This window comes from Limnothrix sp. FACHB-1083 (genome assembly GCF_014696485.1).
GTDB lineage: Bacteria > Cyanobacteriota > Cyanobacteriia > CACIAM-69d > CACIAM-69d > CACIAM-69d.
Genome location: NZ_JACJQD010000007.1, coordinates 230,532 through 279,420, shown reverse-complemented (window position 1 = coordinate 279,420; position 48,889 = coordinate 230,532). Strand labels below are relative to the sequence as shown.

Genomic DNA, 48,889 nt, shown 5'->3' with positions numbered 1-48,889 from the left:
GATTGAGCAAGGATTATGAGTTGTATTCGGAGACGAGCGAAGGGATGATCTACGGCTGCTTAATGCATTTGATGGTGAAACGATTAGCGGGGATGGCTGATTAATATTGTCTTTATAAATCAGCTCTTAGATTGGCACTGTTTCCAAGGATTCAGCGCTTCGTGGGGGCCCCAGCGGGCGGCAGTTCTCCACCGATGACGGTCGATCGCTCAAAGAGCAACTGTCGAGCGCGGGCGGCTCCCAATTCTCCATAGACCCGCAAGGTGTAGGAACCGGGCGGCAAGGGGCCGATCGTGCCGGTAATTTGGTAATCGCATAGACAGCGACAATGTTCCCCCTCATTGCGTTCCACGACGGTGATGATCGATTGGCCGCCTTCGCGATCGAGGGAGCGATCGAGCACAAAAGCCGCACAGCAGGTGTAGGTCAAATCATGGCCAAAGACCAGCGTTCTGCCTTCGGTGCTGATGGCGATGTTGCTGACCAACTCTCGTCCCAAAGCCAAGGGAGAACGGGTCAACCCCTCGGAGGCCCCACTTTTGCAGGTTAGGGCCCGAGCCGCCGCCCAAAGAGGCGCAACCGCAGGCGATATCGAGGCATCTTCGCAACCGGAAACCGAATAGTCAAACTTCAGCTCACGATCCGGGCCGGGCGCAGTCACCCGGGGCGCAGGCTGAGGTTGCCCAACCCGATCGATCGCCCCCGGGAGCGCCTGGGCCACCGCCGATCGCCCTTGATCAATCGCCTCAATGGCCAACAGGGCCACACAACCCAGCACCACAGCCCAGCCCAAGGGCGATCGGGAGGGCGATCGCTGGCCCGATCGGTCACGCGATCGATGAATTTGTTGCATTCCCCCAATCCTCCCTTGCGCCTCGTGCAATTTACCAGTTCCCGATCACCCCAATACTCCACTTATTCATGGCTGCCCGTCGCCATTCCGCCAGGGTGGCCAACCAATCTCGCTCGATCGCCCCAGGCTTCCGCAGTCAAACATCAAACGGGCTGGTTTGGGATCTGGCCGGCGCTGAATCGGGCTGGTCTTGGATTTTGTCTAGGATCTGCTCCAATCATAACGAGCACCCCCAAGCCGGAGTCATCCATCAAAGCAGTTGCCACCGCGTCCTGAACCGGTGCATAGTGCAGGTTAATGAAGTGACCGCTGGCTGACCCGAGCGATCGGAATGCTGAGATCAATTATTAACGATTGTTAAGAATTAATTGAGTGCTTGACACTTCTAGAGGAGTTCGCTAATTTAGATATCGCGAAAGGCGCGGACGGCAAGCAAAACGCGAGCGAAACGCCCACGGCAAAAGAACTCAAGCGATGGTAAAGTAAGTTTACCGAGCCTGAGCGTTCCGAGCGAAAGCTCAATGATATGCCCCCATCGTCTAGAGGCCTAGGACACCTCCCTTTCACGGAGGCGACGGGGATTCGAATTCCCCTGGGGGTATCAAAAACAAAACTGACTAGCGAGCCGGGTCACACCGGAAGTTAGGAAGGGTTAAGAGTCGAGAGCCTGTTGTGATTACGACAGGCTCTCAGCCCATTTGGGGGTTCCCGTAATCCTTGGGTGTTCCCAGGGGGGACAGGGTTAGGGCGATCGCCCGGGTTAGGGTTGGGAGACCCAACCCCTACGGCGATGGAAATGGCGATCGACCCTAACGCCTTTACAGAACCGCGCCGAGTTGTCGCTCCAGTTTCCGAATCAGGCCCGCACGACTGACCACGGTGGCCGTTTGCCGCTCGATGCGCACAAACACACGCCCCGAAAACCACTTGCGCCAGGAAGCGCGTTCATAAACCTGGATGCCGGTGCGATCGCCCAGCACGGTTGTGGGATCCACCGTCACAAATTCCCAGCTCGTGAGCAGTTGCTCCAGTTGCGTTTGCAGATCATTGCCCGATCGCACCGTCAGCTCCAGCGAAGCCGTGCGGTTGAAATAAGCCCCCAACAGCCCCAACACCAGCCCGATCGGCAAGGCTGTTTCGATCGCCTCCAGGCCCAACCGTCCACCAAACAGCAACGGCGCACTCGAGAAAGTGGCCACCACCGTCGCCATCACGGTGTAGTAGACAAATGTGAACAAAAATCCTGGCCCCTGTGGCATGGTCTGGCGACTCCGTACAACGTTTCCAACACAATTTCCCACCCAATTTAGACGCGATCGCCCGCCAGTCAAACCCCGATCGCGATTCTGTGGCTTTCCCCAATTGATCCTTTCCCCAGTCGATCCCCGCCCGGTTTTCCAGCCAATGGCAGCCAAGGCAAAATGGTAGGATGAAACCTCAGCGCCAGCTCCACCACTGGCCAAGCTAGGGGTGTCTGGGATCCTTGCCCAGGCTGAGAACACACCCTTAGAACCTGATCCGGTTCAAACCGGCGTAGGAAAGCTACTTTTTTGAGGAACCAAATATGTTGCGTAGCGAATGGGTTGCCAAGCGTCGCGGTCAAGAAAACGTGTCGCAAATGCACTACGCACGTCAGGGCATCATCACCGAAGAGATGCTCTACGTTGCCCAACGCGAAAACCTCACCCCCGAACTGATTCGCGACGAGGTGGCCCGCGGCCGGATGATCATTCCGGCTAACATCAACCACCCCAACTTGGAGCCGATGGCGATCGGGATTGCCTCCAAGTGCAAAGTCAACGCCAACATCGGCGCATCGCCCAACTCCTCCAACCTGGCCGAAGAAGTGGCCAAGCTGGAACTGGCGGTGAAATATGGCGCAGACACCGTGATGGACTTGTCCACCGGCGGCGGCAATCTGGACGAAATCCGCACGGCGATCATCAACGCCTCGCCCGTGCCGATCGGGACTGTGCCGATCTACCAAGCTCTGGAAAGCGTCCATGGTCGGATCGAAAACCTGACCGCCGATGATTTCTTGCACATCATCGAAAAGCACGCCCAGCAAGGTGTGGACTACATGACGATCCACGCCGGGATCTTGATCGAGCACCTGCCCTTGGTCAAGAGCCGGATCACCGGGATTGTGTCGCGCGGCGGCGGCATCATCGCCCGCTGGATGCTGCACCACCACAAGCAAAACCCGCTCTACACGCACTTCGACGACATCATCCAAATCTTCAAGAAATACGATGTGTCCTTCAGCTTGGGCGACTCGCTGCGTCCCGGCTGTACCCACGATGCGTCCGATGAAGCGCAATTGGCTGAGCTGAAAACCCTGGGCCAACTGACTCGCCGCGCTTGGGAGCACGATGTGCAGGTGATGGTGGAAGGCCCCGGCCACGTGCCGATGGATCAGATCGAGTTCAACGTGAAGAAGCAGATGGAAGAGTGCTCCGAAGCGCCTTTCTATGTGTTGGGGCCGCTGGTGACGGACATCGCACCGGGCTATGACCACATCACCAGTGCGATCGGGGCGGCCATGGCCGGCTGGTATGGCACGGCGATGCTCTGCTACGTCACGCCGAAGGAGCACCTGGGCTTGCCGAACGCGGAAGACGTGCGCAACGGTTTGATCGCCTACAAGATCGCGGCCCACGCGGCGGACATTGCTCGCCACCGGCCCGGTGCGCGCGATCGGGACGACGAACTCTCGGCAGCTCGCTACAACTTCGACTGGAACAAGCAGTTTGAGCTGTCCCTCGATCCGGAGCGGGCCAAGGAATACCACGATGAAACCTTGCCGGCCGACATCTACAAAACCGCTGAGTTCTGCTCGATGTGTGGGCCCAAGTTCTGCCCGATGCAAACCAAGGTGGATGCGGATCAACTGACGGAATTGGAAAAATTCCTGGCCAGCGAAGCCGCGAAGAAGGACTTGGTGGCGGCTCCGTAAGGATCAAGCACAGGATTGATGGGTGGTTCGATCGAGCCGCCTAACTAGCCAGGGGTGGGATTTTCCTACCCCTTTTTTTATGGGTTTTGGGGAGGCGTTGCGGCTCAAAAGGTCGGTTTCAACCACCATGTTGAAGGCGGCGGCGTTTTTGAAGGCAGCCCAGAGGGTTTGCTGCCCAGTGAAATCTTGAATCATCACCCGGTTTTGCAGTTTGGCGGCGGTTGGCGAGGCGACGTTGCAGGCTTTTCCAGGTGTTGGTGTGGGGTGTTTGGCTACCTTGGCATTGACTGCAATTTCAGGGGATCAGGACTTCATAGGTGAGGCGATCATAGCTCCGGTTAATTTTGTCGAGTTCGTGACCCACAATGGTCATCAGTTGGCGTTTGTTGGAGCCAGAAATGCGGATGGTGATGTTGGCTTTGGAGTAGCGATCGTCTTCAATAATTTCGGCGCGGGCGGAACAGTTGGTAATCACCATGCCATGTTTCCAGACGCAGAAAGTCTCCTCAATTTTCTCAATTTGTTCGTGGAGCGCCACGATTAGCTGCGGGAAAATGGCTTTGGGTTTGAATTGGTAGCGATAGCTGAGGATTAGGTTATCGGCGCTGTCCCAATCATAATCAAGGCGTTCTTTTTCAAGCAGTTGAGGGGCAATGTAGCGACCTTTGCAACCGGGAATTTCATAGCAAAGGGCAAACTCCTTCATCAGTTGCAAGAGTGCACTGCGTGTTTGCGATTCATTACTCTCATCCCACAGTTGTTCAAGGGTGTCGTCATTGAAGCGGCCAAAGTTGGCTCTAACTTCTTGGTTATCAAGAATTTTGTAGAGCGAAACAGTAGCCCATTCAGGTCTGAGAATCAGGAATCTCTTGAGGGATGGGACATTTTGAAAATGTAGGCAGATGCCCAAGTCGTGCAGAAATTGGCTGGCAGCTAGCATATCTGCTTCGGTGCTGAAGCCATTTTTCCGACAAAGATCGAAATAGTCCCCGAGTTCTAGAATGTTGCGGCTTTGGGAATAGTTGTCAATGACGGTGCGAATGTTAGCCCAGTGAGCGGGAATGATTTGTTGAACGTGATCGAGACTGCTGAGATACTGTTGAATTTTGGCACGAATGGTGTCTAGTTCGCGATTGGTTTCTAGGTTGGTGCTGAGGGATTCTTTGAGGTTGCTGAATTCGCCGCGTAGGGTGCGATCATCAGGCTGACATTGGCGATCTTGTTTTTCATTTTTGATGATCAGCAGGGGACTGTTGTCACCAAAGGCTTGTGCGATGTTGAGCCAGTAATAGAAATCGGTATTCTCTTTGCGATCGTCGGTAACCAGCAAATACAAAGATCGTTTTGTTAGAAAAAATTGGTGAGTGGCGTGGTAAATTTCCTGACCGCCAAAGTCCCAAATATTGACGCGCATCGGTGTGCCATCTAAGTGGGAAATTTCCCAGGGCAGCACGTCAATTCCCTCAGTGGATTTTTCTTTAGGTTCGAGTTGACAAGTTTCGTCTTCGAGCTTTCTGACGAGGCTAGTTTTACCTGTGCCGCCTTCGCCAATGATCAACAATTTGGCTTCGTAGAGGGGCTTGGGATCACGTTGGCTATTGAAATAAAAATCCAGAATAGTTTGTGACTCGTAATAAAGACCCCATAAATTTTCAGACAACTGTTCTTGTCTACATAGAATCTCTGGAGGAATGGGGAGAGGATTTCCAGACAAATCTAGATGTTCGAGGTTTGGTAATTCTCGAATAGATGCTGGCAACTCACTCAGATGGTTGTAGCCAAGGTCAAGATCTGTCAAATTTTGCAGTTGTGCGATCGCCGCTGATAGCTCTCTCAGTTGGTTATAGCTGAGGTTAAGCATAGTTAGATTTTGCAATTGCGCGATCGCCGTCGGTAGTTCCCTCAATTGGTTATCGCTGAGGTCAAGCGATGTCAGATTTTGCAATTGTGCGATCGCCACTGGTAGCTCGCTGATTTGGTTGTCGCCGAGGTAAAGCGTAGTCAAACTTTTCAATTCACTGGTTACCGCCGGTAGTTCTCTCAATTGGTTATCGCGGAGGTCAAGCTCTGCCAAATTTTGCAGTTGTGCGATCACCGCTGGTAGCTCGCTGATTTGGTTGTTGCCGAGGTCAAGCGATGTCAGATTTTGCAATTGTGCGATCGCCACTGATAGCTCGCTGATTTGGTTGCCGCTGAGGTCAAGCGATGTCAAATTTTCCAGTTGCGCGATCGCCGCTGGTAGCTCACTGATTTGGTTGCCGCTGAGGTCAAGCGATGTCAAATTTTGCAGTTGCGTGATCGCCGCCGGTAACTCCCTCAGTTGGTTTTCGCGGAGGTCAAGCTCTGCCAAATTTTGCAGTTGGGCGATCGCCGCTGGTAGCTCCCACAGTTGGTTTTCGCAGAGGCTAAGCGTAGTTAGATTTTGCAATGGCGCGATCGCCGCTGGTAGCTCGCTGATGTGGTTGTTGTCGAGGTAAAGCGTAGTCAAACTTTCCAGTTCACCGATTGCCGTCGGTAGCTCACTCAGTTGATTGTCGCGGAGGTCAAGCAATGTCAGATTTTTCAGTTGCGAGATCGCCGCTGGTAACTCGCTAATTTGGTTGTAGCTAAGGTCAAGATTTGTCAGATTTTGCAGTTGACCGATTTCGGGCGGCAGCGTCGTTAATTGATTGCCCTTCCATTTTTCGGTTTCCTCGTCCCACTTCCCCAAAATCAAAACCTGAAGCTGAGTTAGCTCACCAATTTCCGGGGGCAACTCCACCAAATCCAGCCCCGCCAGATCCAGCTCCGTCCAGCCCTCCGCCTTCGCCCGCTCCAGCAGCGCCAACAACTCCGCCCGTTCCATGCCGCCGCCCCCTCACATCACCGCTCCAATTGTAGGAGCCTATCCCCTAAGAATGTTGGGGATATGGGAGCAATGCCGCAGAGAAACTCGCAAGGGGTGGGAGTTTCCTGCCCCTTTTTTGGTGTTTTTAGGAAGCGTTGCGGCTCAAAAGGTTGGTGTCCCAAAGGGGTTGTCTTCACCGGGGGGCAGGGCTTCGCGGGCTTCCAGTCCGCCGCGCACTCCTTCGACCACCACGTTAAAGGCGGCAGCAGCGATCGCGCCGGGTACGCCAGCGCTGGCTAGGGCGATGCCAACGGCACTTTTGGCGAGTTCGGGGCCGGCGTTTTTGAAGGCGGCCCAGAGGGTTTGTTGCCATTCCAAATCTTTGAAGGTGACTTGGGTTTGCAGTTTGGCGGTGGTGGTTTGTTCGTCGATTTTCAGTTGTTTCAGCAGGTCTTGGATTGCCTGTTGGGCGGCTTCAGGGGTTTGGGGGGCGTGGTAGTTGTTAACGGTTTTGTCGCCTGCTACGTTGTCGCCGCTGCCGTGGTGGTTTTGGGTGATGTTGGTGGTCATGGGTTGATTGTCGTTTCGGTTGTAGATGTTGATTGTGGTTGGTTGCGGGCTGAATGGGGAGGCGGATTGGCTTTGGTTGGGTTGCTCGAATCTCTCCATTTTGTCGAGGTTGTCGCGGGGTTGGGGTTCGGCGATGTCGTCGATGAGGCGGCGCACATCGACATCTTCATAGCTTTGGTCACATTCGACGGTGCGGCGGCCGTTGGCGAGGCGGCGTTGCAGACTTTCCCAGGAGTAGGTGTGGGGGGTTTGGCTGCCTTTGCATTGGCTGCAATTGCAGGGGATTAGGACTTCGGTGGTGAGGCGTTCATAGCTGCGGTTAATTTTGTCGAGTTCGTGCCCAACAATGGTGAGCAGTCGGCGTTTGTTGGAGCCAGAAACGCGGATGGTGATATCGGCTTCGTAGTAGCGATCGTCTTCAATGATTTCGGCGCGGGCGGGGCCGTTGGTGATTACCATGCCATGTTTCCAGACGCGGCAGTTGTGCTCGATTTGTTCATGGAGCGCCACGATCAGTTGGGGGAAAATGGCTTTGGGTTTGAAGGTATATCGATAGCTGAGGATCAGGTTGTCGGTGCTGTCCCAATCATAATCAAGGCGTTCTTTTTCGAGCAGTTGGGGGGCAATGTAGCGACCTTTGCAGCCGGGAATTTCATAGCAAAGGGCAAACTCTTTCATCAGTTGCAAGAGTTCGTCGCGCATTTGGGATTCGTCGCCTTTATCCCAAAGTTGTTCGAGGGTGTCGTCATTGAAGCGGCCAAAGTCGGCTCTGACTTCTTGGTTATCAAGAATTTTGTAGATCGTGCCGGTTGCCCATTCAGGTTTCAGGATCAGAATTCTTTTGAGAAATCGGACATCTTGAAAATGGAGGCAAATACCTAAGTCATGCAGAAATTGGCTGGCAGCTAGCATATCTGCTTCGGCGCTGAAGCCATTTCTGCGGCAGAGATCGAAATAGTCCCTGAGTTCTAAAACGTTGCGGCTTTGGGAATAGTTTTCAAGGACGGCGCGAATATCAGCCCAGTGAGCAGGAATGATTTGTTGAACGTGGTCGAGGCTGCTGAGATATTGCTGAACTTTGGCGCAGATGGTGTCTAGACCGCGATTGGTTTCTAGGTTGGTGCTGAGGGATTCTTTGAGGTTACTGAATTCGCCGCGTAGGGTGCGCTCATCGAGCTTGCATTGGCGATCTTGTTTTTCATTTTTGATGATCAGCAGGGGGCTGTTGTCGCCAAAGGTTTCTGCAACCTTTAGCCAGTAATAAAAATCAGTGTCATCTTTTCGTTCATCGGCAACCAGCAAATATAAGGAGCGCTTAGTTAGGAAAAATTGGTGGGTCGCGTGATAGATTTCTTGACCGCCAAAGTCCCAAATATTGACGCGCATCGGTGTGCCGTCTAGATGAGAAATTTCCCAGGGCAGCACATCAATCCCTTCGGTGGATTTTTCCTGGCTTTCGATTTGATAGCTTTCATCTTTTAGTTTTTTAGCAAGGCTGGTTTTGCCTGCGCCGCCTTCACCAATGATCAACAGCTTGGCTTCGTAAAGGGGTTTTGGATCACGTTGGCTGTTGAAATAAAAATCCAGAATTGGTTGTATGTCACCTGGTTCGTACCGATTTTTTTCACCCAAAATTTCTGGGGGAATACGAACCGGATTGCCGCGTAAATCCAGCTTTTTGAGCTTGGGCAATTCTCGAATGAAGTCTGGTAGCTGACTAAGTTGGTTATTGTTGAGGCGAAGCTCAGTCAGATTTTGCAGTTGAGCGAGCACCGCTGGTAACTCCCTCAGTTGGTTGGAGCTGAGGTAAAGCGTGGTCAGATTTTGCAGTTGAGTGAGCACTGCTGGTAACTCGCTCAGTTGGTTATCGCTGAGGTCAAGCGCTGTCAGATTTTTCAGCTCACCGAGCACCGCTGGGAACTCCCTCAGTTGGTTGTCGCTGAGGTCAAGCGCTGTCAGATTTTTCAGCTCACCGAGCACCGCTGGTAACTCCCTCAGTTGGTTCATGCTGAGGTCAAGCGCTGTCAGATTTTTCAGCTCACCGAGCACCGCTGGGAACTCCCTCAGTTGGTTGTCGATGAGGTTAAGCGATGTCAGATTTTTCAGCTCACCCAGCACTGCTGGTAAATCACTCAGTTGGTTGCTGTAGAGGTTAAGCGATGTCAGATTCTTCAGCTCACCGAGCACCGCTGGTAACTCGCTCAGTTGGTTGTCGCTGAGGTCAAGCGCTGTCAGATTTTTCAGCTCACCGAGCACCGCTGGGAACTCCCTCAGTTGGTTCATGCTGAGGTCAAGCGATGTCAGATTCTTCAGCTCACCGAGCACCGCTGGTAACTCGCTCAGTTGGTTCACGCTGAGGTTAAGCGATGTCAGATTTTTCAGCTCACCGAGCACCGCTGGAAACTCCCTCAGTTGGTTGTTGCAGAGGTTAAGCGATGTCAGATTTTTCAGCTCACCGAGCACCACTGGGAACTCCCTCAGTTGGTTGAAGCGGAGGTCAAGCGATGTCAGATTTTTCAGCTCACCGAGCACCACTGGGAACTCCCTCAGTTGGTTCATGCTGAGGTCAAGCGCTGTCAGATTTTTCAGCTCACCGAGCACCGCTGGGAACTCCCTCAGTTGGTTCATGCTGAGGTCAAGCGCTGTCAGATTTTTCAGCTCACCGAGCACCGCTGGGAACTCCCTCAGTTGGTTGTAGTGGAGGTCAAGCTCAGTCAAATTTTTCAGCTCACCGAGCGCCGCCGATAACTCCCTCAGTTGGTTGCCGACGAGGTCAAGCGATGTCAGATTTTTCAGCTCACCGAGCACCGTTGGTAACTCCCTCAGTTGGTTGCCGATGAGGTTAAGCGATGTCAGATTTTTCAGCTCACCGAGCACCGCCGGTAGCTCCCTCAGTTGGTTGTTGAAGAGGGAAAGCGATGTCAGATTTTTCAGTTGACCAATTTCGGGCGGCAGCGTTGTTAATTGATTGCCTTTCCATTGTCCAGTTTCTAGCTCAAACTTCCCTAAAATCAAAACCTGAAGCTGAGTCAGCTCACCAATTTCCGGGGGCAACTCCACCAAATCCAGCCCCGCCAGATCCAGCTCTGTCCAGCCCTCCGCCTTCGCCCGCTCCAGCAGCGCCAACAACTCCGCCTGCTCCATGCCACCGCCCCCTCACATCACCGCTCCAATTGTAGGAGCCTATCCCCAACATCCCGTAGGGTGCATGGGAGCACGGCCAAAGAGAAACGACGATTTCGTCTCATCTCCCATGCACCACAATCCGTCACGCACTTAACGACCATTTCTTGAAAGCATCTGATCGTGAGGGAGCGATCGCGCTGCGGTGCATGGGAGAACCCATCCAGCGTGTTTTAACCATTGGGCCGTCCTCCCATGCACCCTACGGTTTTTGTTGTGATCAGCGCTGATCGCCCATCACGACAAACCCACCCCAAAAATGCAAGACTGAATTGCCCAGCCGCCCGATCGCGATTGGAGTCTCAAACCATGCTGAAACGACCCATCCTCGATCCAAACCATCACCCAAGATCTGCAACAACGCTCAATCTTCAGTAATTTGCCAGAAATTACCAGCATCCTCGTGGGCATCCTCAAGCCGATCGAGGCAAGCTCCCACCAATCCCCAGCCGAATCAGCCCCCCGATCGGGATGATGGCCATGGTTCTAGCGTCCCCAAATCCAATGCAAGAGCAGAATCAGCAAATACACCACCGCCAAAATCGCCAGACCATAAAACAGAATCGATCGCTCGTCCTTGGGGCTGGGTAGCGAGGGATCTGCCTCCACCGGACAAAACCGCACCAAACTCCGATTCATAAAAGCCTCGCCTAACACAGGATTGCTGAAATAGGCCAACAGTTGCTTACCCAACGTGGTTTCAATGCCCAGCCCATCGCGGGACACACCCACACGGGAAATGCCCCCATAGGCAAAAGCAGCCAGCTCCCGCACCGGTTGCTGGCTCCAAAAAGAGGGCAGAGCGATCGCGCAAAGTCGGGTACTGGTCACCAGCAACACCGCCGGCCCGTCATCAATGCGCACGGAAACCACGTCAATGAGCTGTTCTTCCGGTGCGTTCAGGAAATACACCAAAAATTCCGCCAGCTTGGGAATTGCGCCCTGCATCGGGAAACCCAGTTGGCCCGTTTCCGCCAGCCAATCTTCATAGACCTTTTCCGGTTGAATTAGGTCGATCGCCTCTTCGGGGTTGGGATAGGTCGGCTCAGGATAAATCGGCGGGAGTTGGGGCGCGGGGGCTGGGTTGGGCGCGGGGGGCGGCGCAACAAACCCGGTATTCCCCGGATCGTAGGTGGCGCTGATCTCCGTGGGCGCAGGGGCCGGGCTGGGGGCGATCGTGTAGCTGGGCGAACCGGTCAGGCCCAGAGCGCTCAACGGGGGCGTGGCCAAGGACATGCCAGAGCCATCATTGGCCAGATAGAGGGCATCAGTCCAGGTGGGTGCGCCGGCCCCGGCCGCCCAACCGGAGACCCGCACCACGCCCACGGGTTCGACCTTCAAGATGTTCATGCCCTTGCGAACAAAGGTCATCAGCGCCGGGCGATCAGGGGCGCGATCGGCCCCCAACAGATTCAAAATTAGGCAATTGCCATCAAGGCTCACTTCCACCGCAATCCCCGCCGTCTGTAACTTGCGGTTCATGAGGGTGGCGATCGCCTCTACATTGCCCTGCCGGGCGAGCAGTAACAATTCCGTCTGAGACATAGACCGGTGGTTCAATTGCCTGAAAGCCTGGAGGCTGCTCACCCAATCAACAGGGGCCCGGGGGGCTGCTGTTGGCCGGAAGCGCCATTTCTCGCAATCATACACCTGGTTTTCGGTGGCTCGCCCATGGTGGCTCGCCCATGGTGGCTTGCCGTGGGGGTGCGCCCCCTCAGGCGCGATCCCTTAGGCGCGGCCTCTCAGGCCCGGCCATAGTGGGCTAGGGGCTGACCGGTGCGATCGGCCCACAATTGATCGCCCCAGGAAAAGTGCCACCACTCTTGAGCATGTTGGGCAAACCCGCCCGCGGCCATGGCCCGTCGCAACAGTTGGCGATGGTCGTGGAACTGCTGGTGTTGGGAATCGGTGGCTGGGGCGAAGTGGTCGGGAAATGAGCGATCGGAACATTCATCGATCGGGGATCCCATATCCAGCAGCCGCCCGGCTGCGTCGATCAGGGTCAGATCCAGGGCGGCTCCGGTGCTGTGGGGTGGCGGGGTGGCGGGGTGGTCGCTGGGGCTGGCCCAAAACTGGCTAACGCGCGATCGCAGGGCTTGGGTTTGGGGATGCTGGGGATTTTGCGCCAGGGCAACGGGATCCAACCCTTCCATGAGGGCCAATTCGGCAAAGGTGTAGTCCACCATGAATTGCTGAACGGCCAAGGGGCGATAGGCATCAAAGATGGCCAGTTGCCAGCCCGGTTGTTGTTGGGCTAACCATTGGGCGGCCTGCAACAGCCGATCGAGCACACCCGATCGCACCCAAAAGGGCGATTGGTCACCATAAGGCGCACCCAACACCGCGTAGGGATGCGGATCCCAGAGCTGGAAGCGATCGGGCGGAATGGGCACTAGGGGTTCGCCACAGTCCGCGATCGGGATTTTTTGATAGGGCTTGAGGGCCATGGGGTTTATGGGTGCGGCGGTTGCGGAGCCTGAGGGCAAAGCTTGAGGGTAAAGCTTGAGGATGTCAACAACGGCGAACCCTAGGCGCGGCCCAATTCCTGCGATCGTTGCCAGGCTGCGCGTACCGCTTCGATGGTGGCGGAACGGAATCCAGCCTGCTCCAGGGCGGCCACCCCCGCGATCGTTGTGCCGCCGGGACTGGTGACCCGATCTTTCAGGATCGCCGGGTGTAGTTGGCTGTCTTGCAACAGTTGGGCGGTTCCCAAAACCGTTTGCAGGGCCAGGGTGCTGGCAGTGGCTCGGGGCAACCCGGCCGCCACACCCCCATCGGTGAGCGCTTCCACAAACAAGGCCACAAAGGCCGGCCCCGACCCAGACAACCCGGTGACCGCATCCATCAAAGATTCCGGCACTTCCACCACTTGCCCGATCGCCCCAAAAATCTGGCGAGCCTGTTCCATGGCCGCCTGCTCAGCCAAAGAACCGGGGGCGATCGCCGTGACCCCTGCGCCCACGGTGGCCGGTGTGTTGGGCATGGCTCGCACCACCGGACAGCCACCGAAGGCCGCTTCCAGTTTGGCCAAGGTTGTGCCGGCCAAAATCGACAGGATCAGGGGCGATCGCGCGGGATCCCAAGCACCGGCCACCTGGGCCGCCACCGTGGCAAAGACTTGGGGCTTGATGGCCAAAAGAACGATTTGGGATTGGGCCAGGAGCGATCGATTGTCATCGGTGACCTGTACCCCATAGCGCTCGGCCAGGGTCGCTCGGCGCTCAGCCATGGGTTCACTGACGCAAATTTGCGCTCCAGGAATCACGTCCCGATCGCACAACCGGGCCAAAATTGCCTCGGCCATCACGCCCCCGCCAATTACGCCCAACTGCCAAACCGCACCGGCCCCAGAATCCGTCATAAACCTTGTCTCATGCTGAATTTTTCGATCCAATCGATGCGGATTGGATTTAGTCAAGAGCAAAAATATAGGGCAATAGATTGACTACTGCCCTACAGTTTGGCCCGGTGTTCAAGGGCCCCTCGATCGTGATTGATCGTTGAAGATTGAGCCGTGATTAAACCGACTGAGCGGCGGCCTACTGAGCGGCGGCCTACTGAGCGGCAGCCTGTTGGAAGCGATCGGTTGCCCAAACGGGGGCTTGGCCAGGGCGAGCGGCAGCCTGGGCCGCAGCCTGAGCCTGGAACACTTCGCGCACCAAACCGCTGTGGGTGCTGACCTGCACACAACTGGGCGTGAACAGGAAAATGCTTTCGCCAATCCGCTCTTGGTGACCATCCAGGGCGTAGGTTCCGCCAGCGATAAAGTCCACGGAGCGTTGGGCCTGGTCGGGATCCATCATCGTCAGGTTCAACACCACCGACTTCCGCTCCCGCAGGGCCTGAATCGCTTGGGGCATTTCCTCAAACGAGCGCGGCTCCATCACCACCACTTCGGAAATTCCGTTTACCGCACCCGGCATACCAATCACGTTGCTCATAGAAGAAGTTGTTGGGGTTCCAGTTGTCGCGCGGGGGCTGGGCGGCACAATCGGCTCGGGCGATCGGGCCGCAGCCGGTGCCGGAAACCCACCGGCCAACGAAGCGGATGCATCAGCAACGGCGGCATAGCGACGGCTACGGCGGGCGTTGGCCTCATCCGTGGGAGCCGCAGCGGGCTGGGATTCCGCCGCTGGCTGCTGATACGAACCACGGTAGCCATTGTTATTGCTATCGTTTTCGTCGTAGTCGTAATCGTATTCCACTGGATCACCCAGACCCACAAAATCCCGAAGTTTCGTAAAAATAGCGTTCACCTCGTCCTCTCCACTTACTAACCACGTTGGGGGCTGGAGTACCGACGAGTTTCTAGGGGCTGATTGAACGCCGCCAAAACTCCGTCGGCTTGGTTGCCTAACATCCACTCCTCGACGAACCACCATTAACCACCATTTAAACCGCCATTGACCACAAGCGTTGCATCATTACTGCCGATGGGATTGATCGTCACCTTCAGCATTTTTGGCGCTTGTTGTCTTGAAAATGGGGTTTCAGCGCGGGGCTGTTCAATGATTGTTGAATGGGTTGGGGTTTAGGTCGCCCCGATTTTATCAGACTGGGCTAAAAGCCGCCTGCTTAAGGGTCTGAATCCAGACCTAATTCCCCAATCTGCACCCCAATGAGCTATTCAAAAGGAGCCGTAATTGATTGGCTGCCCGTTTTTTGGTCAACAGTCTACTCCAATTTTTTTGATTCCACCACGATCGGGTTGGCCACTGAAGGATGGGTGGTTGCCAAGGGCGATCGAGCAGCGGAGGGGGAGCGATCGGGGTTGGCGGTTACCTATGGTCACCATTCACGAAGATCAGTGGTCGATCGGGTCAAAATTGGCCACTTTCAGGCAGATCTTGACAGGTCTTGCTGAATGGTTGGGGAATTTTTTGTGCAATCTCCTCAATTCAACGGGTGAGGAATCTAGGCCCGATCGCCAAATAGGGTTCGTCCTAGGCGAATCAGGGTGGCTCCCGCTTGCAGGGCGATCGGCCAATCGTTAGACATGCCCATCGATCGCTCCGTCATGGCCAAGCGTTGCCAAGGTTGGGCTTGGATTTGATCCGCCAGCGATCGGGCTTCGGCAAAAAAGTCCGCTAATTCCGCTTCGCTTAAGCCCAGGGGAGGAATTGCCATCAATCCTCGAATTTGCAGATGGGTTAACCGATCCAGCTCGGGCAAGGCCGCTTGCAGTTCACTCGGCGACCAACCGGCCTTGTTGGGGTCGGGCCGCAACTTCACTTGCAGACAAATTTGGGGCGGGCGATCGCGCTCGGCGGCCAGGCGATCGAGCCGTTGGGCCAACTCCAATCGATCGACCGAATGAATTGACTCAAACAGTTCCAGGGCTTTTTTGGCCTTGTTACTTTGCAGTTGGCCAATTAAGTGCCAGCGAATATCCGTCAGGTCACTGAGGGCGGCGCGTTTTTCTGCCGCTTCCTGCACGCGATTTTCCCCAAAGTCCCGAATCCCGCATTCATAGGCTTCTCGCACGCGATCGGGGCCAAAGGTCTTGGAAACGGCCATGAATCGCACCGAGTCCGGCAAATGATCGCGCAAAAACTCGACCCGCTGGGACAAACGGGGCAGCATAGCCAAAGCCTGCACCCAATCCTGGGACATAGACGGCGCACTCATGGCAACAGGATGATTCGTAAGGCGATTTTACTGGAAGGTGCGCTGGTAGGCGGCCCGCACCGCTTGATATTCCTCCCGGTTGCCATTGCGCTGAAGCGCTCGCATTCTGACCTCGACCATGGTTCGGGCATCGCTGCGGGTAACCGGTTCAAACCGGAGGCCCGTCTCCGCGATCGACACCAAAAAGAACAGACGATGGGCGTATAGCGTCGTAAATAATTCGCGACTGTTTTCCAGCCGACAAATCATCAGCAATAACCCAAACGTGGGGTGATTTAGATAGGCTTCGAGGCTCATTCCAGCTCTAGTGGGGTAGGACAGCAAGCCGGCCACCCAGAGCGCTTGGCTCGGGATGGCCAAGGAAGTGCGATCGGGTTAGTTTATGGCGTGCAGATTGCCATCAAATCATGACGCAGCAAAACGTTCGTGTCGAACAGTTGCATCGAACAGTTAATAGTATCGGAATGCGATCGCCTTTCGCCGGGATAGTCCGTGAAATCTCTACGGGGTTTCTCCAATTTCCAGGGATTTTGCAAGGCGTTGCTAACGGGCGATCGGGGTTTTGGGTCGAGATTCGATCGGGGTTTGACCCAAATTCAGCCCAATTCGGTTGAAATTCTTAATTCCGATCACTGCGCCGGGATCAGAAACCGGGGATCAATCAAACACAATCCTTGCCTGGGTTTGCTGCTTTGTGGGGGAGATCGGCTCGATCGGCCCCCAGATCCGGTTCTGGATGGTTTGGCTACCTAACGTTAAGCCGTGGGGCCGGGGCGAGAACCGTTTTCATGGTCAGGATCATCCCGGAACCCAAGATGCTGCGGTTTCAGGGAAATGTTACGGCGGGCTAACTTTCTCAGGATCCGTCAAATTCCACCCCAAAATTTCCCCCCCAGAGACAGCGCCCAATTCAATCTCTGATCCAATACCTAATCCAATATTCAACATTCAACATCCGATCCTGTGCGGGTTGCCTTGGGAGCTGGGCCCAAAGAGTCAGACCCCGATCCACAAACCAGAATGGCGGAAGCGGTGGCATAGTCCCGATCATGGCTGAAACTGACTTGCCAATGGGCTTCGGGCCCAGCGCTGACAACGGCGGGATGGGTTTGGCAATGGAGGGCACAGCGGCGATCGAGGGCGGCCAGGGCCCGGCCATGCAAACAAACGCCCGGTTCGCCCGTGGCCCGGCGGGTAATTTCCACATCCTTGTAACCCACTCCATGCCAGCCTGTGCCCAGGGCCTTGACCACGGCTTCTTTGGCGGCCCAACGACCCGCCAACCGGTTCACCACATCGGGCGTGAGGTGATTGTTCAGCAGAGTTTCGGGACTGAGGGTTTCCCAGGGGATCGATCGAGCCAGTGATCGCCAACAAGTTCGCTGTTCCTGGGGAGTATAGACCCGTTGCAGAAAGCGGCCCCCGAATCGATCGAGGGCTGCTCGAATGCGGGGGATATAAACCAAGTCAGTACCCAGATAAAACACGGCGACCTAATATCCAAAGTCCAAACCCGAAATCTAAACCCCAATCCCTGATCCCTGCCTAGTCCGCAGAGCCAGCGGAGTTCAGCCGCTGTTGCCAGGCCCGATCGACCGCTTCCGGGTTCAGGGCTTCTTGCTCCGTCACATCCATTTCGGTGGTGTAGGTCAAATCCCGATCGGTGATTTGGTTGCGGGCTTGGGTCAGTTGTTGTCGGGCAGCCAGCTTGTGAGCCAAGTCTGGATCGGGATGGGTCACCAAATCCGCCAGGGCACTGCGCTGCTGGTTGCGCCGCTCGATCGCCCGATTGCGCCCCGAAATCACCCACCAACGAACCGCCGGAATGCTCAAAAATGCGCCGCTGTAGCCCAATCCCAGCAGGCAGGTAAAGCGCAAGAACCCATAGGCCTTGCCAAAGGTTGCCGCATCCCCCGCCGCAATCAGCCCCCCTAACACCAAGGACAACACCAACAGCGCCACCCCGAGGGCGATCGCCCCAGCCCGTTGCCCCGAGCTAGCGCGACTGAAGTTATAGATACGCTCCGACTGGAATCGCGGCAGGGCTTCGGGCAGATCAGTCAAATCCTGCACGGTGGTTTGCAAGTCGGGGAACTGATAGATAATTTCGCCGCGATCGGTCACCTGGGGATGGCCATTAAACCGCACCAAAACTGGCAACATCCAATCTTCGTCCAGGTCTTGGGCCTTGGGCATTGCCCGATCGGGCAGTTCCAGATAGGGAGCCACCTGTTCCACCACCACCGCCCCTTGGTTTTGGCGAATCACTTGGGCAATCAGTTGCCAACGTTCCTTTTCCAAATACAAATTCGGGTTGCCATCCCCAAACAGAAAGGAATAGATCGCCTCTAAAAAGTTGAGATCGGGCTTTTCCCGTCGCCGTTGGTAAGCGTAGTTGTCGTAGTCGGGCCACCAGATCCAAATCCAATCGGACCAGCCGTAGTAGCCGCCCCCGATCGGGAAACCAATATTCCAACTGCCCGAGCTGGAGCCAGAGCCTCGCGAATCGCCGCCACCACCACTATCACTGTCGCTGTCCCGAGAGTTGCTGAGGGCCACCAAAGCCACCACGATCGCCGCCACCACTGCCACAATCAACAGCAACAGCACAATGCCAACGGACAGCCGAATCAGATAAAACAGGACTTTCCAAATCTTGGCCCAGGTTTCCTGAAGTTGGAGTTGCCAGAACTTGTTGCGCAGAATGTCGCGAAAGTCGCGGGAAAAGACGTAAACCACGTCACCGGACTCGGCCACCTGCAGGTTACCGCCGGCCGAAGCCGCCAACACCATCAGCCCCCGTTCCGCCAGGTTTAAATCCAAACCCGCTTGGGCAGCCACATCGGCCACGGTGACACGGTAGTTCAGTTGCTCAACGGCTTCTAACAAGCCAGATTCGATCGCGGGCGCAGCAGCCATATCTGGGTCTTTTGCGGTTTTGCTCAATGCTGTTCTCAGTATAGGGAAGCCCCTTGGGTTTGAGCTTGGGCCTGAGTCGATCCCAACCGGTTCGGGCCGCTGGGCTGAGCTTGAGATTGCTTAAGCAACCGATCGACGCATCGCCACCCACAGGTCTTGATATTGCCGTAGCGACTCGGCCGGCAACGGTTGCAGCAGTTCGCAGCGATCGAGCTGCTCAGGTGTCGGCAGCAACACATCCCGCTGAACGCTGGCTGTCATAGCCGTGCGATCGCCCTCCAGCCAAGGAGCCGGAGCCGCATCCAACCACCCGGCCAACCCTTGGGCAATGTCCGATCGCCAAGCAAGACTGGCCCACAGGGTCGCCAAATCCAGCGATTCCGGAGCCGCATGAACCGGCCGCACCCACAGATCCGCCCAAAGGGCCGTGCCCGACTGGGGAACCACCGCCCGCAAACTCCGTTGGCGAGCCAGGGCCGTCACCACCTCATGGGACCAACCCACCGCCACCCAAGCATCCCCCAACAGCAACGGCTGCAAATAATCCTGAGTGGCATAGATCAGGGCCTGTTGATTGAGGGCCGCCAAAGCAGCGGTCAAGCCGGTTACGGACTGGGGTTGAGCTTCGTTATACGATCGCCCCAATCGCTTCAGAGCTAGACCAATCACCTCCCGAGGCCGATCGAGCAGCACCACCTTGCCCCGCAGCTCCGGCCGCCACAAGTCCGCCCAATCCTGAGGTTCCCATCCCAAGGCCGCAAACCGATCGGGCCGGTAAACCAACACCGTCGTTCCCCAACGGTAGGGAATTCCCCACAGGGATCCGGCGCGATCGGGCAATCCTTGGCGATTGAGTTGGATGACGGACTGCCAGCGATCGCCCAAAGTTACCCCCGCCGGGCGATCGGGCCAGGGTTGGATCCAACCGCGCCGCACTGCCCCCGCCAGCCATTCATGGCCCAGCAATCCCGTTAACCCCACCGGCCCCGCCCCTGCCGGCCGCAAAAACGGAATCCACGATCGCCAATCACCTTGACCAATGGTGGTTCCCGCCGGATCCCGCTGCCAGTCTTGCAACTGTTGCATCAACAATTCCGCCTGATCCAGCAAAGTCAGATGAATGCCTCGGGTGGCTCCCTGCGCATTCGCCAGCCGCTGAAAGGCTTGGAGCAGTTGGGCAGGAACCGTATTTTCGATCGCCAGCACGGTCAAATCATTGGGATTGCGCCGTCCACAGCCCCCCAGCAACAGGCCCGCCGCGATCGCCCCCGTGCCGAGCAACCACTGCCGCCGCCCCCACCGAGGCTCCAGATCCACCGCCATTCCGGGCGATCGATTCCCCTTCAACTCCGCCCTTGCCTCGGGATTTTGCAAAGCCATGGCCGCCTAGATTGCTTTAATTGATGCGAAATTGATGCGACTTGCGCGTCGCTTGTCCGTTAATGGCGCATTCATCGCGCATTCATTGCGCGGTGTTTTGCCAGGTCATTTTAGCGATCAACTCTCGATATTTGAAGTTTTATAAAGTTTTGACAAGTTTTTTGTGCATATTTTTCTAAAAGATCATTCTTTGGAAAAATGCGAAACACTTTCCAAAACAACAATATCCTGCACAATCTACCATGCGGATAATCGTTAAATGATTCAGCGATTGCTGAACTTTTGAGGATGGGTTATTTACGATAAAAACACAAGCCTCCGCCAGTGCAATCTAAAACCATGCGCTGACCTCCTATGGAACCATTGCAAGATCAAATTACACTCCTCAACCACAAGCTCGATGCGCTACATCAGTCGATTGAAACACTCTTGGGACGCTTAGCAAGTCGTGTTTCTTCCGAAGAGTCATCGTCCTTACATGAACCAATGGCTCAAATTCTTCAACGGGGTGCAGCCTTGGTTGATTCCCCCAGCCCTATCCTCCATTCCATGGCTGATCTGAATGCTGAATATAAAGATATTCTGATCGATGATAGCTATCGGGAACCGAGCGATCGCGCGGGTGACAAGGAACTCACGCCGGAAATTCAAGTGCAACGGTTAATGGCTCAATTAACTGCTGCCTACAATCGGATTGCCGACTTAGAGGAACAACTCCTTTCGCGACGGATCCATTAACTTGGATGCCTCCAAGCAACGAGTCGATCGACCCTTTGCCTTGGCCTCAATCCGATTGTAGGCAAGTCTGAAATTGGCAGTTATTCGCCGATGACGGTTCGGATTTGGGTCAACTTTATCATGCCTTTCTCATCTCCCGGAGGGGCAACTTTGAGAATACTGCTGTTAGTTTGTGATCAAAAATTTGATCAGATCCTTGAAGGTTTTTTGAAGGAATTTCTCTGAATTTTGTGGGATCAGCGGATCGCGTGGAAGTAATTCTGTTAGAGATCCCCAACCATTGCCCATGCTTTACGCATCAGGCCTCAGCAATTACGGAGCGTACCAGGGCTGATCGATCACGATCGGTGCGCAATATTCAATTCTGGAACCTGCAAGCTCAGTGGTTACTCCAGAATTCGTAATCACCCTCTGACTTCCTTAGCAAATCGGTGGGAAGACTTTACAAAGTATTATGTGGCTGCTTACCCTCTGGCTCAAAGGGGGGATGTGATGCCAATGGCCGATTCAGGGGCGCTCTGGTTGCGATCGATCGCCCCCTGAAAGCCCTGAACAGCCCGGCAAAGTCCCGCAAAATCTTGAACAATCAGCGTTGTTGCTCAGTCCAAAATGATGGGACGGGATGATGGATCAGGGCGCACCGCTGTGCATCCCGATCCGGACTCTCGGCCAAAATTTTGGGCCAGAATTCTTGATCTAACTTGATTTGATTAGTTTTGGCTTAGTTGTTGGCTCAGTTGTCGGCCATTTGCACCACGGCCAAAAATTCCGCCAAATCGGGAGCCGATCGCCCCGCAATTTCCGCGTCACGCAACCACAGCAAAAATTCCACATTGCCCGCCGGCCCCGTAATGGGCGATCGCGCCAGGCCGCCGTAGTGCCAACCGATCGCCTCAGCCCCTTGCCAAACCGTGGCGATCGCCTCCGCCCGATCGCGCGGATTGCGCACCACGCCGTTTTTGCCCAGGCGATCGCGCCCCACCTCAAACTGCGGCTTCACCAGCAAAATCACCTCGCGCGGCGGTTGCAACAGCGCCCACAGGGCCGGCAACACCTTCGTCAGGGAAATAAATGACACATCCGCCACACCCAAATCGGGCATCGGATCATCGGGCCCGTAAAGTTCCGCCGGGGTCAGGTGGCGCAGATTCGTGCGTTCGCGCAACACCACTCGCGGATCCTGGCGCAGGCTCCAGGCCACCTGCCCATAGCCCACATCCACGCCATAAACCTTGGCCGCACCCGCTTGCAACAGGCAATCGGTAAAGCCGCCCGTGGAAATGCCGCCATCGAGACAGACGCGACCCGTGGGATCGATCGGGAAGGCCTCCAGGGCGTGGATCAACTTTTCGCCACCCCGGGACACAAAGCGCGATCGGGCCGCTACTTCAATCTCGGCATCTTCGGCGATTAGGGTTCCGGGCTTATCGATGCAGGCGCGATCGACCCGCACTTCACCAGCCCGAATCCACCGTTGGGCCAACTGACGCGACTCGCACAATCCGCGACTCACCAACAGCGCATCTAATCGTTGTTTGCCCGTTTTTGCCACCCAATCAACCGAAATTAAGGGATTTTTGCCAAGATCCTGGATTTGGGCGCACAGCGGTGCGCCCCTACCCAATGTTTCCGGTCTGTAGGGGCGCACTGCCGTGCGCCCTCCGGTTCGATGCGCCCTCCGGTTCGATGCGCCCTCCGGTTCGATACGCCCGATACGCCCTCCGGTTCGATGCGCCCGATGCGCCCTCCGGTTCGATGTGCCTACGCCTCGTTCAACACCGCAATCAGGGCCTCACCCATGGCCGTGCAACCCACCAGGGTTTTACCTTCGGACATGATGTCGCCCGTGCGGAAGCCGCGATCGAGCACTTCATTCACCGCCTTTTCAATTCGGTCAGCGCCCTCGGGCAGATCCAACCCATAGCGCAACATCATCGCCGCACTCAACACATGGGCCAACGGATTTGCCTTGTCTTGGCCCGCAATGTCCGGCGCGGAACCATGCACCGGCTCAAACACACCCGGCGTACCCGGTTCGCCCAAGCTGGCCGAGGGCAACATGCCGATACTGCCGGTCAGCATCGCCGCCGCGTCCGAAAGAATGTCGCCAAACAGGTTGCCCGTGACGATCGTATCGAACTGTTTCGGGGCGCGAACTAACTGCATGGCCGCATTGTCCACATAGAGATGAGACAACTCCACATCGGGATAGTCCGCAGCCACGGCCGTCACCCGATCGCGCCACAGTTGCGACACTTCCAACACGTTCGACTTATCCACCGAGCAAAGCTTGCTGCCCCGACGCTTGGCGGTTTCAAAGGCCACACGGGCGATTCGATCGACCTCGCCTTCGGAGTACACCATCGTGTTTACGCCGCGCTTTTCGCCGTTTTCGCCCTCAAAGATGCCGCGCGGTTGCCCAAAGTAAATCCCACCGGTCAGCTCGCGCACCACCATGATGTCCGTACCTTCGACGACTTCCCGCTTCAGGGTCGAGGCATCCACCAACTGGGGCAAAATCGTTGCCGGCCGCAGATTGGCAAACAGACCCAGACCGGCCCGCAGACCCAGCAGGCCGCGCTCGGGCCGTTGGGCATTGGGCAAGCTGTCCCACTTGTAGCCGCCGATCGCCGCCAACAACACCGAGTCACTGTTGCGGCAAATTTCCAGGGTGCTGGCGGGCAAGGGTTCGCCGGTTTGGTCGATCGCGCAGCCCCCGATCGGCGCTTCGGTGAACTCAAAGGTCACCCCAATCTTTTGGGCGACGGTTTCGAGCACCTGAACAGCAACGCGGGTAATTTCGGGGCCAATGCCATCACCGGGCAACAGCGCAATGCGATAGGTCTGGGTCACGGGTCGGTCAAATGTCGGGAGGGTTGAACGGATTTCATCATAGGACGGGAGGCGGCCCTTTCCATGGAAGATTTTCCCGACGACTTAGGGCATAGTCGTGAAGACAAATGATTGATGGTTATCCAGATAAAAGGTCTAAATCATGAGTTCCAAAGTTGATATCACAGCCCAAAATTTTCAGAGCGAGGTGGTGAGCAAATCCAGCGAGAAGCCGGTGGTTCTGTACTTTTCCTCGCCCACTTGCAGCGCCTGCCAACAGCTCAGCCCGGTTCTAGAAGAGATCGTTAAAAACTACGACGTGGTTTTGGCCAAGGTGAACACTCAACAGGAAGTGGGCTTGGTGCAACAGGCGGGTGTGCGATCGACCCCCGATGTGCGCTTGGTGCAAAGCGGCCGCGCAACGGATCAGTTTGTGGGTGCAGTGTCCGGCAACGAGGTACGCAGCTTTCTCACTCGCAACAGCGTGAACTTGTTGGCGGGGCCTAAATTTTTGGACTTGACCAATGACAGCGATAACCGTGTTATTCCCGTCAATAGTCTCAGTGAATATCCCAGCGGGGTGCGGGCCTTGGGTGGCAATGACACCGTGACTGGTTCTAGTGACGTGGATGTGCTGTTTGGTAATGCGGGCAATGACCTGCTGTTGGGCAACGATGCCAACGATGTGCTCAATGGCGGTGCTGATAATGATGCGCTGGATGGCGGCTTGGGCAATGATCTCCTAAGTGGCAACCGGGGCAATGATTCTCTGGTGGGTGGCGATGGCAATGACATTCTGCGGGGTGGTCGGGAGAACGACACGCTGTTGGGTGGTGATGGGGATGATGTGTTGTCCGGCGACTTTGGCACGGATGTGCTGACGGGGGGCGCGGGCCGAGATTTGTTTGTGTTGCGGGCTGAGGAAGCCGTGGCCGGAGCCGGGGTGCAAACGGTCGATCGAATTGTGGATCTCAGCGTTAGCCAAGGAGATGTGGTGCTGCTGGCGGCGGATTTCGCCATTGCTGATGTGACGGTGACCGCTGGCAACGTGAACAACAGCGGAGCGGCCGATGCCATCATCAGCCGTACCTCCACCGGGGCCCTGTTGGGGGTGGTGCTGGATCAAACGCCGGATGTGGTGCGATCGGCCTTGCAGGTGATCCCGCCTTCCTCCCTCTAAACCGGCCCTGCTCAGTTGGCTGGGGGCTGCTAGGCGATCGCCCTGGCAGTCCCTTTTGTTTTGGTTGGTCTGGATATCAGGCTGCTCGGGTTGCAAGGGAGGTTCCTGGAGCGGAGATGGTTAAAAACCAGTTACAAAACTGGACGCTGAATCGCCGCCACCGCCAACGAGATGATCAGCCTTTCAGCGATCGGGCGATCGGCCAGCCTCCGTAGTTTCACGGCTGCCCCCCTCCGGATTTGCAACGCCCACGACAGTAAGAGTCATCAGGAGCGCGACGCAATCCAATCGCGACCCTGGCTGACCTTCACGACTCGCATCAGGGGCTTGAATCATGACCGCGCTTCAAACTTGCACCCGCATTGGCCAAAGCTTGACCCTCGTGGGCGTAATTCTGGGTTCGGCCGCCGTGATGCAACCGATCGATGGCCATTCGATCGATGCCGCGCTGGTGGCGGCCGTTGCGCCCCAAAGCGCCTCAGCCGCCCAGCCCACGCCTCCCGACAACGGTGGCCCCAGCCGCACTCAAGGTACGGGCACTCGCTAATCCTCCGGGGCGGGGGTTTCGGTTGGGGCCCTGCGTTAATGATTAAAATTTCAGTCTGAGCAAATTCATCAAAACTGGGACTGAAATTCGATGGCTATTAAGCTTTATGGCGGTGCGCGCAGCCGGGCCTCGATCGTGCAGTGGTATCTCGAAGAGTTGGGCCTAGACTACGAGTTCATTTTGCTGGACATGCAGGCCGGCGAACACCGCCAACCGCCGCTGACGGACATTAACCCCTTTGGCAAAGTGCCAGCCATTGAAGATGGCGACTTCAAATTGTGGGAATCCGGTGCGATTTTGCTCTATTTGGATGCGAAGTACGGCCCCGAAAAATCCACGGAGCAACGAGCAGTGGATCAACAATGGACGCTGTTTGCCAATTCCACCGTTGCCACCGGAATTTTTGTGGAAGCCAACCGCGATCGGGAAGCTCCGCGCTTGCTGGGCGGCATCAACGAGCTGTTGAGCCAGTCGTCCTATATCACGGGTGAAACTTTCGGGGTGGCGGATGTGGCCCTGGGGTCAATTTTGGCCTACATCCCCATGATGCTGAAGATGGATCTGTCGCCCTATCCAGCGCTGGGCGCTTACCTGAAACGACTGAGTGAGCGGCCGGCTTTCCACAAGGCGATCGGCTCGCGAGCTTAGACAGCGCGGCCAGCCCAGGGATAGGGATCAACCTCCAGATCTCAACAAAAAAATCCCAACGAATACGCAAAGGAAAGTGGGGGTCGATCGGGCGATCGGCCCCCATGCTTCGTACTCAATTCGTCATCAACTTGAACGGATTAGTTCGCTCACGCCCCGATCGCCCGCTGGTGGGTGGCAACGGGAATCGCAAGCACCACAGGAACTACTTGCCTTCCACAAACGCCTGGCAGCAACAGAAGGGTTGCGCGGCCGGCGCAGGCGTTGGCGTGGGGGTTGGCGCAGGGGCCGGAATCACCGTCTTGCTGCCGCAGATCACCTTTTGCAGCAGCCCCGTGAAACCGCTCAGGGCATCTTGCGAGGTGAAACCCTGACCGCCGGTTTCCTTGGCCACACGGGCATATTCACCCTCGATTTCTTTTTTCACACTGGCCTTCACACCGGAAGTCCCCAAGTAGGTGTGGACTTTCACCTTGGTTTGCTTGGCCGTGGCGATCGCCCGGTTGGCGGCTTCGATGTCTGCCTGATCCTGCTTGGCGTTCTCGTTGCCCCCTTCCAAGGACTCATCGCCCAGGAAGAAGACGGCCCGCGATGCGCCCGATCGCCAGTCAAAGTTCAGGGACACATCCTCGATCGCCCTTGCGCCGTCCTCTTGGGCCCCGCCGCCGGCCACCGTGCCCACCTTGCGGCCCTTCAGCGCCGATTCCGACACCTTGGCCGTTTCCGTCAGGTAATTGCGCACGGTGCGATCGAACCGCGTTCCCTTGAACACCCCCTCAATTCCCAAATAGGTCACCCGCAAATCAGAAGGGCAACTGGTTTTGGCCGCCTCGATCGCCGCGCCCACCGCCTCACTCAGGGCCGTCGCCTCATCCTTCATCGACACGCTGGAATCGATCACCACCACCAGATCCACCTTGGGAATCGTCAAGACCTCCGTGGGCGAGGGCGTTGGCACGGGGGCCGGTGCGGGAACCGGCGTGGCGGAGCCGCCCTGGCCGGTCATGGTGGCCGGAGCCAAGGTGGGCCATTGCAGCCGCTTTTGGGTTGAAACATCCCCATTGCCCCGGTGACCGGAAATGGGGCCCAGGCGGTTCGGTTGGGCTTGGCCAGCGGTCATGCCGTGGCTGTTGTAGGGATGGTTCCAGAGGTTGAAATCAAACCGATAGTGGGCCCCCTGCCAACCATTTGTCCAGTTGAAATTAATCAGTGCGCTGATATCCAGCGTGCCCGTCACCGGGTCGCTATACCAAAACGACAGCATCTTATTCGCCGTTCCGCCGGCCGACGTGCCGAAGTTGTATTGAATATCAACCCCATCCGGCGGCCCTTCATAGGCAAAACAGCCCCGGCCATAAACCGAACCATCCGGATTCAAGGTGTGAAAAACAAAACTCGTGACCTGAGGCATAGCAGCAAATTCCTGTGAGGTTTGGGCTTGGTGATCGTGAAACGTTGGGCAGGCCGCTGACTGGTGAACCCCTAGGATTCAACGTAGGCCTGGCAGCAACAGAAGGGATGTTCAATGCGGCGCGGTGCGGGCTTGCTGCCGCAAATCACGTCTTGCAACAGGGCTTGGAAGCCCCGCAGCGCATCCTGGGAGGTGAAGGATTGACCGCCCGTTTCCCGAGCCACCCTGGCGTATTCCCCTTCAATTTCCCGGCGCACTTTGTCTTTCACCGAGGAAGTTCCAAGATAGGTATGCACCCGCACGCCAGCTTCCTTGGCCACCGCGATCGCGAGGTTGGCGGCTTCGATGTCTCCTTGATCTTGCTTGGCATCCTGGTTCCCGCCATCCAAGGACTCATCGCCTAGGAAGAACAGGGCCCGCCCAGCCCCCGGCCGCCAGTCAAAATGGCGACTCAGATCCTCGATCGCCCTCGCGCCGTCTTCTTGGGCCCCGCCGCCGGCCACCGTGCCGCGTTGGCGACCCCGCAACTCGGCCTCCGCCGCTTTGGCCGTTGTGGTCAGGTATTTGCGAATGGATTGATTAAAACGGGTGTCTCGGAACGTGCCTTCAATGCCCAGATAGACCACTCGCAAGTCAGAGGGGCAATGGGCCCGGGCCGCCTCGATCGCGGCGGAAACGGCCGCATCCAGCGCCACCGCTTCGTCCTTCATGGAAACGCTGGAGTCGATCGCCACCACCAAGTCCACCAGCGGGATCGTCACGCCATCTTCTTCGATGACCTCGATCGTGGGCTGCCCGATCGCCACCCACTCCAACTTGCGCCCTTGACAGCTTCCGTCTTCCGTCGCTCCCCGGTGCGCAGACACATGACCCAGTTGATCCGGCGTTGCACCACCGGCCACCAAGCCCCGATCAAAGTCTGGCTGGGCCCAGGCGTTGAACTGGAACTGTTGCTCGCCTGCCCGATCGCTGAAACTCAAGCTCAACAGAGCGCTGAGATCCAACACACCGACGATCGGGTCGCGATACCAAAACGCCGTCAAGGTTTCCGCACTGCCCCGGCGATATTCCACCGAAGACTCGCTGCCATCCCCTAGGGTAAAGCACCCTTTTCCAAACTCAGTGCCGTCGTTGTTCAGTACCCGAAAGGTGTAGGCCTTTCCTGGGGTGGACGGTGCTGAGGTAGAAGAATCTGCTGTTGTATTGGTTGTTTCTGTGGCCGAACTCCAGGGAATCACAACACTGGGCGTGACATCCAGCCAACCACCATCCGTGACCGTACCCACATCCACCAACGATTGTGCGTCCAAAAACTCCATCAACCGCTCACCATCGTCCTCAAACCGATAGTGGCAAATGCCCTGATCAGCAAAAACAACCAGGTCTGAATCTTGGCGATAGACGACCTTAACGAAATTGGCTCCATCAATTTCCCAGCGGTAGCCAGGCATCGCTTCAACAATCTTTTGATTCTTCACAAATCACTTCTCCAAAAAGCACTGCAACCCTAGGGAAACACCAGGCAACTGATTCGGTCGATCGAGTCGATCGAGCTAATGGGGCTAAGGAGTCTGTCGATGGGTTCTCAATTGGAATCTTGTTTGAGCGGCTAACCTGCGTTCTTGGGAAATTTAGCCATCACCCTTGAATTAGCCCATTGCTTATCTCGATCGCCTTGATCTACTCCAAACGAATCTGCTTATTGGCTAATTCCAAATCAAACGGGTAATCTTCATTTCCCCCCGCAAGGGCCTTTTGGAAAGTTTCCTCATTCGCAAACTCACTGACGCGAAACCACCAATCTTCAAATACAATCACCCGCCCATCGGGACAGCGGTAGACCAAGACATGGTAGTCGTCGCGAAATTCGTTGCTGAGATCAAGAACCTCACCACCCATTGCCTGAGCAGCGGTGTCTGCACTGTTCACTTTCCAATCTACTGACATGTTGCACAATCTCCAGCTTAATTGGAGGGTTGATCAGACTTTCCAATTGGACTCTACGAATTGTGCCTCAAGCTAATTGGAATTTGAGAGAAGTTAATGTTAATTTTTTCATTTTTCTGAACAATTCTGTATAAACACGCAATTAAAAATTGGCAACAATTCTCTTAAAAATAAATCATTTCATTTTTAAACATTTGCAATACAATTTTTTACAGAAAATTTCAATTAATTCCAATTGTCAATCAAATTAATTTTTCTTTTTGTTGTAATTTTCATTATTCAATCCGAGCCGAAAATCAAGAATATTTTCTTGTGAATTTCAATTTGATTTGTTTTTATTTGATTCTTAAATGCGAATGATTCAATTGTTGAAACTCATAAAACTCCCAGAAATCTCAAGATTCAATATTTTTTCTTTGTTTTAAGTCATTTTTGATAATTGTATTTTATTTTACATTGACATTTCTGAAGAGAAAATGATGCTTGAGGTCAGAATTTTGGACTGAAAGGCCTTTAATAAAGACTAACTTTGCCTGTTGCTGGAAGCGATCCGCGATCGACTCCCGTTGACGATCGAAAGTGATCCGCCATTTTTAGGTTGGCTGGCGTTCGATCGTCTGAATTTTGAGGATGATTTGTGGTGGCTTTGGGCTGTTGCTGCCCAGCCAAAGACGAGGATCAGGGCGATCGGGGGTTTAAGTCAGGGTTGGCAATTTTTTTGACCTGTCTGCCGGGCGCTGGTGTGATCAATGATGCAGCCGGACTGAGAGAGCGATCGATCCGGTTGGAGGGCGCACATCGGTACGCCCCTGCGGACATGCCACGACTTTGGGTTGGGAAGATCAGCGATCGCGGTCTAGGTTGTGGGTGGCTGGTTTTGGCGGCGTTGGCTCTGTTTGGGGTTGCGCCACTGACGGGCCTGGCGCAGCAGCAACAACGACCACCGCAGGCTCTTTTCGAGCCGGCCCACGATGACGCAAACCGTCAGCAGGGCGATCAGCCAGCTTGGGGCATTTTGGGCGATCGGGAGGGACAAGATTGGGTCGAGTTGGGCGGGTTGGGCGATCGTTTCTTGGGTCGTTTGAATGGTGTTAGTTTGGGGTTGCGAATTCATGGTGAAAACCTCTGAATGGGTTGCAATGCAATCATTCTGGGTTTTGTAACCAGGGTGTGAACATCCCCTGAAGTACCGTCTTAGTCCCGTTTAGTACACCGCTTCCCCAATTGTTCGCTCAGAATAGGGAAATTACACTTATTTGCCGCTGCTATGGACTGGGACAAATTTTTAAGCACATGGATGAAGCGCTACGACTTCACGCCTGAGCAGCAGGAAGCGTTCTTAGCCCGTTTCAGCGAGGCAAATCAGCAAGAATCCGATGAACAGATTGCAGAATTACTGTGCATTAGTGAATCTGCCTTCAAGAAGCGGATGGGCGCTGTCTATGCAAGGGTAGGTAGCGACCACGACGAGTTGCAGGGGGAGAAGAGGCGCAAGTTTGGGGTGCTGCGCGGGATCTTGCGGGAGGCTTTAGATCGGGCCCAAGTGCCAGAGCTGCCCAACCCCATTGCAGGCTATGCGGAGGTCAGCACGTTGCTGAAGCGGGCCAAACTGGGGCTAGAAAGGCACAGCGGCGCTGACTTTTACGATGGTACAGAAGCCACTTGGGCAGACATTGCGGCTGGTTGTGATGTGGAGCGTGATGTCCAAGCAGATTTGTTGGCGTTTGTGAAAGAGCGGGGTGATTTGGGTGGCCCGTTGCCGATCGGGGTGGTGTTGGGGCGATCGGGCGATGGCAAAAGCACTTTGTTGATGCGGGTGGCGGTGGCACTGCATGAGCGCGGCGATCGGGTGCTGTGGCACGATGCAGATCACTTGGATCTGAATGTGGAAGCCTTGGAGGCGCTCAGTCCCCGCCGCCGGGTGGTGATTTGCATTGATGACGCGCAATGGATCGATCCGGAGGTTTGGGATCGGGGCTTGCGACGGTTGCACCAGTCAGGGGCGGGGGTGTTGCTGCTGTTGGGGGCGCGTCGTGAGCTGTGGTCTGGGAGCAAGCAAATTCCCCGATCGCGGGCTGTTGTGCAGGAATTTGCCATTGATCATTTGAGTGATGCGGAAATCGATCGGTTTTTGAGCACCTATTCAGCGGCCGATGCGTTGGGCAAGTTGGCGTATTTGTCCCCGGAGGCGCGGGTAGAAAAGTTTCGCGAGCGGGCCGATCGGCAGTTGTTGGTGATGCTGCTGGAAGCCAAGTACAACGAAAGCCTGACCAGCTATGTGCAAAAAACCCTAGAGGATTTGGCGGAGCGATTTGGCTCCAAGGTGGTGCGGGCCTGTCGGTTGGTGGCGGCGTTGCACACCTTTGGCATCAGGTTTCCCAAGCGCGACTTGGCGACGCTGTTGGGGGTGGATGAGCTGGGTACTGAGATTTTGGCCAAGACCAAGGGGTTTTTAGTGGCAGAGGGCTATCACCACCTAAAAACTCGCCATGCTGTGATTGCAACGGTGGTGTTTCAGAACGATAACGATGATGAGGAGGATCGCTATCTTCGCCTCAGTCAGTTCATTGAAGCCGATCTCCAGCAGCCTTCCAATAGCGATTTCACTACACCACGCCTGATGCACAACTTTCGGTTGCAAGCCAAGGCTCTGGGTTTGCAAGTGGAGCCACTGCGGGAGGTGTTTGAAAAAGCAGTTGACTGTGGTTCAATTCGCCGCTTTGTTTACAACATCTGGGCGGTGATGGAAAGCGGACTCAAGAACCACGAGCAAGCCCGCAAACTCTTTCAAGCCGCCACCAAAGCCGATCCGAACGACGCACCCGCCTGGCAAGCTTGGGCGGTGATGGAAAAGGAACTCAAGAACCACGAGCAAGCCCGCAAACTCTTTGAAGCCGCCACCAAAGCCGATCCGAACCACGCACCCGCCTGGCAAGCTTGGGCGGTGATGGAAAAGGAACTCAAGAACCACGAGCAAGCCCGCAAACTCTTTCAAGCCGCCACCAAAGCCGATCCGAACCACGCACCCGCCTGGCAAGCTTGGGCCGTGATGGAAAAGGAACTCAAGGACTACCCGCAAGCCCGCAAACTCTTTCAAGCCGCCACCAAAGCCGATCCGGTTAATGTGATGAATCGACAGGCTTGGGAGCAGTTTGAAAAAAAACACGGCACCATCGAAACGCGCCGCCAGTTCTATCAAGTCATCACATCACTGTTGGCTCGCCGTCACGAGTGGCTCACCGGCTATTTAAACAACTGGGCCATTCTGGAAAAAGATGCAGGCAACCCCGATCGCGCCGCCGAACTCTTTCAACAAACACTCGAACTCAAGCCCCAAAACTCTCACGCTTGGCAATCCTGGGCCATCATGGAAAAAGAACGCGGCAACTATGAAAAAGCCGACCAACTTTTTGCAGAAGCCATCCAGGTCAATCCCGACAACTTGCCCGCTTGGCAAGCTCGCGCCCTGATGCAATTTGAGTTGAGCAATATTGACCTAGCCCGAAATCTCTTTAAAACCGCATCCCAGCGATCACTACCACCCAAAATTTCCCCGGATCAGGTCAACCATAACAAAGCAGCACTCTATCAACCTTGGTCACGCTTGGAACTCAGCCAAGGCAACAGTACCAAAGCCTTAAAACTAGCCGAACAAGCTGTTCAACTTCGCAAGCGCGGTCACTACGGCTACCTTGCTCGGGGCAAAGCCTATCACAAGTTGGGTAATTGGGAAGCGGCCCAAAAAGATTGGATCACTGCCCGTAATTTCCTGGGTAAACAGCTCCAAAAATCCCCCAACGACAATCGCTTACTCAACCAAATCGCCGAGATTCACACCCTCCTGGGTGACTACGAAGCTGCCCAAGCTGCGATCGACCAGTCCCTAGCGGTTTCATCCCCCGGCCAGCAAGTCCACGCCTACAACGCCCTCGGTGACTTGCGGCTCGCCCAAGGCCAACCCACCGCCGCCCGCGCCGCCTGGGAAACCGCTCTCCGCCTCAATCCCCACAACCTGAAAGCTCGCAACCAACTGCAAGCCCTAACCATGCACCCCTCATCCCCATAGCGCGGGAATTTTTGGAGACAGCCGGGATGCTGATAAAGTGGCGTTGAATTCAGCTTGGCGTTGGCGGACTGGAAACTATGGCTGTTGCGATCGCACTAGGATTACTCGTTTTGGCCTACCTGCTCGGCTCCATCCCCGCTGGATATCTAGCCGGGCGCTGGCTCAAAGGCATCGACATCCGCCAATATGGTTCCGGCTCCACCGGGGCCACCAACGTGATGCGCACCGTGGGCAAACCAGCCGGGATCACTGTCTTTATCTTCGACATCCTGAAAGGGGCGATCGCCATTGGACTGGTGCGCACCTTCTGGACTGGCGACCTCATCGTCGATCCCACCTGGCTGGCAATCAAGCCCTGGTTAGAAGTGGTCGCCGGCCTCACCGCCGTGATTGGCCACAGCAAATCCCTGTGGCTGAATTTCCAGGGCGGCAAATCCGTCGCCACCAGCCTGGGCACGTTGCTGGCCCTGTCTTGGCAAGTGGGCTTGGGTGGGTTCGCGGCCTTCTGTGTGGTGCTGGCCATTTGGCGATATGTGTCCCTCGGGTCGATCGTCGGGGCAATCATGGTCAGCGTGTTGATGCTGTCTTTGCAAAATCCCTTGCCCTACTGCTTATTTGGCTTGGCGATTACGGTGTTTGTGATTGCGCGACACAAGACCAACATCAGCCGCCTGTTGAAGGGAACAGAACCCAAATTTGGCCAAAAGGTGCAAATTCCCGAGCCTGTGTCCGACAGCGCCAGCGGTTCTTAGGATTTTGGCCCTACTTCTGTGGTGGCGTGCCGGGTCGAAAGCAGGCCGGTCAAGAGCTGGTTAAGTCTTAAAAGCTTGACGAAACGCTGCTTAACCTTGATGGATTGGGGGCTTGGGTCTCTGGCCTGGCTCGATCGGGAAGTGGCCTGGGGATGATCATCTTCTGATTTGCCCCAAATGTAACGAATTGCAACGTATAATAGCTCTGAAAAATTAATTCTTAAGAATTATTCAAGGGAATCCAACACCCATCGCATTTCAAGCGCGATCGGGCGGTTTCCACCCCCATCAGCCCTGTGGCTTCCGTTGTTTACCCCTAGCGAGTAGGACTGTTGAAATCCATGCGAGTTGCAATCGCCGGTGGCGGCCTAGCGGGCCTGGCCTGTGCCAAATATTTGGTCGATGCGGGACACCAGCCGATCGTGTTGGAACGCGAGGCCGTGTTGGGTGGTTTGGTGGCCGCTTGGAAGGATGAGGATGGTGATTGGCTGGAAACGGGGCTGCACGCCTTTTTCGGCGCTTATCACAACATGAAGCAACTGATGGGCGAGCTGGACATTCTCGATCGCCTGCAATGGAAGCGCCACGCCCTGGTGTTTAACCAACCGGAGAAGCCGGGAACCCTGTCTTGGTTTGATGTGCCGGACATTCCCGCCCCGTTTAATGTGATCATGTCGATTCTGCGGAATAACGACATGCTGACCTGGGAGCAAAAAATTCGGTTCGCGATCGGGCTGTTGCCGGCGATCGTGCGGGGTCAGCAGTATGTGGAATCCATGGATAAATACAGCCTCTTGGAATGGCTGCGGCTCCAGGGGGTGGATGAGCAGGTGAACACCGACATTTTCATCGCCGCCTCCAAGGCCCTGACGTTTATTAATCCTGAGGATGTGTCGGCCACGGTTCCCCTGACGGCGCTGAATCGGTTTTTGCAAGAGCGCTATGGGTCCAAGGTGGCCTTTTTGGATGGGGCCCCGCCGGAGCGGTTGTGCCAGCCGATCGTGGACTACGTGACGGCTCGGGGCGGAGAAGTGCGCACCCAAGCGCCGCTGAAGGAAATTGTCTTGAATGGCGATCGATCGGTGAAGTCTTTCATTGTGCGCGGTCAAAACGGCGCGCCCGATGAGGAAATTGTGGCCGATGCTTTTGTGTCCGCCATGTCGGTGGATGCCTTAAAGATCATGATGCCGGACGCTTGGAAAGCCGTGCCGGAGTTCGAGAAGCTGCAAGGCCTCGAAGGTGTGCCGGTGATCAATGTGCAAATTTGGTTTGATTGCAAGTTGCCGACGATCGACCAGTTGTTGTTCTCCCGATCGGATATCCTCAGTGTTTATGCGGATATGAGCCGCACCACTCGGGAATACGAAGACCCGGATCGATCGATGCTGGAATTGGTGTTGGCTCCGGCCAAGGATTGGATCGGCCGCTCCGATGAAGACATCATTGCTGCCACCATGGACGAGCTGGCCAAGCTGTTCCCTGATCACATTCCCCACCAGGCAAAAGTTCGCAAAGCCAAGGTGAAGAAAACGCCCCGATCGGTCTACACGGCCCGGCCGGGATGCCAGGCCCTGCGCCCCCAACAGGAAACCTCGATCGGGAATTTTTTCCTGTCTGGTAGCTACACCATGCAAGAGTTTCTAGGCAGCATGGAAGGGGCTGTGCTTTCTGGTAAGCTGACAGCGCAAGCGATTGTCCGCAATGCCGCGCGCCTTGAGCGCGATCGCGATTTGGCCCTGGCCGCTTCCGCCTAAGCCACTCCTTTGACTGACCCATCGACCTTTCCCAGCCCCGCCGGTCTTCATGCTGCACTTGCCTGACCCGCCACGCACTAACACCCTGGCGACCCTGGAAGAATCCTATGAGTTGTGTCGCCAGGTCACAGCCAAGTACTCCAAAACGTTCTATTGGGGCAGTGCGCTGATGCCGTTGGCTAAGCGGCGGGCCATCTGGGCAATTTATGTTTGGTGTCGGCGCACTGATGAACTGGTCGATGGGCCCATGGCCAAACTGACCACGCCGGAAACCCTGGACGATTGGGAACGGCGACTAGAACAGCTTTTTGGTGGCCATGCGCTGGATGATTCTGATGTGGCCCTGGTTGACACGATCGGGCGCTACAACCTAGATATTCAGCCCTTCCGCGACATGATCGCCGGGCAGCGCATGGATCTCTATCGCAGTCGCTACGAGACCTACGAAGAGCTAGAGCTATATTGCTATCGCGTGGCGGGCACGGTGGGCCTGATGACCACACCGGTTTTGGGGGTGGCTAGCGAGCCGGCCCGCGCCCCTTGGGATGGGTTTTTGCAAATGCAAACCAGCCCCGATCGCAACCCGGATGACCCCACGGAACGGGCGATCGCCCTCGGCATTGCCAACCAGCTCACCAACATCCTGCGAGACGTGGGCGAAGACCGCCACCGGGGCCGAATTTATCTGCCCTTAGAAGATTTGGAGCGGTTCCGCTACACCGAACAAGACTTGATGAATGGTGTGGTTGACGATCGTTGGCGTGCCCTGATGCAGTTCCAAATTCAGCGGGCCCGCACCATTTTTGACAGCGCCGCTAAGGGCATTCGCCTGCTTCACCCCGATGCGCGTTGGCCCGTTTGGGCTGCTTTGATGCTCTACAGCCGAATTTTGCACTCGATCGAGCGCAACGGTTACGACGTGTTCAATAAACGCGCCTATGTCCCCACCACGGGGAAAGTGCGCTGTCTGCCCGTGGCCCTGATGCGATCGCAGGTTCTCTAGGCCAAGCTGTTAACCCGCCGCACAAAACCGTTGGGCCAGTCGATCGGTGCTCGTCAGCGTCTGGCTCAATTCAAACTGCTCAGCCCTCGATCGGCAGTCGAATCAAAAATTCAGCGCCTTGTCCTGGCTCAGACTCAACGGTCAGACTGCCACCGTGTTTATCCACTACGATTTGTTGGGCGATCGCGAGACCCAACCCTGTCCCTTTGCCCACGGATTTTGTGGTGAACAGATGGTCAAAGATTCTTGACTGCACCTCTGCATTCATCCCCTTGCCATTATCCCGAATCGTAATTTGTACCTGATCATCAACCAGAGTCGTGCTGATGGTGATCTGTTGAGGATGCGCTTCTAATTCCTTGAACGATCGACCCTGGGCCAGCTCATCAAACATATCGATCGCATTAGCCAGGATATTCATAAATACCTGGTTAAGTTGGCCTGGGAAGCAATCGATCGGTGGTATTTCGCCATAGTTGGTAATCACCTCGATCGCCGGCCGATTAGCATTCGCCTTGAGCCGATATTTCAGAATCAGCAGCGTGCTATCAATCCCTTCATGCAGGTTAGCGCTGACCTTATATTCCGTATCCGCACGGGAGAAAGTCCGCAAACTTGTACTAATCGATTTGATGCGATCGGTTGCCCCTTGCATTGAATTCAGGAGTTGAGGCAAATCTTCGCAAACATATTCCAAATCAATATCTTCAGCGTGATCTTGAATCTGGGAAGTGGGACTAGGATAATGCTGCTGATATAGGGCTAGATGTTCAAGCAAGTCCTGCACATGCTCTTTGCCATTATTGATGCTGCCATTCAGGAAGCCGATCGGATTATTAATCTCGTGAGCAACACCCGCCACTAGGTTTCCTAGCGATGCCATTTTTTCGCTCTGAACCATCTGTAATTGAGCATTTTTTAGTTCCTGCAAGGTATTTTCTAAGTCTTTAGATTTCTGCCTGATTGTATTTTCAGCCAAGATTCGATCGCTGATGTCTAGCAATAATCCATCCCACATTAAAGTTCCATCAAGCAGTTTTTCTACTCGCCCTTCGCCACGGATCCATTTAACTTTTCCGGAAGGAGTCACAATTCGCCCCTCCCACTGCCAGGGAGTTAAGTTTTGAGCTGAATCTGCCACTGACTGACGATTAGATTCAGCATCTTCTGGATGCACCATGTCCATGAGGATCTGCACATTAGCAATCGCTTCAGAAGCAGTAACTTCATAAAGGTCATAACAATCATTGCTAATGTAGGGCATTGACATCGAACCATCAGGAGCTATCAAATATTGATATACCACCCCAGGAACATTATCTACGAGATTATAGAAGCGAGATTGAGAAATTTTCAGCTCATCCAGCGATCGCTCTAACTGTTGGCTATACTCGCGAGATTGTTGATAGAGTCGGGCGTTTTCCAGAGAGATTGCGGCTTGGGTGCAAAGGAAGTTGAGCACTGTAATACGATCGCTCGTGAATACACCACTAGTTGATCGATTTTCCAAATACAAGATAGCGTTTAAATTTCCTTGACTGAAAATTGGCAAGCACAATACGCTCTTAGGTTGATGTTGAACGAGGTAATCGCCAATTACGGGAAGCTCAGTCTTGAGATCATCAACCACCACTGTCATTGAAGTGTTTTTTACGTAATGAATCAGTTTGGTAGGAACCGTAGAGTTATCTTCTAGCGGCACAGCTTGCAGTGCTACTTGTTTTGCATTTGCCATCACCCGAACTTGCCATCGATCGTCCTCGCAGAGCATTAAGGCACATCCATCTGCTCCAGAGTTTTCAAGCATGGCTTGGGTCAGCTTTTTGAGCAGTTCATCCAGAGCGATCGTGCTGGCGAAAGTCTGGGAAATTTGTAGCAATGCAGCTAAATCTAGAGTCTGATTGATATTGTTGGTAGAATAGGTGTGAGGCGTAGAATGAATTGAGTAAGTAGGAGCACTAAGACTCGATAGTGTTTCTAAAACAGTCAAGCGTTGATTTGCAGCTTGCAAAATGGGCTGCAATAACTGGGGGTAGCGTTCCTCTAAGTCATTTACTTTAGCCTTGGCTCCCCAGTGAGCATAGTGATAGTAAGCTTCTTGCATATAACTTTCAGCAATCTTCTCCTTTCCCCAATCAAGGTAAAACTTAGCAGTAAGTTCATTGGCGAGAGCCTCTTCTTGAATGAACTCGTTTTTTTGAGCCAGTAGGATGGCGCGATCATATAGATCAACTGCTGAACTGCGATCTCCACTCAAACGAACAAGCTCTGCTGTAACTAAATAGTATTTGTGCAAAAAATTATTAGGACAAGCCTCAGCCCATTTTTCTAATAATTTCTGATGTTCTTGAATTTGTTGATAGTAAGCTAATTGAGTTTCTTCGTTCACATCAGCATAGATGGCTGTCAAACTCAAGGGATAATAAGTATGGTAGATGATGATGGGAAAAAATCCCATGTTTGCAGGCAATGTATCTTGCAAAGTTTCTGATATTGCTAAAACTTGGGCATAATCACCTTTAAAGTAAGCTCGCTGTAAAACCAAAAAGCCATACCAACTAATAGCAACGTTAAAGTGACTTTGTTGCCATAACTGAAAAAATGGATGCTCAAAGTAGCCAGGTGCTGTTAGGATCTTGTCCTCAGTTACATCGTCTATTAGTTCTCGTACAAACTGTCTTTGAAGTTGAAAAACACACAGCATATTTTGATCATTTGTTTTTTCAACATAGCCGAGATATTTTTGAATTTCTTCTTGTACAGAAAGCAGAGGAGTTCCTTTCAAAAGATGAGACCAAATCAAGAAAATAATTGCCCATGCCCCAAAAACTAAATCGCCCGATTCTGCACACAGCTCAGCCGATTGTTTATAGAGTGGTATATTCTCTGCTAAAGGCCGCGAAAAAGGGTTGATAATGTGAGCAAAATGGTTATTGTTTTTGGCCATAAATTGAGTATTTTTAAACACGCGGTCAATATCTAAAGCGACCTTGCCAAATTCATAAGCGCTTTGATAATTTCCTTCAAATGCCAACATCATGCCGTAACAGCAATAAGCAAAGCTGGAGCTTTCTGCTCGTCCATACCTGAGGGATAGGTTCACCATGCGCAGAGTTGTTAGCAAATTCAGCAGTTGATTACCTGCCAAATAAGAAGCTGAATACAAAATTGCTAGAAGCTTCATGCAACTCTGCTGAACTGGTTCGGTCATTTCAGGTAAATTTAGCAGAGCTTGAACTGGCACTTGAGAAATATTAGTTTGAACTTGTTGCCGCTCTACCTCTACTAAAGATTTCAACTCATTTTCATCAGTTGGCAATACCATTTCTAAAACAGCTAAACCTTTAATCCCTGCTTCAACGCTAGATAGCATATTTGTTCCCAAGGTCATTCGCTGCGTCATAAGAATGCTATAAATTTGAGCTGTATCTAAAGGATCTGTAATCCACTCTAAAATGTAGTTTAGTAAAGTTTCTGAAGTACTAAATTCACCAACAAGGTAGCTACATTCTGCTTTTTCCCGATAGAGATTTAGCATGAGATGATAGTGGGAGTCCCAGATTTCTTGAGATAATCGCTGAAGTCCAATATTAAAGTATTCAATGGACGCTTGATAAGCGACCGAAATCTTGGCTTTCATACCCGCTAAAAGTGCTAATTCTGCTAACTGAATCACCGATACAGAATATGGATCAGTGTCAATTCCTATATTCAAATGATTGACAATGTCAAAAACTGCGACTTCTAATTCTTCTTGTGGCGTACTATTCAGCAGGAGCTGTCCAACTTTAAGATGAGTGGCTTGCTTTCGTACCTGCGGAATCAAAGAATAAGCCGCTTGCTGCACTCGATCGTGTAGGAATCGATAGGCTGGATTGGCATGATTTTGAGCTTCAATCTGCTCGATTTCTTCAGACTGAAAAAACTTGTAAACCTGAGTGATTGGGATGATTAGTCCTTCCTGTAAAGCTCTCCACAAGACGGTGGCTGTTTCCGTTTGCGATTGCTCTGCCACGATCGCCAGGGTCTGTAAATCAAACTGCGCGCCAATACAAGCTGCTAACTTCAAGACCTCTTGCGTCGCTGTCGGCAGCTTCTGTAACTGCAACGCCATAAACTCCACCACATCATCCGTCAGGGCCAGGGCATTGACCTGGGCAATATCACATTGCCAATAGCCTTGATCACGGTCAAAGACGATGTACCCATCTTCGTGAAGCGCTTTCAGAAATTGGGTCGTAAAGAAAGGATTCCCTTGGGTTTTACGATCGACCAATTGAGTCAGTGGCTGTGATAGCTCTTGGCTGCATTTCAACGTATCCGCCACCAAGCAATTGGTATGCTCTAGGCTCAGTGGCAACAAAGTGATTGTATTAACAGTTAAGTTCGCTTTTTCCAGTTCCCCGATCGTCAGCATCAGGGGATGAACTGGTGAGACTTCGTTATCTCGATAAGCACCCAACATCAGCAGATAGCCACTGCTTTCCATGAGCACTTTCAGCAATTGCAGCGAAGCGGAATCAGACCACTGCAAGTCATCCAGGAAGATTACTAAGGGATGATTGGCAGTCGTGAAAACTTGAATAAATTTCTGAAACAGTAAGTTAAATCGATTCTGGGCTGCGGTTCCTGACAGTTCCGGAGCTGCGGGCTGCTGACCAATGACTTGCTCTAGCTCTGGAATCACCTCAATTAAGACCTGGCCATTTTCACCAACAGCTTTGAGGATTTGAGCTTTCCATTCGGCTAGTTGACTGTCAGACTCTGAGAGCAGTTGCCCCATCAGATCCCGCAAAGCTTGTACGAATGCTGATAGGGGAATGTTGCGATTGAATTGGTCGAACTTCCCTTTGATGAAGTAGCCCTTTTGCTGAGTGATTGGCTTATGCACTTCATTCACCACAGCCGTTTTACCAATCCCCGAAAATCCCGCCACTAGCATCAGTTCTGACGCGCCTTGGGAAACTCGCTCAAAAGACTTGAGCAAAATCTGTACTTCACTCTCACGACCATAGAGCTTTTCAGGGATTAAGAAGCGATCGCTCAGATCCCGTTGTCCCAGTTCAAATAATGCAATCGTTCCTGTTGTTTCCCATTGGCTTAAGCATTGCTGCAAATCATGCTGAAGACCCAGGGCACTTTGATATCGATCCTCAGCATTTTTAGCCATCAGCTTGGCCACGATCGCCCCTACAATCCCAGGCACTGACGGATTCACCTGATCCACTGGCTGTGCTGTTTTGGCGATATGACAATGCAGAATTTCTAAGGGATCGTTGGCAATGAAGGGCAATTGACCCGTTAATAGCTGGTATAGCGTCGCACCCAAGGCATAGTAATCAGCTCGATAGTCAATGCCGCGATTCATACGCCCGGTTTGTTCGGGAGCCAGGTAGGCTAAAGTTCCCTCTAAAATATTTGGATTTTGAATTTCTTGAGTTTCTTTAGGTAATAAAGAAGCAATACTAAAATCAATTAATTTAATTTCTTTTGATTCGGGATTAATCAAAATATTGGCAGGTTTAATATCTTTATGAATAACGCGTTGCTGATGCAGATCGTGCAGAATGGTGGTCAGTTGCAGGGCAATCTTGAGCACTTCGACCCAATTAAGCTTGTGCTGCTGTAGGTATTGATTGAGAGACAATCCTCCCCAATCTTCCATCACCATCACATAGCCATTACCGAAGGGCTGAAGAGTCAGGGGGTGAATGATGCCAGGAAAATTGAGGTTTTTGGCGATCGCGTATTGATTCCGAAATTGCACCAGTTCGCCAAAGGTGGGATAGTCCGACAGCAAGACTGTCAACACCACCGATCGCTGATCACCATCCTGGACAGCTCGATAGACAGCCGTTCGCGATCCCCAATAAAGTTGCTCAATGATCGTATAGCCAGCAATTGCAGGCAATGGCCGGGATGAAGAGCTGGTGAGGGGGGACATGGATGTGGTTAAGAAGAAAACCTACTTTTCAGTATAAGGCTCCCTCCTGATAATACGACAACCTTGAAGTGCCTAATATGACATGACTTACGGACGTAATTTATCTCGATATAACAGCTTAGTATTGCGTAATAGAACTTATGACTTGATCGGCAGTCGAATCAAAAATGCAGCGCCTTGTCCTGGCTCAGACTCAACGGTTAAACTGCCGCTATGTTTATCCACTACGATTTGTTGGGCGATCGCGAGACCCAACCCTGTGCCTTTACCTACGGATTTTGTGGTGAATAAATGGTCAAAGATTCTTGACTGCACTTCTGCATCCATCCCCTTGCCATTGTCCCGAATGGCAATCTGCACTTGGTTGTTTACCAGAGTTGTGCTGATGGTGATCTGTTGAGGATGTGCCTCTAATTCTTTGAACGATCGCCCCTGGGCCAGCTCATCAAACATATCGATCGCATTAGCCAGGATGTTCATAAATACCTGGTTGAGCTGTCCCGGGAAGCAATCGATCGATGGTATTTCGCCATAGTTGGTAATCACCTCGATCGCCGGCCGATTAGCATTCGCCTTGAGCCGATATTTCAGAATCAGCAGCGTGCTATCAATCCCTTCATGCAGGTTAGCGCTGACCTTATATTCCGTATCCGCACGGGAGAAAGTCCGCAAACTTGTACTAATCGATTTGATGCGATCGGTTGCCCCTTGCATTGAATTCAGGAGTTGGGGCAAATCTTCGCAAACATATTCCAAATCAATATCTTCAGCGTGATCTTGAATCGGAGGAGTGGGACTAGGATAATGCTGTTGATACAGGGCTAGGTGTTCCAGCAAGTCCTGCACATGCTCTTTACCATTATTGATGCTGCCATTCAGGAAGCCGATCGGGTTATTAATCTCGTGAGCAACACCCGCCACTAGGTTCCCCAAAGAAGCCATCTTCTCGCTCTGCACCATTTGCAACTGAGCATTTTGTAGTTCCTGCAATGTACGTTCTAGATCTTCAGACTTTTGCTGAATTACAGCTTCAGCCAAAATTCGATCGCTAACATCCTGAATCATCGAAAAGATGCCAATAGCCTTCCCTTCATTATCTACCAGAGGCGTATTGATCCATTCACACGTGATGATCGTTCCATCCTTCCGAATGTTCTGATTTAAACTATGGAATCCCCCCCTTTGTTCCAGCAATGCTGTCATAACTTCAGCTACAAGGGGTCTATCCGATTCTGGAACAATCTGAGTTGCGTGGTGATCCAGCATTTCTTCTGCAAGATAACCAAATATTCTTTCAGCGGATGGATTCCAGCTCGCCACCTTAAATTGGTCATTCCATTCAATAATGCCAACAGGTGTTTGCTGAATCAGAAATGTCAGCCTCTCTTGAAAATCCCTCAACGAAGCCTCTGCCGCTTCGCGCTCTTGTGATGCAGCTTTTTGCTCACTGATGTCCAACAAAAGTCCATCCCAAACCAACGTTTCATCTGCCAGTTTTTTAATGCGTGATTCTCCATGAATCCACTTAACTTTTCCAGATGGGGTAATAATTCTTCCCTCCCACCGCCAAGGTGTTAAGGCTTGAGCTGAATCAGCAATCGTTTGACGATACAGTTCAACATCCTCTGGATGTGTCATATTCATGAGAATGCGTACGTCGGCGATCGCTTGTTCGGACGTAACTTCGTACAGGTCATAACAAGCGTTGCTGATATAGGGCATTGATACTGAGCCATCAGTTTTCATGAGGAACTGATACACTACCCCCGGAACGTTATCCACTAGATTATGAAAACGGGATTGGGTATTGTCCAACTCGTGGAGAGATTGCTCTAGCTGTTGACTATATTCTTGAGATTGTTGATAGAGTCGCGCATTTTCCAGAGAAATTGCCGCTTGGGTGCAAAGAAAGTTGAGCACTGCAATGCGATCACTCGTAAATACGCCGCTAGTGGAGTGATTTTCCAAATGCAAAATAGCTCGTAGCTTTCCTTGATTGAGAATCGGCAAACATAGAACACTCTTCGGCTGATGCTGATTCAGGTAATCACCAATCACTGGAAGATCAGTTTTGAGATCATCAACCATCACCATCGTTGCAGTGTTTTTTACGTATTGAATAAGCTTCACAGGAACCGTTAGGTTATTGTCGAGCGATGCAGACTGCAAAGTTACTCGCTCTAGGTCTGCTATTACTCGCACTTGCCATTGATTCTCTTCGCAAAGCATCAAAGCACATCGGTCTGCACCAGAGTTCTCAAGCATCGTCTGAGCTAGCGTTTGTAGGAGTTCATCCAGGGCGATCGTGCTAGCAAAGGTTTGAGCAATTTGCAACAGAGTAGACAGATCCAGAGTCTGGTTAATGTTGCTGGAAGAATGTGTGCGAGGCGTAGAATGAATTGAATAGGCAGGAGTAGTAAGACTTGAGAAGGTATCTAAGATAGTCAAGCGCTGGCTGGTTGCTTGCAAAACGGGTTGCAATAATTGAGGATAACGTTCTTCTAAATCTGCAACTTTAGCTTTCGCGCCCCAGCGAGAATAGCAGTAATAGGCTTCTTGCATATGAATCGCGGCAATTTTGTCCTTACCCCAATCGAGATAGAACCTAGCAGCGAGTTCATTGGCGAGAGCTTCTTCTTGAAGGTATCTATTTTCCTTAGCTCCGACAATGGCAAGATCGTAATACTCTATTGCTTTATAGAATTCACCCAATATCCGATAATATTCAGCTTCCATTAAATGAAATTTATGCTGATAATTATTTGGGGCGTGAATCGCCCATTGTTGCATACTCAGCTTCCTGTCATTTAATGTTTTTAACATGCTAGATTGATCAGAACTATTCAAATCAAAATAAGATGCAACCTTGGTTAGATAATCATAAAATGTAAATATTGATAATGCGATATTACCTGTCACAGCATCTAGATGCTTTTCTGCATGTTGTAGGGCTTCTTGTGATTCAGAAATATACCCCATCAAGAAAAATAAGCTACCGTGATTTAAAAGTGCATGAAATAATCCGTGAAAGTCTTGTTGTTGACCGAGACGTTCCAAAGTATTAGCCCGATCAGATTGCACGTTTGGGGTATTAACGTGTTTTTCTTGTAGTAATGACAGAATCGACTCCAAGTAAAATTGAGTCCAATTCATGGACGAGTCTTGGTTCAAGCTTTTCAGTATTTCAACACCATCAGCCAATTGTTCTTTGAGTGAACTCAAGTTGATTCCGGAAAAATAAGAGCAAAATGAATAATGAAACATTGCGTACCCAGAGAACTCGAGTTCACCTTGCTCAATTCCCCATTGGTGTACGTTCTTCAGCAATGCAACTACGTCATCGATATGATCTCTCCAAACATTAATGAACACACTAACACAGAACATGGTTCTAACTTGAATTTTGCGATCATTAAATTGCTCAGCTAAGATCGCCGCAAGATGTCCAAATTGATATCCATTTTCTATTTGATTTTTGTCACAAAGCAAAAGTCCATAGCAAGCATAGCCAAATGATGAAAAAGCAGTATTTCCATAGTCCAAAGATAGATCAATGAGCTTAAAGACCATTATCTGAAACAATGGTGCGTTAATTTGATAGATTGTAGGGACAGCACATTGAAGAATTTGAACCACAGCCAACCATTTTTTGTCTGTCATTCTTGGCAGTTGACTAAGAGCTTCAATCGAGTTATTTACCAGACGAAATATCTTAGTCTGTAGATCTGTGAAGCTTTGATCTACTGCTTTTGGGCTGGGTTTCTCTGGACAGTTAATTCCCAATTTTTCAAGAACTTGTAACGAAAGATTGACAACTTCTTGCTGTTGAGTTTGGGCGGTATATGCTTGAATCTTTGTCTGATAAGCATCAATTTGGTCTAGTACACTGGTAGTCTGATTGAGTAGAACAGATAACCACTGCTCCATCAATATAAAATCTCCCGAAAGGTAAGCCGTTTCTCCGGCGAGGTTATACAAATCGAGAGCCAAGTTATATTGAGAACTCCAAATATTGGGAGGTAGTAGAGAAATAGAAATCTTGAGATAGCCAAGTGCTGCATCATAGGCAATGGAGTTTTTTGCTTTCCGGCCGGCCAAAATATCCAGGTGAATGAGGCTCATCCTATCTGCTTCACTGACCAAGATCAGATCCAGAGCTTGATTCCAGTGATTCACAATATCGAAAATGCTATATTCCAGAGTCTCAATGCTCGTGCTTTCTAATAGCAATCGACCAATGCTTAAATGAGTTGATTGTTTTTGATCCCTGGGAATCAGAGAATAGGCCGCTTGCTGCACCCGATCGTGCAGGAATCGATAGGCTGGGTTGGCATAATTCTGAGCTTCAAGCTGCTCAACTTCCTCAGACTGAAAAAACTTGTAAACCTGAGTGATCGGAATGATTAATCCTTCCTGCAATGCTCTCCATAGGCAAGTGGCTACTTCCGTTTGGGATTGCTCTGCCACGATCGCCAGAGTCTGCAAATCAAACTGTGCGCCAATACAAGCTGCTAATTTCAAGACCTCTTGCGTCGCTGTCGGCAGTTTCTGCAACTGCAACGCCATAAACTCCACCACATCATCCGTCAGCGCCAGAGCATTGACTTGAGCAATATCACATTGCCAATAGCCTTGATCACGGTCAAAGACGATGTACCCATCTTCGTGAAGCGCTTTCAGAAATTGGGTCGTAAAGAAGGGATTCCCTTGGGTTTTACGATCGACCAGTTGAGTCAGTGGCTTTGATAGCTCTTGGCTGCATCTCAATGTATCCGCCACCAAGCAATTGGTATGCTTTAGGTTCAGTGGCAACAAAGTGATTGTATTAACGGTTAAGTTCGCTTTTTCCAATTCCCCGATCGTCAACATCAGGGGATGAACTGGTGAGACTTCGTTATCTCGATAAGCACCCAACATCAGCAGATAGCCACTGCTTTCCATGAGCACTTTCAACAATTGCAGCGAAGCAGAATCAGACCACTGCAAGTCATCTAGAAAAATCACTAACGGATGCTCAATGGTCGTAAAAACCTGAATAAATTTCTGAAATAGTAAATTAAATCGATTTTGAGCTGCGGTTCCCGAAAGCTCTGGGGCTGCGGGCTGCTGACCAATGACCTGCTCCAGCTCCGGGATCACCTCAATCAAGATCTGGCCGTTTTCACCAACAGCTTTGAGGATTTGAGTTTTCCATTCGGCTAATTGACTGTCGGATTCTGAGAGCAGTTGCCCCATCAGATCCCGCAAAGCTTGCACGAATGCTGATAGGGGAATGTTGCGATTGAATTGGTCGAACTTCCCTTTAATGAAATAGCCCTTCTGCTGAGTGATTGGCTTATGGACTTCATTCACAACAGCCGTTTTACCAATCCCCGAAAATCCCGCCACTAGCATCAGTTCTGACGCGCCTTGGGAAACTCGCTCAAAAGACTTGAGCAAAATCTGTACTTCACTCTCACGACCATAGAGCTTTTCAGGGATTAGGAAGCGATCACTCAGATCTCGTTGTCCCAGTTCAAATAATGCAATCGTTCCTGTTGTTTCCCATTGGCTTAAGCATTGCTGCAAATCATACTGAAGACCCAGGGCACTTTGATATCGATCCTCAGCGTTTTTAGCCATCAGCTTGGCCACGATCGCCCCCACCATCTCGGGTACTGATGGGTTCACCTGATCCACTGGCTGTGCTGTTTTGGCGATATGACAATGCAGAATTTCTAAGGGATCGTTGGCAATGAAGGGCAATTGACC

The 48,889-nt window shown here is 53.0% G+C and carries 31 protein-coding genes, 1 tRNA gene and 1 riboswitch (1 of these 33 running past the window's edge); of the genes, 11 read left to right on the top strand and 21 right to left on the bottom strand.

Translation table 11 applies throughout. The features are described from left to right. Positions 1–151: 151 nt before the first annotated feature. Entirely contained in the window at positions 152–853 is a 702-nt protein-coding gene (locus tag H6F46_RS11315; RefSeq protein WP_190356143.1) for a hypothetical protein, read from the bottom strand. A gap of 528 nt (positions 854–1,381) precedes the next feature. Here H6F46_RS11315 and H6F46_RS11310 point away from each other — a divergent pair. Next, a tRNA-Glu gene (locus tag H6F46_RS11310) sits at positions 1,382–1,454 on the top strand. A 217-nt stretch (positions 1,455–1,671) separates the two neighbouring features. Here the strand turns inward: H6F46_RS11310 and H6F46_RS11305 are convergent. After that, positions 1,672–2,112 (bottom strand): hypothetical protein, encoded by a 441-nt coding sequence (locus tag H6F46_RS11305; RefSeq protein WP_099533142.1) that lies wholly within the window; start codon positions 2,110–2,112, stop codon positions 1,672–1,674. A 197-nt stretch (positions 2,113–2,309) separates the two neighbouring features. Continuing rightward, positions 2,310–2,410: riboswitch (TPP riboswitch) on the top strand. A 10-nt stretch (positions 2,411–2,420) separates the two neighbouring features. On the opposite strand from H6F46_RS11305, the gene thiC reads away from it, so the two are divergent. After that, entirely contained in the window at positions 2,421–3,809 is a 1,389-nt protein-coding gene (gene thiC, locus H6F46_RS11300; RefSeq protein ID WP_099533161.1) for a phosphomethylpyrimidine synthase, read from the top strand. A 295-nt stretch (positions 3,810–4,104) separates the two neighbouring features. On the opposite strand, the gene H6F46_RS11295 is transcribed toward thiC, so the two are convergent. From H6F46_RS11295 to H6F46_RS11270, 6 genes are all read right to left on the bottom strand, one after another. Further along, positions 4,105–6,654, bottom strand: coding sequence for a COR domain-containing protein (locus H6F46_RS11295; RefSeq protein ID WP_190356142.1), 2,550 nt, complete (start codon positions 6,652–6,654; stop codon positions 4,105–4,107). Positions 6,655–6,798: 144 nt separating this feature from the next. After that, positions 6,799–10,350 carry a leucine-rich repeat domain-containing protein gene (locus tag H6F46_RS11290; RefSeq protein ID WP_190356141.1) on the bottom strand — a complete coding sequence of 1,184 codons (3,552 nt, stop codon included), beginning with the start codon at positions 10,348–10,350 and terminating at the stop codon, positions 6,799–6,801. A 525-nt stretch (positions 10,351–10,875) separates the two neighbouring features. Then, on the bottom strand, positions 10,876–11,934 hold the full coding sequence (locus tag H6F46_RS11285; RefSeq protein ID WP_190356140.1) for a hypothetical protein: 1,059 nt from the start codon (positions 11,932–11,934) through the stop codon (positions 10,876–10,878). Between the two features lie 197 nt (positions 11,935–12,131). Beyond that, positions 12,132–12,836 carry a M15 family metallopeptidase gene (locus H6F46_RS11280; RefSeq protein ID WP_190356139.1) on the bottom strand — a complete coding sequence of 235 codons (705 nt, stop codon included), beginning with the start codon at positions 12,834–12,836 and terminating at the stop codon, positions 12,132–12,134. 80 nt (positions 12,837–12,916) lie between these two features. Further along, positions 12,917–13,750: a pyrroline-5-carboxylate reductase gene (proC, locus tag H6F46_RS11275; RefSeq protein WP_099533631.1), complete on the bottom strand. Its 834-nt coding sequence runs from the start codon at positions 13,748–13,750 to the stop codon at positions 12,917–12,919. A gap of 193 nt (positions 13,751–13,943) precedes the next feature. Then, complete coding sequence (locus tag H6F46_RS11270) at positions 13,944–14,645, bottom strand: cell division protein SepF (RefSeq protein WP_099533630.1); 702 nt, start codon at positions 14,643–14,645, stop codon at positions 13,944–13,946. 362 nt (positions 14,646–15,007) lie between these two features. Here H6F46_RS11270 and H6F46_RS11265 point away from each other — a divergent pair, with 362 nt between their 5' ends. Further along, positions 15,008–15,253: a hypothetical protein gene (locus tag H6F46_RS11265; protein WP_190356138.1), complete on the top strand. Its 246-nt coding sequence runs from the start codon at positions 15,008–15,010 to the stop codon at positions 15,251–15,253. Positions 15,254–15,303: 50 nt separating this feature from the next. On the opposite strand, the gene H6F46_RS11260 is transcribed toward H6F46_RS11265, so the two are convergent. The 5 genes from H6F46_RS11260 to H6F46_RS11240 form a co-directional block, all read right to left on the bottom strand. Then, a complete protein-coding gene (locus tag H6F46_RS11260) occupies positions 15,304–15,972 on the bottom strand; it encodes a YggS family pyridoxal phosphate-dependent enzyme (RefSeq protein WP_190356146.1) in 669 nt (222 codons plus the stop codon). Positions 15,973–16,044: 72 nt separating this feature from the next. Further along, positions 16,045–16,314, bottom strand: a complete 270-nt coding sequence (locus H6F46_RS11255) for a PipX family protein (RefSeq protein WP_099533635.1) — start codon at positions 16,312–16,314, stop codon at positions 16,045–16,047. Positions 16,315–16,958: 644 nt separating this feature from the next. Then, on the bottom strand, positions 16,959–17,504 hold the full coding sequence (locus tag H6F46_RS11250; RefSeq protein WP_190356137.1) for a 4'-phosphopantetheinyl transferase superfamily protein: 546 nt from the start codon (positions 17,502–17,504) through the stop codon (positions 16,959–16,961). Positions 17,505–17,562: 58 nt separating this feature from the next. Beyond that, positions 17,563–18,963, bottom strand: coding sequence for a hypothetical protein (locus H6F46_RS11245; RefSeq protein WP_242027901.1), 1,401 nt, complete (start codon positions 18,961–18,963; stop codon positions 17,563–17,565). A 93-nt stretch (positions 18,964–19,056) separates the two neighbouring features. Further along, complete coding sequence (locus H6F46_RS11240) at positions 19,057–20,316, bottom strand: extracellular solute-binding protein (protein WP_190356136.1); 1,260 nt, start codon at positions 20,314–20,316, stop codon at positions 19,057–19,059. 354 nt (positions 20,317–20,670) lie between these two features. Here H6F46_RS11240 and H6F46_RS11235 point away from each other — a divergent pair, with 354 nt between their 5' ends. After that, entirely contained in the window at positions 20,671–21,054 is a 384-nt protein-coding gene (locus H6F46_RS11235) for a hypothetical protein (protein ID WP_099533624.1), read from the top strand. A 733-nt stretch (positions 21,055–21,787) separates the two neighbouring features. Here the strand turns inward: H6F46_RS11235 and H6F46_RS11230 are convergent. Further along, positions 21,788–22,606 (bottom strand): TlyA family rRNA (cytidine-2'-O)-methyltransferase, encoded by an 819-nt coding sequence (locus tag H6F46_RS11230; protein WP_190356144.1) that lies wholly within the window; start codon positions 22,604–22,606, stop codon positions 21,788–21,790. A gap of 209 nt (positions 22,607–22,815) precedes the next feature. Then, positions 22,816–23,907, bottom strand: coding sequence for a 3-isopropylmalate dehydrogenase (gene leuB / locus H6F46_RS11225; protein WP_190356135.1), 1,092 nt, complete (start codon positions 23,905–23,907; stop codon positions 22,816–22,818). A gap of 142 nt (positions 23,908–24,049) precedes the next feature. On the opposite strand from leuB, the gene H6F46_RS11220 reads away from it, so the two are divergent. From H6F46_RS11220 to H6F46_RS11210, 3 genes are all read left to right on the top strand, one after another. Beyond that, a complete protein-coding gene (locus tag H6F46_RS11220; protein WP_190356134.1) occupies positions 24,050–25,066 on the top strand; it encodes a thioredoxin domain-containing protein in 1,017 nt (338 codons plus the stop codon). Positions 25,067–25,400: 334 nt separating this feature from the next. Then, entirely contained in the window at positions 25,401–25,613 is a 213-nt protein-coding gene (locus H6F46_RS11215; protein ID WP_099533621.1) for a hypothetical protein, read from the top strand. Positions 25,614–25,703: 90 nt separating this feature from the next. Beyond that, on the top strand, positions 25,704–26,261 hold the full coding sequence (locus H6F46_RS11210) for a glutathione S-transferase family protein (RefSeq protein ID WP_190356133.1): 558 nt from the start codon (positions 25,704–25,706) through the stop codon (positions 26,259–26,261). 205 nt (positions 26,262–26,466) lie between these two features. On the opposite strand, the gene H6F46_RS11205 is transcribed toward H6F46_RS11210, so the two are convergent. From H6F46_RS11205 to H6F46_RS11190, 4 genes are all read right to left on the bottom strand, one after another. Continuing rightward, positions 26,467–27,672: a VWA domain-containing protein gene (locus tag H6F46_RS11205; protein WP_190356132.1), complete on the bottom strand. Its 1,206-nt coding sequence runs from the start codon at positions 27,670–27,672 to the stop codon at positions 26,467–26,469. Between the two features lie 71 nt (positions 27,673–27,743). Then, positions 27,744–29,150: a hypothetical protein gene (locus H6F46_RS11200; RefSeq protein WP_190356131.1), complete on the bottom strand. Its 1,407-nt coding sequence runs from the start codon at positions 29,148–29,150 to the stop codon at positions 27,744–27,746. A gap of 202 nt (positions 29,151–29,352) precedes the next feature. After that, positions 29,353–29,619, bottom strand: coding sequence for a hypothetical protein (locus H6F46_RS11195; RefSeq protein WP_099533617.1), 267 nt, complete (start codon positions 29,617–29,619; stop codon positions 29,353–29,355). An 856-nt stretch (positions 29,620–30,475) separates the two neighbouring features. After that, positions 30,476–30,733, bottom strand: coding sequence for a hypothetical protein (locus H6F46_RS11190; RefSeq protein ID WP_143473044.1), 258 nt, complete (start codon positions 30,731–30,733; stop codon positions 30,476–30,478). 153 nt (positions 30,734–30,886) lie between these two features. Between H6F46_RS11190 and H6F46_RS11185 the strand changes: the two genes are divergently transcribed. The 4 genes from H6F46_RS11185 (at position 30,887) to H6F46_RS11170 (ending at position 37,194) form a co-directional block, all read left to right on the top strand. Next, positions 30,887–33,685 carry an ATP-binding protein gene (locus tag H6F46_RS11185; RefSeq protein WP_190356130.1) on the top strand — a complete coding sequence of 933 codons (2,799 nt, stop codon included), beginning with the start codon at positions 30,887–30,889 and terminating at the stop codon, positions 33,683–33,685. 77 nt (positions 33,686–33,762) lie between these two features. Beyond that, entirely contained in the window at positions 33,763–34,437 is a 675-nt protein-coding gene (gene plsY / locus H6F46_RS11180) for a glycerol-3-phosphate 1-O-acyltransferase PlsY (protein WP_190356129.1), read from the top strand. Positions 34,438–34,778: 341 nt separating this feature from the next. Continuing rightward, complete coding sequence (pds, locus tag H6F46_RS11175) at positions 34,779–36,191, top strand: 15-cis-phytoene desaturase (RefSeq protein ID WP_190356128.1); 1,413 nt, start codon at positions 34,779–34,781, stop codon at positions 36,189–36,191. 49 nt (positions 36,192–36,240) lie between these two features. Further along, positions 36,241–37,194, top strand: coding sequence for a phytoene synthase (locus H6F46_RS11170; protein ID WP_099533555.1), 954 nt, complete (start codon positions 36,241–36,243; stop codon positions 37,192–37,194). Positions 37,195–37,273: 79 nt separating this feature from the next. On the opposite strand, the gene H6F46_RS11165 is transcribed toward H6F46_RS11170, so the two are convergent. Next, the gene (locus H6F46_RS11165) at positions 37,274–43,138 is read right to left on the bottom strand and encodes an ATP-binding sensor histidine kinase (RefSeq protein WP_190405002.1); all 5,865 of its coding nucleotides are present in this window, start codon (positions 43,136–43,138) and stop codon (positions 37,274–37,276) included. A gap of 138 nt (positions 43,139–43,276) precedes the next feature. Beyond that, positions 43,277–48,889, bottom strand: partial view of an AAA family ATPase gene (locus H6F46_RS11160; RefSeq protein WP_190405001.1) — the 3' portion only. The gene runs 645 nt beyond the window's last position; only the last 5,613 of its 6,258 coding nucleotides appear in the window; its start codon lies beyond the right edge, outside the window — the gene reads right to left on this strand; its stop codon occupies positions 43,277–43,279.

Coding starts and splice junctions, on each gene's coding strand:
- H6F46_RS11315 (WP_190356143.1), bottom strand. CDS start 853: ATGCAACAAATTCATCGATCGCGTGACCGATCGGGCCAGCGATCGCCC.
- H6F46_RS11305 (WP_099533142.1), bottom strand. CDS start 2,112: ATGCCACAGGGGCCAGGATTTTTGTTCACATTTGTCTACTACACCGTG.
- H6F46_RS11295 (WP_190356142.1), bottom strand. CDS start 6,654: ATGGAACGGGCGGAGTTGTTGGCGCTGCTGGAGCGGGCGAAGGCGGAG.
- H6F46_RS11290 (WP_190356141.1), bottom strand. CDS start 10,350: ATGGAGCAGGCGGAGTTGTTGGCGCTGCTGGAGCGGGCGAAGGCGGAG.
- H6F46_RS11285 (WP_190356140.1), bottom strand. CDS start 11,934: ATGTCTCAGACGGAATTGTTACTGCTCGCCCGGCAGGGCAATGTAGAG.
- H6F46_RS11280 (WP_190356139.1), bottom strand. CDS start 12,836: ATGGCCCTCAAGCCCTATCAAAAAATCCCGATCGCGGACTGTGGCGAA.
- proC (WP_099533631.1), bottom strand. CDS start 13,750: ATGACGGATTCTGGGGCCGGTGCGGTTTGGCAGTTGGGCGTAATTGGC.
- H6F46_RS11265 (WP_190356138.1), top strand. CDS start 15,008: ATGAGCTATTCAAAAGGAGCCGTAATTGATTGGCTGCCCGTTTTTTGG.
- H6F46_RS11260 (WP_190356146.1), bottom strand. CDS start 15,972: ATGCTGCCCCGTTTGTCCCAGCGGGTCGAGTTTTTGCGCGATCATTTG.
- H6F46_RS11255 (WP_099533635.1), bottom strand. CDS start 16,314: ATGAGCCTCGAAGCCTATCTAAATCACCCCACGTTTGGGTTATTGCTG.
- H6F46_RS11240 (WP_190356136.1), bottom strand. CDS start 20,316: ATGGCTTTGCAAAATCCCGAGGCAAGGGCGGAGTTGAAGGGGAATCGA.
- H6F46_RS11235 (WP_099533624.1), top strand. CDS start 20,671: ATGGAACCATTGCAAGATCAAATTACACTCCTCAACCACAAGCTCGAT.
- H6F46_RS11220 (WP_190356134.1), top strand. CDS start 24,050: ATGAGTTCCAAAGTTGATATCACAGCCCAAAATTTTCAGAGCGAGGTG.
- H6F46_RS11215 (WP_099533621.1), top strand. CDS start 25,401: ATGACCGCGCTTCAAACTTGCACCCGCATTGGCCAAAGCTTGACCCTC.
- H6F46_RS11210 (WP_190356133.1), top strand. CDS start 25,704: ATGGCTATTAAGCTTTATGGCGGTGCGCGCAGCCGGGCCTCGATCGTG.
- H6F46_RS11205 (WP_190356132.1), bottom strand. CDS start 27,672: ATGCCTCAGGTCACGAGTTTTGTTTTTCACACCTTGAATCCGGATGGT.
- H6F46_RS11195 (WP_099533617.1), bottom strand. CDS start 29,619: ATGTCAGTAGATTGGAAAGTGAACAGTGCAGACACCGCTGCTCAGGCA.
- H6F46_RS11190 (WP_143473044.1), bottom strand. CDS start 30,733: ATGAATTCGCAACCCCAAACTAACACCATTCAAACGACCCAAGAAACG.
- H6F46_RS11185 (WP_190356130.1), top strand. CDS start 30,887: ATGGACTGGGACAAATTTTTAAGCACATGGATGAAGCGCTACGACTTC.
- plsY (WP_190356129.1), top strand. CDS start 33,763: ATGGCTGTTGCGATCGCACTAGGATTACTCGTTTTGGCCTACCTGCTC.
- pds (WP_190356128.1), top strand. CDS start 34,779: ATGCGAGTTGCAATCGCCGGTGGCGGCCTAGCGGGCCTGGCCTGTGCC.
- H6F46_RS11170 (WP_099533555.1), top strand. CDS start 36,241: ATGCTGCACTTGCCTGACCCGCCACGCACTAACACCCTGGCGACCCTG.
- H6F46_RS11165 (WP_190405002.1), bottom strand. CDS start 43,138: ATGTCCCCCCTCACCAGCTCTTCATCCCGGCCATTGCCTGCAATTGCT.